Source organism: Kitasatospora sp. NPDC098652, assembly GCF_044760155.1.
Lineage (GTDB): Bacteria > Actinomycetota > Actinomycetes > Streptomycetales > Streptomycetaceae > Kitasatospora.
In genome coordinates this window covers 1-42,692 of the sequence record NZ_JBIWAQ010000003.1, presented here as the reverse complement: position 1 = coordinate 42,692, position 42,692 = coordinate 1, and the positions used below count along the sequence as shown (strand labels likewise).

22 protein-coding genes are annotated in these 42,692 nt (G+C 75.7%); 10 read left to right on the top strand and 12 right to left on the bottom strand.

What is annotated here, in order from left to right:
* Positions 1–162 precede the first annotated feature (162 nt).
* The 7 genes from ACIQWA_RS08255 to ACIQWA_RS08225 form a co-directional block, all read right to left on the bottom strand.
* On the bottom strand, positions 163–285 hold the full coding sequence (locus ACIQWA_RS08255; RefSeq protein ID WP_402479796.1) for a hypothetical protein: 123 nt from the start codon (positions 283–285) through the stop codon (positions 163–165).
* Positions 286–511: 226 nt separating this feature from the next.
* Complete coding sequence (locus tag ACIQWA_RS08250; protein ID WP_402479794.1) at positions 512–5,488, bottom strand: amino acid adenylation domain-containing protein; 4,977 nt, start codon at positions 5,486–5,488, stop codon at positions 512–514.
* Between the two features lie 147 nt (positions 5,489–5,635).
* Complete coding sequence (locus ACIQWA_RS08245; RefSeq protein ID WP_402479791.1) at positions 5,636–6,340, bottom strand: SDR family oxidoreductase; 705 nt, start codon at positions 6,338–6,340, stop codon at positions 5,636–5,638.
* A 102-nt stretch (positions 6,341–6,442) separates the two neighbouring features.
* Positions 6,443–7,723: a cytochrome P450 gene (locus ACIQWA_RS08240; RefSeq protein WP_360229368.1), complete on the bottom strand. Its 1,281-nt coding sequence runs from the start codon at positions 7,721–7,723 to the stop codon at positions 6,443–6,445.
* Positions 7,724–7,798: 75 nt separating this feature from the next.
* Positions 7,799–9,121 (bottom strand): MFS transporter, encoded by a 1,323-nt coding sequence (locus tag ACIQWA_RS08235; RefSeq protein WP_402479788.1) that lies wholly within the window; start codon positions 9,119–9,121, stop codon positions 7,799–7,801.
* A 4-nt stretch (positions 9,122–9,125) separates the two neighbouring features.
* Positions 9,126–12,785 (bottom strand): type I polyketide synthase, encoded by a 3,660-nt coding sequence (locus ACIQWA_RS08230; RefSeq protein WP_402479785.1) that lies wholly within the window; start codon positions 12,783–12,785, stop codon positions 9,126–9,128.
* Positions 12,786–12,787: 2 nt separating this feature from the next.
* Positions 12,788–17,926, bottom strand: a complete 5,139-nt coding sequence (locus ACIQWA_RS08225) for an amino acid adenylation domain-containing protein (RefSeq protein ID WP_402479782.1) — start codon at positions 17,924–17,926, stop codon at positions 12,788–12,790.
* Between the two features lie 950 nt (positions 17,927–18,876).
* Between ACIQWA_RS08225 and ACIQWA_RS08220 the strand changes: the two genes are divergently transcribed.
* From ACIQWA_RS08220 to ACIQWA_RS08185, 8 genes are all read left to right on the top strand, one after another.
* Positions 18,877–20,016, top strand: coding sequence for a PP2C family protein-serine/threonine phosphatase (locus ACIQWA_RS08220; protein ID WP_402479779.1), 1,140 nt, complete (start codon positions 18,877–18,879; stop codon positions 20,014–20,016).
* Positions 20,017–20,421: 405 nt separating this feature from the next.
* Positions 20,422–21,783 carry an MFS transporter gene (locus tag ACIQWA_RS08215; RefSeq protein WP_402479777.1) on the top strand — a complete coding sequence of 454 codons (1,362 nt, stop codon included), beginning with the start codon at positions 20,422–20,424 and terminating at the stop codon, positions 21,781–21,783.
* 80 nt (positions 21,784–21,863) lie between these two features.
* Positions 21,864–23,120: a non-ribosomal peptide synthetase gene (locus ACIQWA_RS08210; protein ID WP_402479775.1), complete on the top strand. Its 1,257-nt coding sequence runs from the start codon at positions 21,864–21,866 to the stop codon at positions 23,118–23,120.
* Between the two features lie 260 nt (positions 23,121–23,380).
* Positions 23,381–26,473 (top strand): amino acid adenylation domain-containing protein, encoded by a 3,093-nt coding sequence (locus tag ACIQWA_RS08205; RefSeq protein ID WP_402479773.1) that lies wholly within the window; start codon positions 23,381–23,383, stop codon positions 26,471–26,473.
* On the top strand, positions 26,470–27,645 hold the full coding sequence (locus ACIQWA_RS08200) for an acyl-CoA dehydrogenase family protein (RefSeq protein WP_402479770.1): 1,176 nt from the start codon (positions 26,470–26,472) through the stop codon (positions 27,643–27,645). The genes ACIQWA_RS08205 and ACIQWA_RS08200 overlap by 4 nt, the downstream gene beginning before the upstream one ends.
* A 26-nt stretch (positions 27,646–27,671) precedes the next feature.
* Positions 27,672–29,489: a non-ribosomal peptide synthetase gene (locus ACIQWA_RS08195; RefSeq protein ID WP_402479768.1), complete on the top strand. Its 1,818-nt coding sequence runs from the start codon at positions 27,672–27,674 to the stop codon at positions 29,487–29,489.
* 192 nt (positions 29,490–29,681) lie between these two features.
* Complete coding sequence (locus tag ACIQWA_RS08190; protein ID WP_402479765.1) at positions 29,682–31,487, top strand: non-ribosomal peptide synthetase; 1,806 nt, start codon at positions 29,682–29,684, stop codon at positions 31,485–31,487.
* Positions 31,484–34,378, top strand: coding sequence for a condensation domain-containing protein (locus ACIQWA_RS08185; protein WP_402479763.1), 2,895 nt, complete (start codon positions 31,484–31,486; stop codon positions 34,376–34,378). The genes ACIQWA_RS08190 and ACIQWA_RS08185 overlap by 4 nt, the downstream gene beginning before the upstream one ends.
* 391 nt (positions 34,379–34,769) lie before the next feature.
* Here the strand turns inward: ACIQWA_RS08185 and ACIQWA_RS08180 are convergent, their stop codons facing one another.
* From ACIQWA_RS08180 to ACIQWA_RS08170, 3 genes are all read right to left on the bottom strand, one after another.
* On the bottom strand, positions 34,770–36,263 hold the full coding sequence (locus ACIQWA_RS08180) for a VWA-like domain-containing protein (RefSeq protein WP_402479760.1): 1,494 nt from the start codon (positions 36,261–36,263) through the stop codon (positions 34,770–34,772).
* Positions 36,260–37,504: an AAA family ATPase gene (locus ACIQWA_RS08175; RefSeq protein ID WP_402479757.1), complete on the bottom strand. Its 1,245-nt coding sequence runs from the start codon at positions 37,502–37,504 to the stop codon at positions 36,260–36,262. Before ACIQWA_RS08175 ends, ACIQWA_RS08180 begins: the two co-directional genes overlap by 4 nt.
* A gap of 121 nt (positions 37,505–37,625) precedes the next feature.
* Positions 37,626–38,984 carry a hypothetical protein gene (locus ACIQWA_RS08170; protein ID WP_402479754.1) on the bottom strand — a complete coding sequence of 453 codons (1,359 nt, stop codon included), beginning with the start codon at positions 38,982–38,984 and terminating at the stop codon, positions 37,626–37,628.
* Positions 38,985–39,341: 357 nt separating this feature from the next.
* Between ACIQWA_RS08170 and ACIQWA_RS08165 the strand changes: the two genes are divergently transcribed.
* A complete protein-coding gene (locus ACIQWA_RS08165; protein WP_402479751.1) occupies positions 39,342–40,001 on the top strand; it encodes a polysaccharide deacetylase family protein in 660 nt (219 codons plus the stop codon).
* Between the two features lie 314 nt (positions 40,002–40,315).
* A complete protein-coding gene (locus ACIQWA_RS08160) occupies positions 40,316–41,068 on the top strand; it encodes a DUF1062 domain-containing protein (RefSeq protein WP_402479748.1) in 753 nt (250 codons plus the stop codon).
* 99 nt (positions 41,069–41,167) lie between these two features.
* Here ACIQWA_RS08160 and ACIQWA_RS08155 read toward each other — a convergent pair whose 3' ends face one another.
* Together ACIQWA_RS08155 and ACIQWA_RS08150 are read right to left on the bottom strand one after the other, a co-directional pair.
* Positions 41,168–41,662 (bottom strand): DUF1772 domain-containing protein, encoded by a 495-nt coding sequence (locus ACIQWA_RS08155; RefSeq protein WP_402479746.1) that lies wholly within the window; start codon positions 41,660–41,662, stop codon positions 41,168–41,170.
* An 84-nt stretch (positions 41,663–41,746) separates the two neighbouring features.
* Positions 41,747–42,421 (bottom strand): GNAT family N-acetyltransferase, encoded by a 675-nt coding sequence (locus ACIQWA_RS08150; RefSeq protein WP_402479743.1) that lies wholly within the window; start codon positions 42,419–42,421, stop codon positions 41,747–41,749.
* Positions 42,422–42,692 lie beyond the last annotated feature (271 nt).

Sequence of the window (42,692 nt, the reverse complement as noted above, 5' to 3'; positions counted from 1 at the left end):
GCGGGGGGGGGGGGGGGGGGGGGGGGGGGGGGGGGGGGGGGGGGCGGGGGGGGGGGGGGGGGGGGGGGGGGGGCCCCCCCCCCCCCCCCACCCCGGGTCCTTCTGCCACCGTCAGAATGCTCCCCGGCTGACGCCTGGATGGCGCCTCGGTGGCGCCCGGGATCAGAGCGAGTCGCAGTACCGCGCGAACGCGGCCTGGGTCCCGGCGCCGGCCAGGCCGCCGACGGCGATGCAGGCCACGGCCGTGGCACCGACGACCGCCTTCATCAGAACGTTCGAGCGCATGTGCAGCCCCCTTCGGTACACCCGTGGGACGGGTGGGTTGTCTGGACACCGTCACTCTGGCACGGAGACCGCCGCCCACGAACCGAACCGGTCCGGATGGCCGGTACTGCGCCCTCACTGGCCGACCGGCGGAGCTTCGAACCCGAACCTCCGCCTCCACCTACGGATCCGCCCGCCCCGCCGGTGACCGCCCCGCCGGGCGGCCACCGGGTCAGGGCAGGACCGGTCACGCCCCGCCGACGGCGGGGTACTCGGCGTGCGGGTCGGCGGCGATCTGCCGGAGGGCCTCGAGGACCAGCTCGCCGAGCCGCGCCCCGGTGCCCGCCAGGGGGCTGTCCACCCCCACGGTGACGGACAGCGCGCGTTCCCCGGTGTGCGGGGAGCGGGTGAGTTCCAGCATCAGCGGGAAGCTGTGCCGGTCGGAGAACCACCAGTCGCCGGTGCGGATCCGGGCGAGCGCGTCGAGGTCGTCGAAGGCGTGGAAGTCGGTGTAGTTGAAGGCGACTTCGAACAGGCGGTGGTCGCGCCCGACCAGCTGCTGCATGGCGGCGAGCGGGTACCGCCGGTGCGGCTGCCGCTCCCGCTCGGCGTCGAACGCGGCCCGGGCGAGGTCGGCCCAGCGGCCACCGTCGACCCGGACGTGCACCGGCACCATGTTGAGCAGCAGGCCCAGGACGAGGTCCCCGCCCTCCTGCTCCATCCGGCCGTTGACCTGCATCGCGCCGACGGTGTCGGCGCGGCCGGTGAGCCGGCCCAGCGCCCAGGCGTGGGCGGCGTAGTAGACGCTCTTCGCCGGAATGCCCAACTCGGCTGCGACCAGGTCGAGTTCGGCGTCGAGCTCGGCCGGGAGCGGCGCGTGGAAGGCGAACTCGTCGGTGCTGCCGCCGCCGGGCAGGACCGGCAGCTCGGCGGCCGGTGCGGTGGCCGGGAGCAGCCCGGCCCAGTAGTCCCGGGCCGCCGGGTCGGCGAGGGCGGCCTGCTCGGCGGCGACGAAGTCGCGGTACCTGGTCCGCGGCAGCTCGGGCAGAGCGGCGTCCGTCGCGCCGAGCCGGGCGTCGTAGGCCAGCAGGAGTTCCGTCATCAGCCGGGCGAGGCTCCACCCGTCGAGGATGGAGTGGTGGACCGCCAAGGACAGTTGGAAGGCCTGCGGGCTGTCGTGCAGCACGGCGCAGCGCACCAGCGGCGGCTCGTCGAGGTAGAACGGATCCGCCTTCTCCCGCTCCCACCAGGCGTGCAGCAGGGCTTCGCGTTCCTTGTCGCCCAGCTCCGGGCCGTGGTGGCGGTCCTCGACCGTGAGCGGGACGAGGGCCTGCCGGTGCACCAGCTGCATCGGCTCGCGGAACCGGCCGAGGTGGAAGGAGGTCCGCAGGATCTCGTGCCGTCGGCCCAGGTCGGCGAGCGCGGCCTCCAGCGCGGTCCGGTCGAAGGCGCCGTCCACCCGGACGCTGATCAGGTCGTGGTACAGGCCCGACTCCTCGTCGTCCGCGAGCTCGCACTCGTAGACGATGGCCAGCTGCATCGCCGCGGTCGGGTAGGCGTCCGTCACGTCCTCGGGCAGCGAGTCCGGGTCGAGGTCGGCCAGGGTGGTGGAGAGCGGCGCCGGTTCGGCCGGTCCGGCCGGTTCCTCGGCGGTGGCGGTGAGCTCGCAGTGGCGGGCCAGCTCGGCAACCGTGGGATTGCGGAAGATGCTCTCGATGGTCACCGGCAGTCCGGCCGCCCGGGCGGCCACGCCGAGCCGGATGGCGATGATGGAGTCGCCGCCGACGGCGAAGAAGTTGGCGTGCACGTCGGGCTCGTCGCCGCGCAGTACCGTGTGCCACACCTCGGCGAGCCGGCGCTCCGTCTCGGTCCGCGGAGCGGTGCGGGCGGCCGGGGCGGCCTGGGTGCCCGGTGCGGCGGCCGCCTCGGTGCCGGGCGCCGGCAGCTGGGTCTTGTCGAGCTTGCCGTTGGCGGTGAGCGGCAGGGCGGGCAGCTGGACGAAGGCCGCCGGGAGCATGTGCGCGGGCAGTCGCTGCGCCAGTGCGGAGCGGACGGACTCCGCGTCGAGCGGCCGGCCGGGGGCGGGCACCAGGTAGCCGACCAGCCGCGGCACCCCGGGGGTGTCCTCGCGCAGCACACAGGCGGCGCTGCGCACCCCGGGCTGGTCGAGCAGTGCGCGCTCGATCTCGCCGAGCTCGATCCGGAAGCCGTGCAGCTTGATCTGCTGGTCGGCCCGGCCCCGGTACTCGAGTTCGCCGTCCGGCAGGCGGACGGCGAGGTCGCCGGAGCGGTAGAGCCGCTCGCCCGGGGCACCGAACGGGTCCTGGACGAAGCGCTCGTCGGTCAGCTCGGGGCGGTTGAGGTAGCCGCGGGCCACCCCCGGGCCGCCGATGTACATCTCGCCCTCGGTGCCCGGCGGGACCTCGGCCATCCGCTCGTCCAGGACGTGCACCCGCAGGTCGCCGATCGGGCGGCCGATCGGGCTGGTCGATCCGGTGAGATCGGCGATACCGATCGGACGGACGGTCACGTGGACGGTGGTCTCGGTGATCCCGTACATGTTGACCAGGCGCGGCCGGGCGGTGCCGTAGCCGCCGGCCCAGCCGCGCAGCATCGCCGGGTCGAGCGCCTCGCCGCCGAAGACGACCGTGCGCAGGGCGAGCGGCGGGAAGCCGGCGTCCTCGGCGACGGCGGCCAGGTGCCGGAAGGCCGTCGGCGTCTGGTTGAGGACGGTCACCTGCTCGGTGCGCAGGAGCTCCAGGAAGGCCATCGGGTCACGGCTGACCAGGTAGGGGACGAGGACGAGGCGGCCGCCGTACAGCAGCGGCCCCCAGAGCTCCCAGACCGAGAAGTCGAAGGCGATCGAGTGGAACAGGGTCCAGACGTCGTCGGCGTCGAAGCCGAAGTCCGCGGTGGTGGCGGTGAAGAGCCTGGTCACGTTGGCGTGGGTGACGACGACGCCCTTGGGCTTTCCGGTCGAGCCGGAGGTGTAGATCACGTAGGCGACGTTGTCCGGTCCCACCCCGGACCGCGGCGGCCGCACGGACTCGTCGTCGGCCGACCGGCCGTCCCCCGGCCCGCCGTCCTGCGGCCCGTCCCGGTGCGGTCCGTCCCCGAGCGGTCCGTCCCCGAGCGGCCCGTCCCCGAGCGGCCCGTCGAGCCGGACCAGGGTGCGCTCCGCGGAGCCGAGCAGCGGCTCGCAGGACTCGGCGTCCCCGACGAGCAGGCGGCAACCCGCGTCGGTGAGGGTGGCGTCCAGCCGGGCGGCCGGGTGGCGCGGGTCGAGCGGCAGGTAGCCGGCGCCGGACTTGAGGATGGCCAGCAGGCCGACGACCAGGTCGACGGTGCGCTCGGCGCACAGGCCGACGAGCTGTTCGACGTCGGCGCCGTGCCGGCGGAGGCGGTGCGCCAGCCGGTTGGCGGCCCGGTCGAGCTCGGCATAGCTGAGCCGGCGGGTGCCGTCGGTGACGGCGATCGCCTCCGGGTGGCGGGCGGCCACCTCGGCGAAGACCTCGTGCAGGCAGCGGCCCTGCCAGTCCGGTGCGCCGTTCGGCGTCGCGGCGGCGGCCTGCACGGGAACGGCCGAACGGTCCGGGCCAGTCGCGTGGTCGGGCCGGTCGAGGGCCGAGGCGAGCAGCTCCACGTACCGGTCGAGCAGGGCCGCGGTCCGCTGCTCGGTGAACAGGTCGGTGCTGTACTCGGCGCTCAGCACGAACTCCTCGCCGTCCTCGTGGACTTCGAGGGTCAGGTCGAACTTGGCGGTGCCGTTGTCCACGGTCCGCGGCCGCACGGTCAGGCCCGCCAGTTCGGCGTGCGGGCGCAGCGGCCCCTGGTAGGCGAGGGCGACCTGGGCCAGTGGGGTGCGGGAGAGGTCACCGGCCGGGGCGAACTCGGCGGCCAGCCGCTCGAAGGGCACGTACTGGTGCTCGACGGCGTCGAGTGCCGAACCGTGGGCTTCCTTCACGGCCTCCCGGAAGCTGCCGCCGCCCGGCCGCAGCCGGACCGGCACGGTGTTGGTGAAGAACCCGACGACGTCCTCCAGCGCGGGCTCCGGCCGGCCGTCCGTGGGGGAGGCGACCAGGAGGTCCTGGCGGCCGGTCAGTTCGCCTAGCAGCAGGCCGTACGCGGCGAGGCAGACCGCGTACGGGGTGGTGCGGGTGGCCGCGGCGAGCTCGCGGGCCGCCGTCAACAGGGCGGAGCCGGTGCGCCGGGTGACCCGGCGGCCGCGGTGGCTGCGGACCTCGGGGCGCGGGTGGTCCGCGGGGAGGTCGAGGGTGGTGGGGGCGTCCTGGAGGTAGCCGCGCCAGGGGGCGAGCCGGGCGTCGGCGTCCGGGGCGGCCGCGAGCTCCTGCTGCCAGTGGGCGAAGTCCCGGTAGGACAGCGCCGGTTCGGGCAGGGCTTCGTCCGGGCCGCCGGTGTGCCGCCGGTAGGCCCGGGCGAGGTCGCGGTCGATGACGTCCAGGGTCCGGCCGTCGGCGATCAGATGGGGGAGGACCAGCACCAGCAGGTGGTCGTCCTCGCCCAGCCGGAACAGGGCCGGCCGCGGCAGCGGCTCCCGGCCGAGGTCGATGTGCTCGGCGGCCAGTCGCGCCGCCCGGTCCAGGGCCGTCTGCTCGGGTGCCGGGTGCCCGCTCAGGTCGGTGGTGCGCAGCGGTACGCCGGCGTCGTGCACCCGGGTGTCGAGCTCGCCGTCGACGAGCAGGAAGGTGGTGCGCAGCTGCTCGTGCCGGCGGGCCACCGACGCCCAGGCGGCCTCCAGCGCCGCCCGGTCGAGCGGACCGTGCAACCGGGTGGCCGCCGCCACGTTGTAGGAGACGCCGGCGGCGGGGCTGAGGTGGTCGAGGAACCAGAGCCGGCGCTGGCCGAGCGAGTACGCGGGGCCCTCGCCGGGCGCCCGGCGCACCGGGGGCAGGGCGGCCGCCCGGGTCGGGGAGCCGTCCGCGCGGTGGCGCAGCCGCTGGTCGAGCAGGTGGGCCAGGCCGGTGACGGTCCGGGCCTCGAAGAGCTCCCGCACGGTGAGGTCGGCGCCGTGGCGCCCGCGGATCCTGGCGGCGACCCGCGCCGCGTGCAGGGAGTTCCCGCCGAGCTCGGTGAAGTCCACGGCGGGGTCGACGGCCGCCACCCCGAATATCTCGGCCCACAGCCGGGCCAGCTCGTCTCGGAGGCCGTCGGGGGAGGTCGGTGCGAGGTCCGGTCCCGTGGTCGTCCCGGGGTCGGTGGTCATGTGCTGGCGCTCCTGGAGTCTCGCGGGTGGCGACTGGGCGTCACCGGAAGGCGTACGAAGTGCGGCGGCCGATCTCGGCGAGGTGAGTGCGGGGTGCGGGGCGGGCAGGCCGTTGGGCACGGCCTGCCCGCAGGGGCGGACGAGCCGTCAGACGGCCTGTCCGACCGGCCGGATCACGACGGTGTTCACGTCGACGCCGGCCGGCTGGCGGACCGCCCACACGATGGAGTCGGCGATCTGGTCCGCGGTCAGGTTGAGGCCCTGGGGGGCGCCGCCGGCGCCCTCCCAGAAGTTGGTCTCCACCCGGCCGGGGGCGACCAGGGTGACGCCGATCCCGTCGGCGGTCACCATCCGGCGGGTGTTCTCGGCGAGGCCGGTCACCGCCCACTTGGTGGCGCCGTAGATGTTGCCGGGGGTGTAGACCACGCCGGCGACGCTGCCGATCAGCACGATCCGGCCCTTGGACTCCTTCAACGCGGCCAGCGAGGACCGGATGAGCAGGGCCGGGCCGAGCACGTTGGTGAGGACCATGTCGCGCCAGCCGGCCGGGTCGCCGTCGGCGAGCGAGTCGTGGGTGGCGTAACCGGCGTTGGCCACGACGGTGTCCAGCCGGCCGAAGGTGCGTACGGTGGCCTGGACGGCGGCCTCGACGGCCTCGTGGTCGGCGGCGTCGGCGGCGATGGTGAGCAGGGTGTCCGGCTTCGCGGCGGTCTCCTCCGCGAAGCGGGCGAGCCGGTCGCTGTCACGGCCGGTGACGGTCACCCGGTGGCCCTCGGCGAGCAGCCGGCGGGCGGTGGCGGCGCCGATGCCGCTCGAACCGCCGGTGATGAGGGTGACGGGGGAGTCGGTCATGAGGTGGTGCTCCTTGTTCTTCGGTGCAGCGCTCCGCGGTGCAGCGCTCCTCGGTTCGGCGCCCGTTGGTCCGGCGCTCTCGGTTACGGCCGCCCGGGCGGATCAGCGCGGCAGGCGACTGGTGAACCGTACCGGCAGGTCCTCCAGGCCGCGACTGATCGAACTGTCGGCGACCCAGGTCAACCGGTCCGCAGGGACGGCGAGTTCCAGCTCGGGCAGCCGGCGCAGCAGCGTCGCGAAGGCGATCTGGCCCTCCAGCCGGGCCAGCGGCGCGCCCGCGCAGAAGTGCGGGCCGTGACCGAAGGTCATGTGCCGGTTGGGGCTGCGGGTGATGTCGAAGCGGTCCGGGTCCGGGAAGACGGCCGCGTCGCGGTTGGCGCCGGACACCGAGAGGTGGACGAAGCTGCCGCTGGGGATCTCGACGTCGCCGATCCGGACGTCCTCGGTGGTGGTGCGCAGCGTGCCGCGGTCCACCGAGCCCTCGTAGCGGAGGAACTCCTCGACCGCGGGTTCCATCAGCTCCGGCCGGGAGCGCAGCAGTTCCAGCTGCTCGGGGTGGGTCAGCAGGGCCCACACGCCGTTGCCGATCAGGTTGGCGGTGGTCTTGTGGCCGGCGATGATCAGGAAGATCGCGGTGGAGATCAGCTCGGCGTCGGTGAACACGCCGTCCTCGTCGGCGGCCCGGACGAGGTCGCCGAGCAGGTCCTCCTGCGGCTCGGCGCGGCGCTTCGCCAGGACGTCGGTGAAGTACTCCACCACCGCGTCGTTGACCAGCTTGCGCTCGCGGGCCGCGTCGCCCTCCTGGCTCGGGTCCTGGCTCAGCACCTTGCCCCAGTGCTGGAACAACGGCCGGTCCTCGTACGGGACTCCGAGGAAGGCGCAGATGACCATCAGCGGCAGCGGCAGGGCGAAGGCGTCCAGCAGGTCGAGCTCGCCGGACTCCGGGAAGGCGTCGATCAGGTCGTCGGTGATCCGCTGGATCTGCGGGCGCAGCAGCTCCATCCGGCGCGGCACGAACGCGCGGCTGACCAGGCTGCGCAGCCGGGTGTGCTCGGCGCCGTCGGCGAGCAGCATGTTGCTGGCCAGCACCGAGCTGTTCTGCAGGGTCTGGTCGCGGAACCAGGCCGGGGCGGCGTCCAGTCGCTTGGACAGCCGGGGGTCGCCGAACGCGCGGGTGACGCTGTCGTGGTCGATCACCACGTAGGAGCCGTCGGCCCCGGCGGGGAAGTCGATCGGGTGCACCGCGCCCTGGGCGCGCAGCTCGGCGGTGGCCGGGTGCGGGTTCGGCCCCGGGTCGGTGACGAACTCGGTGGGGACGCGGAAGGGGCAGACGGCGCCGTCCGGACGGGCTTCCGGACGGGCTTCGGAACGGGTTTCGGACACGGTGATTCCCTCGACTAGGCGCATTCGGGCGGTCAGGAGGTGCTGCAACGCCGGGAACTGCTGGAGCTGCGGGTGTCAGGACGGGGCGCTGGCGAGCGCGTCGGGGTGGGGCAGCCGGCGGATCAGCCGGGTGAGGGTCGGCAGTGCCGCCAGCGACGAGACCAGGGCCATGAAGGCGAAGACCCAGGGCGCGCCGCCCAGGTCGAAGATCGAGCCGACCGCCAGGATGCCCAGTGGCTGGGCGACGTAGGACAGGAACATCACGGCGCCCATCACCCGGCCCTGGAGCCGGTCGGGCACCAGGACGGCGACGTACGCGAAGAAGAGCGCGTTGACGATCGGACCGCGCAGGAAGACACAGGCCAGCAGGACACCGAGCGGCAGCACTCCGGGCACGGTCATCAGCAGCACGGCGGCGACCGGGCCCAGCCAGGCCGCGGCGAGGAAGATCGTCGCGGGGCGCAGCCGGTTCAACACCCAGGTGGCCAGGGCCGCGCCGACCAGCCCGCCGGCGCCGGCGATGCTCAGCATCATGCCGATCTCGGGTTCCGAGGCGCCGCGCTCCTTGGCGGTGGCGATCAGCGCGAGGAAGGCCCCGGTGTGGTTGAAGGCCATGTTGGAGCCCATGATCCAGACGATCCAGATCACCAGCACCGGGCGGCCCAGGATGAACCGGAAGCCGTCGAGGGCCTTGCGGCGCTCGTCGTTGCCGGTCGGCGCCGCCTGCATCGGGCGCCGGATGAACAGCAGCGTCAGCGCCGAGCAGACGAAGGTCAGCGCGGTGGCGACGAAGGGCAGGGCCCGGGCGACCCCGAACAGCGAGCTGCCGATCGGGGCGCCGGCCACCGTCGCGCCGAGCGGCCGGATCTGGTTCTGGGCGGTCGCGCGGGTGAGTTGGGAGGCCGGCACCACCTGCTTGATCGCCGCGAGGGCGGGCGGTTCGGAGAGGCCGAGGCAGACCGCGGAGACCACGGCGAGGACGAAGACGGCCGGCACGTTCGTCCGGTCGGCCAGCACCAGCGCGCCGAAGAGCAGCAGCATCAGGGCCCGGGTGGCGTCGCAGGCGATCAGCAGCTTCCGGCGGTCCATCCGGTCGGCGAGGGTGCCGCCGGCGATCGACACGGCTCCGGTGACCATGAGCTGGGTCGCGCCGAGGGCGCCGGCGTAGGCGGCCTCACCGGTGATCGCGAGCATCAGCAGCGGATAGGCGACCTCGGCCGACTCCTTGCCCACGCTGGCGAGGAAGCGGCTGATCCACAGCGCCTGGAAGTCGCGGTTGCGGATCAGCGGCACGTCCTGGGCGGGGGTGTCCGGGGCGCTGCCTCCGGGGCCTGCCGCTCCGAGGGCCGAAGCTTCGGCGGTGCCGGGCTCGGCGGTGCTGGGTTCGACGGGCTTCACGGGGTCACTCACCTCCGGTCGCGGCCGTGGTCCCGGCCAGGATCGTCGCCAGGTGCGCGGCGACCGGACGGGCGTCGGGTTCGGCGAGGACCGACCAGTGGTCGCCGCGGACCGGGTGCACCTCCACCGACGTGTACAGCTGCCGCAGGTCGCGCCGCAGCAGGGCCGCGGCGCGTTCGTCGGCGGCCGCCTTGAGCACCACCGCCGGGCAGCCGACCGGGCGGGGCCGGTAGCGCAGCACGGCGCCGATGTTGGCGACGAACTGCCGCCGCAGCGCGGGGAGTCGGCGCAGTCGCCCGCCGACCGTGCCGGTGCCGAGGACGGCGTCCAGCTGGAGCCGCAGGTTCCCGGCGAGGAAGCCGGGGTCGGTGGCGATCGGCAGTCCGCGCCGGTCGGGCGCGAAGCCGTCGAGGCAGAACAGGACGTCGACCTCCGCTCCGGCGCGGGTGAGTTGCCGCGCCGTCTCGTGCGCCACCACCGCGCCGAAGGACCAGCCGCCGAGGGTGTACGGACCGGAGGGCTGCGCCTGCCGCAGCAGTGCCACGTTCCGGGCGGCGACGGCCTCGATGGTCACGGGCCGGCCGAACCGGCCGGTGCTGCCCACTGGTCGGTCGGCCCCGTCGGGTTCCAGCCCGAGGATCGGACGGGTGGTGTCGACGAGCGAGGCGAGGGTTCCGTAGCTGCCGGTGCTGCCCATCGCGTCGGCGGCGAGGAACAGCGGCCGGCCGACGCCCGAGCGCAGCGTCACCAGACCGGGCGGGGTGGGCGCGGTCTCGGTGGCGTGCTGCTCGACCAGCTTCACCAGCGCTCCGAAGGTCGGCGTCGCGGTGAAGTCGGCGACCGGGACGGCGGCCCCGGTGTGCCGGCGCACCTCGCTCATCAGGCTCACGAGCATCAGCGACTCGCCGCCGAGGGTGAAGAAGTCGTCGCCCTCGGCCGCGGACGCCACGCCCAGTGCCGTCCGCCAGAGGCGTTCCAGGACCTGGTGGACGGGCCCGGCCACCACGGTGGTCCGGGCGCGGGCCCGGGCGGGGCGCACGGGTTCGGTGGCCGGGTCCCGGGAGTCGAACGGGTGCGCCGGCAGGGAGGTCCGGAACGGCCGGTCCGCGCCGAGCAGTTCCTCCGGGTCGAGGTCGGCGCCGCGCTCCCAGAGTGCGCCGACGGCGAGCAGGAGTTCGCGCTCGCCGTCCCCGCCGCTGCGGCCGAGCAGCGGTACGGCGGTGCGGGCGGCGTCCCAGTCGCGGTGGCGTCGCAGGGCTCCGGTCATCGAGGTGCCGGGGCCGAGTTCGAGGAAGGTGTCGCAGTCCGCGGCGAGCACGGTGGCCAGGCCGTCGTCCAGCCGGACGGTGCGGCGCAGCTGCTCGGCCCAGTAGTCGGGCGTGCGGACGGCGCTGGGGTCGGCCCAGTCGCCGGTGGTGTTGGAGACCAGGCCCAGCCGGGGCTCCCGGCCGGGGACGGCGGCGACGGCCTCGCGCAGCGCCCGGCTCGCCGGCTCCATGGTCGCGGAGTGGAACGCGCGGCCGACGTCGAGCACCCGGACGTCGAGGCCCGCCAGGGCGTCGCCGGCCAGGAGTTCGTCCACGGCGGCGGCTGGTCCGGAGACCACGACCCGCTCCGGCCCGGCCACCGCGAGGGTGACGGCGCTTCCGGCGCCGATCCGGCGGGTCACCTCCTCGGGGGAGGCGGTGACGGCGGCCATCCGGCCGGGCTCGGTGTCCCGCATGGCGGTGGCCCGGGCGTGGACCAGCCGGGCCGCCTCGGCCGGGGTCCAGACCTCGGCGAGGGTCGCGGCGACGTACTCCCCGATGCTGTTGCCGAGCATCGCGGTGGGGGTGATGCCCCAGTCCGCGAGCTGCCGTCCGAGGGCGTGGCCGAGGGCCAGCAGCCCGAGTTGCTGGTGGACGGTGTCGCCGAACCAGTCGGCCGGTGCCCGCTCGGGGGTGACGACGGGGGAGAGGTCGAGCCCGCAGGTCTCCCGGACCACGGTGGACCACTCGTCGAAGGAGGCCCGGAAACCGGGGAGCAGCCGGTGGGCGGCCGCGCCGGCGGCGCCGGTCAGGGTGCCCTGGCCGGGGAACAGGAAGGCGACCCGGTCGAGCGTGGCCGGGGCCCGGGTGGCGGGTGCCTCCCGCAGCAGGCGGGCCGCCTCCTGCGGGCTGTCGGCCACCACGGCCCGGCGCCAGTCGTGCCGGCGGCGCCCGGCGAGGGTGCGGGCGGCCTCGGCGAGGGCGACGGACCCGGTGCCGCCCCCGGCCATGGCCGCGGCGTCGGACTCCAGCCGGTCCGCCAGGGCCTGGCCGAGCCGGTCCCGTCCGTCCGAGGAGGCGCCGGACACCGCGAGCAGCCGGTGCCCGGCCCGGGCGGCCGGGCGGCTGCGCTGCGGCGAACCGCCCAGCACCACATGGGCGTTGGTGCCGCCGACGCCGAAGGAGCTGACGGCGGCCAGCTTGTCGCCGCGCTCCGGCCAGGGCTGCAGTCGGTCGGCGATCCGGAACGGCGTCTCGGCCAGCCGCAGCAGCGGGTTGGGCCGCCGGTAGTGCAGGGTGGGGACCAGTTCGCCGTGCTCCATCATGAGCAGCGTCTTGATCATCCCCGCCACGCCGGAGGCGGAGCCGGTGTGGCCGAGGTTGCTCTTCACCGCGCCGATCCAGCACTGGCCGACGGCGTCGGTCGAGCGGCGGAACGCGTCGGTGAGGGCCTGGAGTTCCACCGGGTCGCCGATCCGGGTGCCGGTGCCGTGGGCCTCGACGTAGTCGAGGTCGGCCGGGTCGATCCCGGCCACCTTCTGGGCCAGCAGGATCGCCTCCCGCTGGCCGGGGATGGACGGCGCGGTGTAGCCGATCTTGTCCCCGCCGTCGTTGTTCAGCGCCGAGCCGAGGACCAGGCCGGCGATCCGGTCGCCGTCGCGCAGCGCGTCCTCCAGCCGCTTGAGGACGACGACGCCGACCCCCTCGCCGGGCACGGTGCCCGCGGACTCCTCGTCGAAGGGCCGGCAGTGCCCGTCGGGGGAGAGGATCCCGCCCTCCTGGTACAGGTAGCCGAACTCGCCGTGCGGGGCCAGCGAGACGCCGCCGGCCAGCGCCGCGTCGCACTCGTAGGCGAGCAGGCTCTGGACGGCCAGGTGCACCGCCACCAGTGAGGTGGAGCAGGCGGTCTGCACGGTGATGGCCGGGCCGCGCAGGCCCAGGCGGTAGGCGACCCGGCTGGTGAGGAAGTCCGGCCGCCCGCCGATGACCTGGGCCATCGGGTCGACGTCGTCGCGCGGCGGCAGGGTGCTGCCCTCGGCGCCGGCGAAGACGCCGATCCAGCCGGGGAAGCGGGTCGGGTCGATCCCGGCGTCGTCGACGGCCTGGGACGCGCACTCCAGGAAGATCCGGTGCTGCGGGTCGATGGTCGCGGCCTCGGCGCGGCTGTAGCCGAAGAACGACCAGTCGAAGCCGCGCGAGGCCGGCAGCACTCCGCGGGCCGGGACGTAGTCGGGCCGCCGGACCAGCTCCGGGTCGGCCCCGGCCGCCACCAGGGCGGCCGGGTCGAAGCGGGTGATCCCCTCGGTGCCGGACCGCAGGGCGGCCCAGTACGAGCGCACGTCCTCCGCGCCGGGGTAGCGGCAGGCCATGCCGACGACGGCGACGGCTCCCTCGGCGAGTTCGGCTTCGGTGTCCACGATCACCTTCCCGCGGCGCGCGGCCGCATCTTCCGACGGGCGGCGCCGCGCGCGTCCGCGTCCAGACCGGGGGCGGCGGCCGGCGCGGGCGCGGCCTGGGCCGGGCCCGCCGGGCCGGAGGCGGCCGCGAGGAAGCGGGCCATGGTCCGGATCGTCGAGTTCTCGAACAGGCGCTGGACCGGCAGCTCCACCGCGAAGGCGCGGCAGAGCTCGGCGTGCAGGGTCACCAGCTTGAGCGAGTTGCCGCCCCGGTCGAAGAAGTTGTCGTCCGGGCCGAGGTCGGCGGTGCCGAGCACCGTCGACCAGAGGGCGGTGACCCGCTCGACCACGTCCTCGGCGGCCGGGGCCGAGCCCGAGGCCGGGGCAGCGGCGGGGGTGGAGACGGGCGGGACGACGGGCGCAGCGACGGCCGGCGCGTTCGGCACCAGCCCGACGAGCGAGCGGGTGCGGTCCTCCAGGACGGCCTCCAGCACGGTCGCGTACCGCCGGGCCAGCTCGGCGGCCGCCTCGGCCGAGAGCCGGTCGCCCCGGTACAGCAGCGAGCCGGACATCCGCTCGCCGACCACGGTCAGGCCCAGGGTCAGCGCGAACTTGCCCACCGTCGCGGTGCCTTCGCCGACCGTCAGCGGCAGCAGCTCGTGGTCGCCCAGCCGGGCGGGCGCCTCGGCGTGCGCCTGCGGGGCGAGCACCACGTCGAGGTACGGCGTGGACCCGGCCGAGCGCGGCGGGTTGAGCGCGGTGACCACCGTCCCGAACGGGACGTGCTGGTCGTCCAGCGCGTCCAGGATGCCGTCCCGGGTGGCTTCGAGCAGGTCGGCGAGGGTGTCGCCGTCGGTGTGCCGGGAGCGCACCACGACGGTGTTCAGGCAGGGGCCGATGACGTCCTGGAACTCGGGCGAGGTCCGGGTGTCGGTCGGGAACCCGAAGGTGAGGTCGCTGCTGCCCGTCCAGCGGTGCAGGGTGCCGATCAGGGCGGCGGCGGCCACCATGAACCAGGACACGCCCAGCTCCTCCTGGAGCGGACGCATCCGCCGGAGCAGGTCCGCGGGCAGGTCGAGGGCGACACTGCCGTGCGGCTGCGGGGCGGGCGGCGCCGGTAGTGGGAGGCGGCTGGGCGCGCCGGTCAGCCGCTCCACCCAGCGGTCCAGGCCTTCGGGGTCGCCCTGCTCCACGGCCGCGACCAGGTCGCGGTACTGCTTGCCCGGCTCGGTCGAGGTGCCCTGGTAGCCGCGCTGGAGCTCGGCGAGGAGCAGCGGCAACGAGGAGATGTCGAAGACGATGTGATGGATCGTCAGGGTGAGGACCTGGCCGTCCGGAGTGTCGACCAGCCCTGCCCGGAGCAGCGGCCCGGCGGACAGGTCGAAGGGGCGGTCCGCCTCGGCACGCAGCAGCCCGTCGAGTTCGGACGCGCCGGCGCAGCGGTCCCGGCGGATCTCGGGTCGCCACGGCGCGCCGATGAGCTGGCGGACGCCGTCCGGCCCCTGTTCGAAGGTCGTGCGCAGCGCCTCGTGCCGTTCGACGACCCGGGCGAGTGCCTCGGCGAGCCGCGCCGGGTCGAGCTCACCGGTCAGCCGCCAGGCGAACGGCACGTTGTAGCGGCCGGGTTCGGGGTCCAGTCGCTCGGCCAGCCAGATCTGCTGCTGGAAGCCCGAGGCCGCGGACTCCTCGCGCGCGGCGGCGGGTGCGGCGGGCGTCGCCGTGGCGCCCCGCTGGGCGTCGATGTGGGCCGCGAGGTCGGACAGGACGCCGTGCTTGAACAGGTCGCGCAGTTTCAGCCGTACGCCCAGCCGCTCGCGGATCCGGGCCAGCAGGGTGACCCCGCGCAGCGAGTGGCCGCCCAGGGACCAGAAGGAGGCGTCGCCCGAGGTGACCGGCCGTTCCAGCAGCTCGGTCCACATCTCGGCGAGGAACAGCTCGGTGGCCGTGGTCAGTTCGCGCCCCGGGGCGTCCGGCTGCCCGGCGGGGGCGGCCGCCGTTCCGGCCTGCTCCAGGAGTTCGAGCATCCGGGCCCGGTCGGCCTTGCCGGTCGGGCCGATCGGCAGCTCGGAGAGGACCAGCCAGCGCGCCGGGACCATGTACCCGGGCAGCCGCTCGGCCAGCCGGGCCGACAGGGCCGCGGGCAGGTCGTCCCCGGCCGGCTCCGACGCGGCGCCGACCACGGCGCAGCCGGCCAGTTCGGCGGCGGTGCCCTCGCCCAGCTTCTCCACGAAGGCGGCCTCGACGAGCCCGGTCGCGACGGCGGCCTGCTCGATCTCCTCCAGCTCGATCCGGAACCCGCGCAGCTTCACCTGGCGGTCCCGGCGGCCGGTCATCTCCAGCGCGCCGTCCGGGAGTTCGCGGGCCAGGTCGCCGGTGCGGTAGATCCGCTCGCCGGTGCGCGGCTCGGTGACGAAGCGCTCGGCGGTCAGCTCGGCCCGGCCCAGGTAGCCCAGCGCCACGCCGGGGCCGCCGAGGCACAGCTCTCCGGGCTCGCCCGGCGCCACCGGGGCGAGGTCGTCGTCGAGCACGTACGCGGTGGTCTGCTGCAGCGGGTGCCCGATCGGGACCCGCTCGCGGCCGGCCAGGCTCTCGGCGGTGCACTCGAACCAGGTGGCGAACGCGGTGGCCTCGGTGGGGCCGTAGCCGTTGACCAGGCGGGCGGGCGGCCCGGCGGCCAGGACCCGCAGGGTCGCGGCCAGGTCCAGCTGCTCGCCGCCGACCACCAGGTTGCGCAGCGGCGCGAAGGCGTCGGGCTGCTCCCAGGCCACGGTGTGGAACAGCGAGGTGGTGAGGAACATCGTGGCGATCCGGGCCTCGCGGACCAGCGCCGTCCACTCGTCCAGGGTGAGGTCGGTGAGCAGCGGCAGCGGGACGATGGTGCCGCCGGAGGTCAGCGTGGACCAGATCTCGCAGGTGGTGACGTCGAAGGCGGGGTTGCAGGTGTTGGCCACCCGGTCACCGGGCTCGATCGGGCAGTAGACGGCCCCCTCGACCAGGCGGATGACCGCGCGGTGCGGCACCAGGACGCCCTTCGGGCGGCCGGTCGAGCCGGAGGTGTAGCAGACGTAGAGGGGGTCCTCGCCGCCCGCCGCCGGGTGTGCGGGGCCGGGCTGCGCCTGTCCGGGCTGAGACGCACCGGGCTGCGGCTCGCCAGTGCCCGGGTCGGCGTCCGCGGTCAGCACGGTGAGCCCGGCGGGCATCCGCCGCCGGCTGCCGACCACGGCGGCGGCCGCGCCGGAGCCGGCGATGATGTCGGCCACCCGGTCCTCGGGGGCACCGGCGTCCAGCGGCAGGTACGCGGCGCCGCTGCGGGCGATGCCGAGGAAGGCCACCACCAGCTCGACCGACCGGTCCAGGTCGACGGCGACGACCGCGCCCCGGCCGACCCCGGCCGCGGCCAGCCGGTCGGCGAGCGTGCCGGCCCGGTGCCACAGCTGGGCGTACGTCAGGGCGGCGCCGGTGACCGGGTCCTGGACGGCAGGGGCCTCGGGCCGGGCCAGGACCTGGGCGGCGACCAGGTCGGTGACGCTCCGGCCGGAGACGGCCCGGCCCGTTCCGGCGGCGCTGTCGACGCGCAGGGCCGGATCGCCGAGGCGGTCGCGGTCGATCTTCCCGTTGCGGGTGAGCGGCAGCTCGGAGAGGAACACCAGCTCGGCCGGGACCATGAACCCGGGCAGCCGCTCGGCCAGGCCCCGGCGGACCGACTCGCGGTCGGGGACGGCGCCGGAGGCGACGGCGTAGGCGAGGATGCGGCCGCTGCCGTCGTCGAGCTTCTCGACCGCGACGGCGGCTTGGGCGATCCCCGGGTGCGCGGTGACGGCGGCCTCGATCTCTCCGGGCTCGATCCGGAACCCGTTGATCTTCACCTGGCGGTCGGCACGGCCCAGGTAGCGCAGGTTCCCGTCCTCGCCCCAACGGGCGAGGTCACCGGTGGCGTACATGCGGTCGCCGGGGGCGCCGAAGGAGTCGGCGAGGAAACGTTCCTCCGTGAGATCCGGCCTGGCGGCGTACCCCAGGGCGACGCCCTCCCCGCCGATGTACAGCTGGCCCGCGACGCCGGGCGCCACCGGCGCGCCGTTCTCGTCGAGGACGTACACGCGGGTGTTGTCCATCGGGCTGCCGATCGGGACGTCGTCGCCCAGCGGCGGGCCCGGGTGGATCCGGTAGCGGGTCGCGAAGGTCGTGGTCTCGGTCGGGCCGTAGCCGTTGACGAGGGAGATGCCGGGGCAGGCGGCGACCACCTGGGACACCGCGAGCGGGGAGACCACGTCGCCGCCGACCCAGACCTCGCGCGCCCCGTCGAGGCAGCCCGGGTCTCCGGCGGCCAGCGCGCCGAACAGCCCCGCCGTCAGCCAGAGTCCGGTGACCCGGCCGCCGCCGACCAGCCGGCGCAGCAGCACGGCGTTGACCGCCTCGGGGGCGACCACGACCCGGCCGCCGGACAGCAGCGGCACCCAGAGCTCGTAGGTGGAGGCGTCGAAGGCGTGCGGGGAGTGGAACAGCACCCGTTCGTGGGCGCCGCCGCGCCAGATCCGGTCGGAGGCGAGCGCCACCACGTTGCGGTGGGTGACCTGGACGCCCTTCGGCTCGCCGGTGGAACCGGAGGTGTGCATCACGTAGAGCACGCTGTCGGGGCCGGGGAGCGGGTCGGCCTCGGTGGCTGCGGTGCCCACGGCGTCGGGCGTGTCCAGGGCAGTGCCGTCCGCAGTGCCGTCCGCGGTGTCGTGCGCGGCGCCCGGGCCCACCAGCAGGGTCCGCCCCTCGGCGGCGAGGGCGTGGTGCTCGGTCGTGCCGTCGACCAGGAGCAGCGCGCAGTCCAGCCGGTGCAGGATCGAGCGCAGCCGGGACTCGGGTGAGCGGAGGTCCAGCGGCACGTAGGCGGCGCCGGTCTTGGCCACCGCGAGCAGGGCCACCACCAGCGCGGCCGAGCGTTCCATCAGGACGGCGACCCGGTCCCCGGGCCGTACCCCGTCCCCGGCCAGGCGCCGGGCGAGCACGTCCGCCCTGGTGTTCAAGTCCGCGTAGCTGAGGAGCTCGCCGTCGGCGGCCTCGATCGCGACGGCGTCGGGGGTCTCGGCCACCTGCTTCTCGAAGACCTGCGGGAGGCTCCCCTCCGGGAGGGGAGCCGCCGTGTCGTTCCGCTCTCTCAGCCACGCTTCCATGTCAAGTCCTCACGAAGGGCATGCCCAGGGCGGTGGGCATGAAGGTCCGGATGATGGGAGTCGGCCCGGGCGCGCGACGGCAGCCCACGGGCGGACGGCCCCAGGGGGGACCGCCCGGACCGCGTGCGCGGGGTACGGCTCAGGGATTCTCGACGGTGGTCGCTCGGGCGGGCGTGCGGGGCGCCGCACGGCAGGGAGCGAACGGGGGCGCGGGGCACGCGGGGCCGTCGGGCGCGCGGAGGCGCCGGGTGGCGGGCGCCCGTGGGCTAGGCCGTCACACGGGGCGGGGGAGGCGACAGCCGCCCGAGGGGTGAACTGCCTCGGGTGAGAGCGTCGTTCGAGTTGAACCCACTGTGCCTGTCCCCCTGTGAACCAAAAGATGATCGTGTCGCGTCAACAACGTAAGGATCATTCGTCGCGCCGGACAAGGGCCTCCCGGCTTCTGGCCGGAATGCTTCGGTCCGGCTGGGCACTGGGTGCCACTTCGAGGGCCATCGGTCCGTGGCGGTCCGGTGGCGGGGAGTGACAGTGGGCCGTCGGTCGTGGGCGGACGGGTGTGCCGGTGCGCGGGATCCGGGCCCTGGTCGGGGAGGTGGCCGTCGGGCTGACCTCCTCGTTCACGCCACGGGGTACGTCGGGTGGAGGTCCGGTGAGCGGGTCGCGGCGGTTTCCCGGAGGTGCGTCGAGGCCCTGCCCCGGGGTGGGCCGCGCGGGGAGGTGTGGCTGAAAATCTTCGACGCTGACACCTTGTCAGCTTCGATCCGCCGGTGGCAGGGGCCGAGGGTCTTGGTTTCCGTGCCCGGCGGGGGCCGGCGGGCCGCCGTCCGCCGGGGCCCGTGGCCCTTCCCGCCACCTCGCGCGCCCCGCCGGGCTCCGTGCCTACGATCGGAGGAGCCTCCCGCTCGCCGGACGAGCGCGTGGGTGCAGGCGAGACGGAAGCCAGGTGGCCGATGGCCCCGAGGTCCGCGCAGTGGCCGCCGTACGTGCGGCTGGCGCCGTGGTTGCTGATCGTCGGCGGGCTGGTGTGGGACGCGCTGGACCCGGCCGACTACTGGGGCGACCCGATGCTGGCGGCGGCGGCCGTGCTGGCCGGGGCGCTGCTGTCGCTGCGGGACGTCGTCGCGGTGGCGCTGGCGAACGTGGCCGGGATCCTGGTGCTCTCCGCGCGGGACGGCTCGATCGGGACCGGGAGCGGCTACCTGGAGCTGGTCAACACCGCCTTCGCCGCGCTGCTGGGCATCGGGGTGAACCGGCTGGTGGCCCGGCACGGGCGCCGGCTGGAGCGGGTGCGGTCGGTGGCGGAGGCCGCGCAGCGGGCGGTGCTGCCGGAGCCGCCCGGGCGGGTGGCGGGGCTGGAGGTCGCGGCCTGCTACCGGGCGGCGCAGGACGAGGCGCTGATCGGCGGGGACGCGTACGCGTTGCAGGCCACTCCGTACGGGGTGCGGGTGCTGATCGCGGACGTGCGGGGCAAGGGGCTGCACGCGGTGGGGGCGGTGTCGGTGCTGCTGGGGGCCTTCCGGGAGCTCGCGCACCGGGAGCCGGACCTCGCCGGGCTCGCGGAGGCCCTGGAGCGCACGCTGGCCCGGGAGAGCGCCGGGCTGGGCGAGGAACTGCGGCTGGAGGGGTTCATCACCGCGCTGCTGGTGGAGTTCCCGCCGGGGGAGGCGGTCGCCCGGACGGTGGACTGCGGCCACCCCGGGCCGTACCTGCTGGACGGCGGCGGGGCGGGGGTGAGCCGGTGGGACGCGGCCGACCCGGGGCTGCCGCTCGGGATGGGCGCACTGGGGGCGGGTTGGCCCGAGGTGGAGACCAGGCCCTTCCCGCCGGGGAGCACGCTGCTGCTGGTGACCGACGGGGTCACCGAGGCGCGGGACGCGGCGGGGGAGTTCTACGACCCGGTGCGCGGACTGGCGCCGCTCGGGCCCTTCGCGGGGGCGGAACAGGCAGTCGCGGCACTGGTGGCGGACGTGGCCCGGTGGACGGGCGGCCCGCGGGACGACGACATGGCGGTGCTGGCGGTCACCCGGCTCCCGCGGGCGAATCCTCCGGCTCAGGTGGCTCCGTTGGCTCCGGTGGACCCGGCCGGCTGAGCGGGGCGAGCTGAGTGCGGCGGGCCGAGGGCGGCGACCGAGAGTGGCGGGGCACGGCTCCGAACGGTTACGCCGATATCACGGTGAGGTTACGGAAGCTGCCTACTCCATGGATTCCGGCCAAGTTGGCGGGTGTTGGCCGGTGGCCGGAAAGCGGGTGTCCGGATACCGGACGAGGAAATGGACGCCCTGGTCGGGAGCCGTCCGGGAAACCCCGGAGACCGGTGAAGGCCTTGGCGGGCAGGCCGGGCCGGGTGTGCGCGGGAGCGGCGCCGGGGGATAAGGGCTCGTAAGGGAGGTGCCGGGGCCGGTCACCGTGGTGGCGGGATCCGGCCGAGCCGGGGAACGTCCGGAAAGGGACCTGTTGCTTGCCCCGTGTCGAATGCGTGACCGAGAGTCGCATCGATGAACGAGAAGCCTCACCCCCGCCAGGCCCGTCTGTTCGGCCACCGCGACTTCCGGCTCCTGCTGTCCGGGGCAGCGGCGGCCCAGACGGGCAGTCAGGTCACCCTGGTCGCCCTGCCCTTGGTGGCGGTGGTGGTGCTCGACGCCACCCCCTTCGAGGTCGGCCTGCTCACTGCCGCCGAGACCGCGGCCTTCCTGCTGGTCGGCCTGCCGGCCGGCGCCTGGCTGGACCGGATGCGCAAGCTCCCGGTGCTGATCCGCGCCGACGTGGTGCGCTGCCTCGCGGTCGGCTCGATCCCGCCGGCGGCGGCCTTCGGGGTGCTCACCATGCCCCAGCTCTACCTGGTCGCGCTGGTCACCGGGGTGGCCACGGTCTTCTTCGACGTGGCCCACCAGTCCTTCCTGCCCGCCGTCCTGCCGCGCGAGCAACTGGTCGCCGGAAACGGCGCTCTGGAGACCGTCCGCTCCTCGGCGCAGATCGCCGGGCCGGGCCTGGGCGGCGGGCTGGTCCAACTGCTCGGCGCACCGCTCGCCATCGTGGCCGACGCCTGCGGCTACCTCGCCTCGGCACTGCTGCTGGCCCGGATCCGGGTCGAGGAGGAGCTGCCGGAACCGGAGCCCGGGCGCTCGCTGCGGGCCGAGGTGGCCGAGGGCGTGCGCTTCGTGCTCGGGCACCCGCTGCTGCGGGCGATCGCCACCGCCACCGCCGTGTCCAACCTGTTCGCCGCCGTGCTGATGGCCGTTCAGACCGTCTTCTGGGTACGGGTGCTCGACCTGTCGCCCGGGGCCATCGGCGCCCTGCTGTCGGCCTCCGCCGTCGGCGGGCTGGCGGGCGCGCTGTGCGCGGGGCAGCTGTCCCGCTGGGTCGGGCAGGCCCGACTGATCTGGCTGGCCACCGTGGTCACCGCGCCGTTCGCGCTGCTGTGGCCGCTGTCCGGCGGCGGCCCCGGCGCCGTGCTGTTCGGCGTCGGCTCCGGCGTGGTGCTGTTCGGCGCGGTCGCCTACAACGTCGCCCAGGTGAGCTTCCGGCAGAGCGTCTGCCCGCCCGAACTGCTCGGGCGGATGAACGCCACCATGCGCTTCCTGGTCTGGGGCACCCTGCCGATCGGCGCCCTCGGCGGCGGGGCCGTCGCCGACTGGGCCGGGCCGCGCGCCGCGCTGTGGCTGTGCGCGCTGGGATTCCTGCTGGTGCCGGTGCCGCTGCTGCTCTCGCCGCTGCGGCGGATGCGCGACCTGCCCACGGCGCCGGCCGGACCCGGCGGCGAGGGCGGCGAGGGCGGCCAGGACGGCGAGGGCAGGGAGAGCAGCGAGGGCAGCCAGGACGACGCCCAGCAGCCCGCGGCGAGCCCCAGCACCACCTGACCGACCGAACGTGATCGAACCGAACTGAACCGACCCGAACCGACCCGACCGAGCCGACACCGGAGACCGGAGACCGTTCCGTGCACGCCAGCATCACCGCCGCCTACCTCGCCCGGTACCGCGCCGCTGCCGCCGACTCCCCGATGGAACTGCTCCCGCTGACCGGCGCCCAGCGGCGGTTCCTGATCACCCGCCGACTCGCCCCGCAGACCCGCTCCGACGTCGCCCCGCTGTTCTTCGCCTACCCGGCCGGCGCCCTCGACCTGGACCGGCTGGGCCGCGCCGCCACCGCCGTCGCGGCCGCCCACCCGGCGCTGTGCGGCGCCTTCGTGACCGTCCGCGGCACCCCGGTGCTGCGCACCGGCGGCCCCTCCGTCGAGGTCGCCCGGATCGAGGTGGACCCCGACGCCGGCACCCACCGGGCGCTGCGCGCGGCGCTGCTGGACTGGCCGCTCGACGGGCCCGCGCTGCGCCTGCTGGTGGCCCGGGAGCCGGACGGCGGTGAGGACCTGCTCGCCCTCGCGCTGGACCACGCGGCCTGCGACGAGCAGTCGCTCGGGGCGCTGGTCGGCGAACTCACCGAGGCCTACCGGCGGGACGAGCCGTCCGCGCCCGGCCCCGGCCCGCAGGCCGTCGCCGACTTCCGGGAGGCCGTCGAACTCCAGCTGGCCGCCGAGGAGTCCGCCGCCGGGCCCGCCGCCCAGGCCCACTGGGGGCGCCGGCTCGGCGGCCTGACCGGGGCGGGCGGCGGCGCCGCGCGGACCACCGGGATGCTGGTCGAGCGGCTGCCCGCCGTCCCGGCGAGCGCCCGGGGCGCGATCTTCCCCGCCCTGCTGGACGCCGTCGGCGCCGCCGCCAGGCGCCTGCACCGCGCGGACGGCCCGCTGGCGCTCGGCTACCCGTGGGGCGGCCGCCCGCCCGGCGCGCCCGCCGCGCTCGGCTGCTTCCTCAACACCCTGGTGCACGCGGTGCCCACCCGGCCCGCCACCGACCTGGAAGCGCTCTGCGACGACTGGTGGGACGACCTCGACCACGCCGGAACCCCCTTCGACGAGGTGGTCCGGGCCGCCCGGGTCGCCGGATCGCCCTGGTCCGGCGGGCTGGACGCGATGCTCACCTTCGAGGACCTCCAGCGCCGCCCGCCGCTGGTGCTCGGCGGCGTCCCCGGCCGCGAGGTCCACCTCGCCGGGCGCCCGCTCGCCGCGCCGACGGCCGTCTCCGCCTCCCACGGCGAGGAGCTGACGGTGCGCCTGGCCTGGGACGACGAGCGCTTCCCGGCCGCCGACGCCGAGGCCGCCTTCGCCGAGCTGCTGGCCGTGCTGCGCCGTCACCTCTAGACGCTACGGCCCCTCAGACCCCATCCTCCCCAAGGGCCACATCCACCTCACAGGACCACCACTCCAAGGGCCACATCCACCTCACAGGACCACCACTCCAAGGGCCACAACCACTCCAAGGACCGCCTCCACCTCCCAGGACCCCCGGGCCGCGCCCCCACCCCGGTGCGGTCCGGCCCCCACCGGCCGCGCCGGGACCACCCCACGCCCGCGCCCGGCCACCGCAGTGCCGACACGCCCACCACACAAGGGAATCACCCATGTTCGCACTCTCTCCCTCGCAGGAGATCGTCTGGCTGCACGAGCAGATGCAGCCGGGCAGCCGCGCCTACAACTTCACCGGCGTCCTCGACCTGTGGGGAACCCTCGACCGGGACGCCCTGCAGGCCGGCCTCACCGCCGTACTGGCCCAGCACCCCGGCCTGCGCCTGGAGTTGGTGCCCCGGGCGGAGGGCCTCCCCGGCCAGCGGGTCGCCGAGGACTGCCGGCCGGAGCTGCGGCACAGCGACTTCGCCGCCGAGGCCGACCCGGAGGCCGCGTTCCGGACCCTGCTCGCCGCCGAGGCCGAGGAGCCGCTGGACACCGAGCGGGCGCCGCTGCTGCGCTGGCACCTCGTCCGGCTCGCCGACGACCACCACCGGCTGATCCACGTCGAGCACCACCTCGTCCACGACGGCCACTCCTTCGCGATCTTCCTGCGCGACCTGTTCACCGTCTACCGCGCCCACGTCCTCGGCGAGTCCTACGAGTTGGCCACCGCCCCCTCGTACGAGCAGCACGCCCGCACCGAGGCCGACCCGCAGGCCCGCGAGCGCGCCCTCGCCTTCTGGACCAAGGAGCTGGCCGACGCCCCGCGCGAGGTCACCCTGCCCGGGCTGGCCCACCCCGGCGTCGAGCGCCGCCACCGCGGCGGGCAGCTGCGCCAGTCGATCGGCGCCGACCTCGCCGAGCGGCTGCGCGAGCGCAGCCGGACCGACGGGCACACCCCGTTCAGCACCCTGCTCGCCCTGTTCGCCGAACTGCTGCGCCGGCACAGCGGCCACCGCGAGGTCACCGTCGGTACCGCCGTCGGCAACCGCCCCGAGGGCTTCGAGGGCACCGTCGGCATGTTCGTCAACACCGTGCCGCTGCGCCTGCGGCTCGACCCGGCCGCCTCCGGCACCGAGGCCGTCGACGAGGTCACCGACGTCCTGATGCGCGCCCTGCCCTACCAGGACCTACCGGTGCAGGAGCTCACCCGCCGGCTCGGCCTGCACACCGGGGGCGCCGACAACCCGCTGTTCAACGTGATGTTCAGCGCCCACGACGCCGCGCTGCCCGACGTCCAGGCCCCCGGGCTCGACGTCTCGCTGTACGAGGGCTTCAACACCGGCACGACCCGCTTCGACCTCGACCTGGTGCTGCTGCCCGACGACCGCCGGGTGGTCGGCGAGAAGCACGGCGCCGCCGGGATGACCCTGATCTGGGACTACGACGCCGACCTGTTCGGCGAGGCCAGGGCCGTGCTGCTGTCCGAGCGCCTGCTGGAGCTGCTGCGCCGCTACCTGGACGCCCCGGAGACGGTGCTCGCCGCGCTGGCCCCCGAGCCCGCGGCCGAGCCCGCCACCCCGGTCGTCCCGGTCGGACTCGACCCGGCCGCCGCCCACGACCCCACCGCGCTCGCCCTGCTGGCCGGCACCGAGCGGATCACCTACGGCGAACTGGACCGCCGGGTAAGCGAGTTGGCCGACCGAATGCGCGCCGCCGGAGTCACCGCCGGCCAGCCGGTGGCCGCCGTGCTGCCGCGCGGCACCGACAGCGTGGTCGCCCTGTTGGCCTGCCTGCGCCTGGGCGCCGTCCACGCGCCGCTGTCCACCGAGGACCCGGCCGCCCGGCTCGGCCTGCTGCTGGAGCGGCTCGCCCCCGCGCTCGTCCTCGCCACCCGGCAGAGCGCGCTCGCGCTGCCCGCCGAGGGCGTCACCCCGGCGCTGCTGGACGGCCCCGCCTTCCCGAAGGCCGAGCCCGCCGCCGTCCTGGAGGGCGGCGCGTACGTCATCCACACCTCCGGCTCCACCGGCGTGCCCAAGCCCGTCCTGGTCGGCCGCGAGGCCCTCGCCGGGTACGTCGCCGCGATCGCCGCCCGCTACGAACTCACCGCCGCCGACCGGGTGCTGCTGTTCGCCCGGCCCTCCTTCGACGTGTCGCTGGAGGAGGTGCTGCCCGCCCTCGCGGTCGGCGCCGCGCTGGTCGTGCCGCAGCGCGAGGTGCCGACCGGGCCCGAGCTGGTCGCCGTGCTCGCCGCCCGCGGCGTCACCGTCGCCAACCTGCCCACCAGCTACCTGCTCGCGGTCCGCGAGGACCTGCGCGAGGCGCTGCGCGACGGCCGCTGGACGCCGCGCCTGCTCGTCCTCGGCGGCGAGCGGCTGCCCGCCCGCGCCCTGGCCGGGCTGACCGAGGCCACCACGGTGCTCAACGCCTACGGCGTCACCGAGGCCACCGTCACCTCCACCGTCCACCGGGTCACCGCCGAGGACGTCGCCGAGGACGGCGAGATCCCGCTCGGCGCCGAACTCGACGGCGTACGCCTGCACGTCCTGGACGAGACGCTGCGCCCGCTCCCGTACGGCTGCGTCGGCGAACTCGCCGTCAGCGGCGGCCTGCTGGCCGAAGGCTACGTCGGCCTGCCGGAGCCCACCGCGGCCCGCTTCATCACCGTCCCCGGCCTGGACGGCGCCCGGGTCTACCGCACCGGCGACCGCGGCTACCGCGACACCGAGGGGCGCCTGCGCTTCCTCGGCCGCGCCGACAACCAGGTCAAGCTGCGCGGCCACCGGATCGAGCTGGAGGAGATCGAGGCCGCCGCCTCCGCCGAACTCGGCGGCCGCTCCTGCGCGGTGCTGCTGCACCACGACCCGCAGACCGGCCCCCGGCTGGTCGGCTTCCTGGAGGGCGCCGACCGCCCCGACCAGGCCGCCCTGCACGACGCGCTGGCCCGCCGGCTGCCCGGCGGACTCGTCCCCGCCACCTGGACGGCCGTCGCCGCCATGCCCATCCTGCCCGGCGGCAAGCCCGACCGCGCCGCCCTCGCCCGGCTGGCCGACCGGGCCCCCGCCGAGCAGGAGCAGGAGCGCGAGCCCAGCGCCTTCACCGACCCCGGCCAGGAGCTGATCGCCACCGCCTGGCGCGAGGTGCTCGGCCACGACCGCTTCGGCCCGGACTCGCACTTCTTCGAGGTCGGGGGCCACTCGCTGCTCGCCGCCCAGCTCGCCGCCTTCCTGGAGCCCCACCTGGGCAGCCGCCCGCCGCTGCGCACCCTGTTCCGGCACGCCGTCCTGGCCGACCAGGCGCGCGTCCTCACCGGAGACGTCAAGTGACCGCCCCCTCCGCCGTCCTGGAGGACGGCCACCGCGAGCTCGTGGACGCCTTCGAGAGCTTCGTCCGCCGCGAACTCGTCCCGCTCGCCGCCGAGTTGCCGGAGACCGCCGACCAGGTCCCGAGTGACCTGCGGGCCTACGTCCGCAAGCGCTCCGCCGCGCTCGGCTTCTACGCCGGCGACTACCCCGAGGAACTCGGCGGCGCCGACATGCCGTTCACCGCCGTGGTGCTGCTGCACCACGCCGCCGGACGCAGCGGCTGCGTGCTCGCCCCCTACGCGCTGGCCGGCTCCGACGGGCCCAGCCCGCTGCTGCGGCACGGCACCCCCGAGCAGATCGAGCGGCACCTGATCCCGCTGGTGCGCGGCGAGCAGACCCGCTGCCTGGCGCTCACCGAGCCGCAGGCCGGCTCGGACGCCTTCCACCTCACCACCACCGCCGTGCGCACCGGCGACGGCTGGGTGCTCAACGGGCGCAAGACCTTCGTCAGCAACGCCGAACACGCCGGGATCGCCCTGGTGGTGGCCGCCACCGACCTCGGCGACGGCAAGGGCCCGACCGCCGGGGCGACCGCCTTCGTGCTGCCGATGGACCAGCCCGGCCTGCGGATCGGCCAGCGCTACGAGGGGATGTCCGGCGAGCCGCTGTTCGAGCTGCTGCTGGACGGGGTCACCGTCGGTCCGGAGGCCGTGATCGGCGGCGAGGAGGGCATCGCCGCGGCCACCGCCCTCGCCATGGACAGCCTCTCCCGTGGCCGCCTGGTGGTCGCCGCGATGTGCAACGGCATCGCCGAGTACGCGCTGCGGATCGGCGTCGAGTACGCCCGCGAGCGGCGCGCCTTCGGCAAGGTGATCGGCGAGTACCAGCACATCCAGGAGCACCTGGTGACCACCCGCGCCGAGGTGGAGTGCGCCAAGCTGCTCACCCTCGCCTGCGCCCGGCTGGTCGACGAGGGCACCGAGGCGCCCGAGAACGCGGCGCTCGCCAAGCTCACCGCCTCCGAGACCGCCGTCCGCGCGGTGGACCGCTCGCTCCAGGTCCACGGCGCCACCGGCTGGGTGCGTGGCCACCCCCTGGAATTCCTGTACCGCTACGTCCGGATGACGACGATCATCGAAGGGACCTCCGAGGTCCAGAAGGTGATCATCGCCCGCTCCATGGGCCTGAACTGACGTCACGCACGCATCTGGAGACGATGATGGAATCCCTGAGCATCGGCTACGGCCGCCCGCACCAGGACGGCGCGGTCCTCGACCTGTTCACCACCTGGGCGCACCGCACCCCGCAGGCGCCCGCCCTGATCGACGGCGGGCGCACCCTCGGCTACGCCGAACTCGACCGCCTCGCCGACACCGTGGCGGAGTCCCTGCGCGGCAAGGTCGGCGCCGGCGACCTGGTCGGCGTCTGCCTCGGCCACTCGGCGGAGCTGGCCGCCGTCACCCTGGCGATAGCCAAACTCGGCGCCGTCCACCTGCCGCTCGGCCCGCGCCCCGGCGAGAAGCGCCTCCAGGCCGTCGCCGAGCAGTTGCGCCCGGCCTGTCTGATCGGCGAGGCCGCCGTGCTGCCGCCCGGCGGCGAGCGCCTCGAACTCGACCTGCCCAGCCCAGGCCTGCCCACGCCCGGCCTGCCCACCCCCGGCCTGCTGGCCGCCCTGACGCCCGGTGAGCAGGTGAGCGTGCCGGTCGGCACCCACTACGCCGTGCTCACCTCCGGCTCCACCGGCACCCCCAAGGCCGTCGCCGTCACCGAACCGGCGCTCGGCGCGCTGCTGCACTGGTACCGCGAGCTCACCGGCCTCGGCCCCGGCGAGCGGCACAGCCTGCTGGTCGGCGTCGCCTTCGACCCGCACGTGATGGAGCTGTGGGCCACCCTCACCTCCGGCGCCGCGCTCGTCGTCGCTCCCGAGAGCGTCCGCTGGGACTCCGGCGCGCTCACCGACTGGTGGCGCGAGGCGGGCATCACGGTCTCCCTGCTGCCCACCCCGCTGGCCGAGCCGATCCTCAACCGGCCCTGGCCCGCCGGGCTGGCACTGCGCCACCTGGTGGTCGGCGGCGACCGGCTGCGCCGCGCCCCCGGGCCGGAGGTCACCGCGACCGTCCACAACGCCTACGGCCCCGCCGAGGCCACCGTCGCCACCACCGTGCACACCATGGCGCCCGGCGGCGACCACGGCGCCGGTGCGCCGCCGATCGGCCTGCCGATCCCCGGCGCCGTCCTGCTGGTCACCGACGAGCAGGGCGACCCGGTGCCCAGAGGGACGGCCGGCGAGCTGCGGATCGGCGGCCGGGGCCTGGCCGCCGGCTACCTCGACCCCGAGCTGACCGCCCGCCGCTTCGTCCAGGCGCCCCCCGGCGTGGACGGCACCGACCGGGTCTACCGCACCGGCGACCGGGTGGTGATGCGCGCCGACGGCGTGCTGGAGTTCCACGGCCGGCTGGACGACCAGGTCAAGGTCAGCGGGGTACGGATCGAACCCGCCGAGGTCGAGGCCGCCTTCGAGCGCGACGACCGGGTGCGCCGCGCCGTGGTCGCCGCCGAGGCCGCGGCCACCGGCGGCGTCCGACTGCTCGCCTTCGTCCAGGCCGAGGCCGACGCGGACACCGCGAGCCTGCTGGAGGCCGTCCGGCCCTGGCTGCCCGAGCAGGCCGTGCCCTCGGCCGTACAGCTGGTCGACACCTTCCCGCTGGACCCCAACGGCAAGGTGGACCGCGCGGCGCTGCTCGCCGCGCTCGCCGCCGAGCCCGCGGCCCCGGCGGCCGTCGGCGAGGACGGCGACACCGCGGTCGAGCGCACCCTGGTGAAGCTCTGCCGCGAGCTGCTCGGCCGCGCCGACGTCGGCCCGGGCGACAACTTCCTGGCGTCGGGCGGCAACTCGCTGGCCGCCGCCCGACTGCTGGAGTCCCTGGAGGGGGAGTACGGCGTACGGCTGCGCGCCCCGCTGCTGCTGCGCCAGCCCGACCTGCGGGCGGTCGCACGGCTCGTCGAGGAGCGGATGCCCAGCGCGTCCCTCGCTTGAGGTCCCGGAGCCGTCCCGCTGCACCGGGCCCCGTCCGGCCCCGTGCACCGCGGGCCCCGTCCGGCCCCGTGTACCTGGCCCCGTCCGGCCCCGTACGGGACGGCTCCGCCCCCGTCGCGCCCCCGTCGCACCTCCCGATCTGAACAGCGGCGCCCCGGCCCCAGCGCCGGGGCGCCCGGAAGGGACCCAGCCATGACGCCCGTCCTCCCCACCCTCCCCGCGCTGGTCGCCCGGCAGGCCGAGCAGCACCCGAGCGCGCTCGCCCTGACCGACGGCGCCACCTACCTCACCTACCGCGAACTCCACGACGCCGCCGGCCGGTTGGCCGCCGTCCTGGCCGCGCGCGGGATCGGCCCCGGCAGCGCCGTCGGCCTGCTGTGCGCCCGCTCGGCCAGGTTCGCCGTCGCCCAGCTCGCCGTCTGGCGGGCCGGCGGCCTCGTCGTCCCGCTCGACCCGGCCTACCCGCGCCCGCGCATCGCCGAGATGACCGCCGACGCGGAGGTCCGCCTCGTCCTGGGCGACAAGGCGCTGCTCGCCGACGCCGGACTGCCCGCCGAGCGCACCCTGGTGCTCACCGAGCGCGGCACCGAGGAGACCGGCGCGGCGGTGCCCGACGCCGCCGAACCGGACGCGCCCGCCCTGCTCTACTACACCTCCGGCTCCACCGGCCGCCCCAAGGGCGTGCTCGTCCCGCACCGCGCCGTCACCGACCTGGTCACCGCCCCCGACGGGCTCGTCCTCGGCCCGCGCGACCGGGTGCTCTTCCACTCCACCCCCTCCTTCGACGCCGCCACCTTCGAACTGTGGGCGCCGCTCGCCCACGGCGCCGCCGTCGCCGTCTCCCCGACCGAGCGGCCCAGCGCCGAGGAACTCGTCCGCGACGTCGAACGGTTCGGCGCCACCACCGCCTTCCTCACCACCGCGCTCTTCCACCACCTGGCCGCCAAGGAGTCCCGGATCTTCGGCGTGCTGCGCACCCTGGCCGTCGGCGGCGAGGCGCTCGCCCCCGAGCATGCCGGGGCCGTGCTGCGGGCCTTCCCCTGGCTGGAGCTGTACAACGTCTACGGGCCCACCGAGGCCACCACCTTCACCACCGCCCACCGGATCACCCCCGCCGACTGCGCGGGCGGCCCCGTCCCGATCGGACGCCCCTTCGGCGGCGCCCGCGCCCTCGTCCTGGACGAGCGGCTCGCCCCGGTCGCACCCGGCGAGGTCGGCGAACTGTGGATCGGCGGCGGGCGGCTCGCCCAGGGCTACCTCAACCGGCCCGAGCTGACCGCCGAGCGCTTCCGCGAACTCCCCGGCAGCGACCGGGCCTACCGCAGCGGCGACCTGGTGCGCCAACGCCCCGACGGCGCACTGGAGTTCCACGGCCGCACCGACGACCAGGTGAAGGTCCGGGGCTTCCGGATCGAGCCCGGCGAGGTCGAGCAGGCCCTGCTGCGCTTCCCCGAGGTCGCCGAGGCGGCCGTGGTGGTCCGCCGCGCCGGACAGGCCGACGCCGCGCTCACCGCCTGCGTCGTCCTCGCCGAGGGCGCCGGGGCGGCCGCCGAGACCCTGCGCACCCGGCTCGCCGAGCGACTGCCCGCCCACCTGGTGCCCACCGCCTGGGCCGTCCTCCCCGCCCTGCCGCTCACCGGCAACGGCAAGGTCGACCGCCGCGCGCTCGCCGCCGCCCCGGACCCGGCGGCGGAGCGCCCGAGCGCGGCGGCGGAGCGCACCGGCGCGGCGGCCGAACTCACCCCGATCCAGCAGGTCGTCGCCGAGGCCTGGAGCCGCGCCCTGGAACGCCCGATCACCGACCCGGCCGCCGACTTCCTCGCCGAGGGCGGGCACTCGCTGCTCGCCATGTGGGTCGTCGACGACCTGGCCGGGGAGTTCGGCATCGACCTGTCCCTCGCCGACTTCCTCGGCCACCCCACCGTGGCCGGCCAGGCCGAACTACTGGAGCGCGCCCTGCGGGACGCCGACGACACCCAGGGAGCACCCCAGCGATGAGCAACGACCAGAACGACCTGCTGCGGCGCGCCCGCAACCGCCGCACCGCCCTCGCCCCGCAGCGCCCGGCCGCCGCCGACGTCGACGCCGGCCCGGCCCCGCTCTCCCACGCCCAGCAGCGGATGTGGCTGATGGAGCAGCTCGGCCAGGGCGGCGCCCTCTACAACGTCCCGATCGCCACCCGGCTGCGCGGACCGCTCGACGAAGCCGCCCTCGCCACCGCGCTCACCGGGCTCACCGAGCGGCACGCCGTGCTGCGCACCCGCTACCCGCGCCGCGGCGAACAGCCGTACCAGCACCTCGAACCGGCCGGTCCCGTCCCGCTGGCCGTCCTGGACGCCACCGGCGACGGCACCGAGCAGCTGACTGCCGAGGCCGCCCGCCCCTTCGACCTCACCGAAGGCCCGGTGCTGCGCGCGCTGCTGCTGCGGCACGCACCCGAGGACCACACCCTGCTCCTGACGATCCACCACATCGCCGTCGACGGCGGCTCGCTGCCCGTCCTGGCCGCCGACCTCGCCGAGCTGTACGCCGCCGCCCGCGACGGCGTCGAGCCCCGGCTCCCGGCGCCCGGCATGCCGTACGCCGAGTACGCCCGCCAGGAGCGCGCCCGCGACGCCGAACTCACCGCCGCCGCCGACGCCCTCGCCGCCCGGCTGGCCGGCGCCCGCCCGCTGCCGCTGCTGCGGCCGGTCGCCCCCGGCGCCCGCGACCGCCGGGCCGGCCTGCACGCCGTGCCACTCGACCCGGCCACCGTCGAGGGCCTGCGGCAGCTCGGCGCCCGGCACGGCGCCACCCTGTTCGCCGTCGTCCTGGCCGCCGCCTTCGCCACCCTGCGCACCGCCGCCGGCCAGGACGACCTCACCCTCGGCTGCGCCAGCGGCCACCGGGCCCGCCCCGAACTGCGCCGCACCGTCGGCCTGGGCGTCAACACCCTCGCGGTGCGCGCCGAACCGGCCGGGGACGCCTCCTTCGCCGAGGCCATCGCCCTGGTGCGCGGCGCCCTGCTGGAGGCCCAGCAGCACCACCAGGTGCCCTTCGACCTGGTGGTCGAGCGGCTCGGCGCGGCGGCGCGCGGCGCGGACGGCACCCCGCTGCTCTCGGCCAGCTGCGACCTGGTCCAGCCCGCGACCGCCCTGACGCTGCCCGGCCTGGACGCCGAACACGTCGACGTCGACCTGGAACTCGCCAAGTTCGACCTCACCCTGGTGCTGGAGGAGGGGCCGCGGCCGCGCTGCCTGGTCCAGCACGACCACGCGGCCCTGGACGGCGCCACCGCCGCCCGGCTGGCCGAGGCCTTCGCCGCCGTGCTCCGCGCGGCTGTCGAGGACCCGGACCGCCCGCTCGCCGAACTCCCCGGCGAACTGCTGGTCCGCGCCGACCGGCACCCGGTGCTGGAGGCCCTGGCGGCCCATCCCGGGGTGGCCGACGCGGCCGTGGTGGAGACCGCCGACGGCCCGCCGCTCGCCTACGCGGTGGTGCGCGGGGCGGTCGCCCCCAGCGGCACCGACCTGCGCGCCCGGCTCCGGGCCGTCGTCCCCGCCGCCGAACTCCCGCTGGCCGTCACCCTGTTGGACCGCATCCCGCGCGGCGCGGACGGTGCCGTCGACCGCGGGCGCCTGCCCGGCGCCGCCGGCGCGGCGGCTCCCGGCGGCTCCGGCGCTGCGGAGGCGGATCGGGCCGAGGCGGATCGGGCCACGGCGGCTCGGGCGACGGCGGCGACCGGCCCGCTCGACCTGGTCCGCACCGCCTTCGGCGAACTGCTCGGCAGCGTCCCGCCCGCCGACGGCGACTTCTTCGCCCTCGGCGGCTACTCGCTGGTCGCCGTCCAGCTCGCCGAACGCCTGCGCACCCGCGTCGGCGTGCCGCTCACCGGCCTCGACATCCTGGAGCACCGCACCCCGCGCGCCCTCGCCGCCCTGCTCGCCGCCCGCGAGGAGGAGCGCCGCGCCGCCCTCACCCGCGTCGACGGCTTCCACAGCACCGAGCCGCGCACCGGCACCGTGCTGCTCACCGGCGCCACCGGCGGCGTCGGTGCCGCCGTGCTCCAGGAACTGATGGCCCAGGGGCGGCCGGTACGCGTCCTGGTCCGCCCCGAGTCGGCCCACCTGCCGGCCCTGCACGGCGCCGAGATCGCCGAGGGCGACCTCGCCGACGTCGACAGCCTCGAGCGCGCGGTCAAGGGCGTGGACGCCGTCATCCACGCCGCCTGCACCTTCACCGAGCACGAGGTCGACCGGGCCGCCATGCGCGCCCTGCTGGACGGCTGGTCCGGCGGCCCGTTCGTCTTCGTCAGCAGCATCGACGCCTACGGGCGCCCGCCCGGCACCGAGGTCACCGAGGGAGGCCCCAGCGGCGCACCCGTCACCGCCTACGGCCAGGCCAAGCTCGACTGCGAGCGGATGCTGTTCGAGACCGCCGAGGCCACCGGCCACGGCCCGGCCACCGTGGTGCGCGCCCCCATCGTCTGGGGCCCGCACCACCGCCTGCGCGACCAGCTCCGCTGGGGCTCCACCGGCGACCTCTACCAGGCCGCCCTGGCCGGCCGGCCGATCGCCCTGCCGGCCGCGGCCGACGGCGAGCCGGAGGAGTGGAACGGCGCCGCCTGGGTGCACTCCGCCGCCCTGGCCCGCGCCCTCGCCGCCTGCGCCCTGCCCGACAGCCCCGCCGCCGGCCGGATCGTCAACGCGATCACCGGGCACGTCTCCTGGGCGGAGTTCGGGACCGAGCTGATCCGGCTGCTCGGCTCGGACAGCACCCTGGACCTGCGCCCCGACGCCGACCCCGAGCTGCGGCGCCCGTGGCACTACCGGGCGGAGACCCTCGCGGCCGCGCTCCAGCCGGAGCCGGGGGAGGACTGGCGCAGCGTGCTGGCGGCCATGGTCGGCTGACGGCGCCCGCCGGGCGGCGGTCGGCCATCCCGGATCCGGGGGCCGGCCGCCGTTCGACGGGTGTTGCGTCCTGAGCTTCGCCTTCGTTCCGGACCGGCGGTGCCACTGCACGGACGAGTTCTCGGACGCCCCGGGCTGGGCCGACACCCTTGCCGGGGCCGGCTTCGCCGTGCTGGGGCGCCGCTCGCCGGGCGACGGCCCGGCGCCGGTGCAGCCGGGCCGTGGCCGTGGCACGGATCCGCCGGGGGCGTCCGTGTTCGGCCAGGAGGCCGAGCACGGGGCCGCTGGGTGCCGTCCCGGCGGTGTGTTCGTCCGGGTCCTGCTCCGGGTCCCGCTCCGGGTTCGCGGTCAGCCCGTCGTCGTGCACGGGGATCTCCTCTCGTCGCGCCCCTCAGCCGATGTCGACCACCCGGGCCCAGCTCGGCGGTGCGTCCGGCCGGTACTCGCCGTTGTTCTCGCTGTACCGGGCCCCGCGCCGGAACCGGCCCACCACCGTACGGCAGGAGGGCGCGACCGACGGCCAGGGCGTCTGCCCGTCCGTCAGCACCACGACGACGTCCGGCTGCGGCCTGGTCCGCAGCGCCGCCGCGAAGCCCGTCCGCAGGTCCGTCCCGCCGCCGCCGACCAGCGGGACGCCCGCCGCGCGGCAGAGCGCGCCGACGGACTGCGGGGCTGCGTCGCAGGACAGCACGGTGACCAGGTCGTGCCGGCCGCCGACCGCCCGGCCGATCGCCGCGACCTCCAGCAGCGCACTGCCCAGCTCCTGGTCCGAGACCGACCCCGAGGTGTCGATCACCACCGAGACCCGGGGCGGGCGCCGCCGCAGGCTCGGCAGCACCACGCCCGGCAGCGAGACCGCGCGGCGGGCCGGACGGCCGTAGCTGTAGTCCCCGCCCGCGCCCGGCCCGGAGACCGCCGAGCGCAGTGCCGCGCCCAGGAGTTGGCGCCACGGCTGCGGCGGGTGGAACGCCTCCTCGGCCCAGCGCCGCCAGCCTGCCGGGGCGTTCCCCGGGCGGCCCCGGATGCCCTCGGCGACCCGGAAGCGGACCGCGTCCTGTTCCTGGGCGGTCAGCCCGTGGGCGCCGTCCGGGCCCAGCTCCCAGGGGCGGTCCACGCCGTCGGCGCCGCTGCCGCAGTCCAGCCAGGCCAGGTTCAGCCGGCGCAGGTCGAAGCGGAAGTTGCGGACGTAGTCCTCCATCAGCTCGCCCCCGGGCAGGCCGAGGTACTCCGGGGTCAGCGCGCCCGCGGGCGTGACCAGGCCGTCACCGAAGGCGTCGTCGTTGATCTCGCAGTCGGCGGCGATGTTCATCCGCAGCCGGTCCGCCGGTTCGGTCAGCCCGAGGACGCGGGCCAGGCGGTCGCTGCGCCCGTGGTGGTCGCGCAGCAGGTGCGAGACCTCGTGGACCCAGATCGAGGCGAGGTCCTCCACCGGGGTGCGGTCGACGAAGGCGGGGGAGGCGTAGCAGCGCCAGTGGCGGTCCACGGCCATGGTCGGGACCTGGCGGTCCTCCACCAGGTGGAGGGCGAACAGCGCGGTCGCCAGGTAGGGGCGGGCCCGGGCGGCCTGGAGCCGGGCGGCGTACAGCTTGTCGCGGTCCAGCGGGCGCGCGTCGGCCGGACGCGCGTCCGCCGAATCCGGCACCGGTTTCCGCGCCGGTGCGGACAGCGCTGGGGACCGCGGTACGGGTAGCGGTACGACCAGGGGGCGGGCGGTCAGCGGTTTGCCGCGCCTGCGGACGTCCAGCGGTGTGGCGGCGGGCCGGGTCCGGTTGTTCCAGCCGGTGTCCGGCGGGGTGGCGCCGGTGGGGGTGGTGCCGGTGGGGGTGGTGCCCGGCGGCGTGCTGCCCTCGGGCACGGTGCCCTTCGGCGTGCGGCTCGTGCTCATCGGCCGGCCGTCACATCGGTGCGGGCGGCGGTCCGGACGGCGGCGCGGTCGGCCCGCCGGGACAGCGCCACCGTCGAGGCGAGGTGCTCGATCGCCGCCGGGACCTCCCAGTTCTCCCGGCGCAGCGAGGCCAGCGTGGTGGCCGGGACGACCAGCACGTCCGGCGCGCCGGTCGACATCGCCCGCACCAGCAGCGCCCAGGCGGCGTCCCAGCGCGCCCGCTCCGGCCGGTTGCGCACCGCGGCCACCACTCCGTCCAGCACCACCTGGCGCAGGTCCCCGCGTTCGGGCAGCACGGCGGCGCTCGGGTCGGCGAGCAGCAGCTCGGGGTCCGGCAGGTCCATCCGGTCCATGCTCGCCATCAGTTCCAGCCCCGGCCCGTCCCCGACCGTGCCCCGGACCAGCAGCGACAGCACCTCCCGGGAGGAGCCGGCCGCGGTGGCGAAGGCGATCAGCCGCAGCGTCATGTCCCAGCTGCGCGGGGACGGCCAGGCACCGCCGCGCCTGGTCTCGTTGGTGGGCAGCCGGTGCACCAACTCCGGCCTCACCGTGAGCAGTTCGCAGACCGCCCGGCGGGCGAAGCCGACCGCGGCCGACAGCTCCGCCGGATCGAGCTGCGGCAGGGTGGCGACCGGCCACACCCCGCCGAGGCCGCGCACCACCACCTCGTGGTCGTGCACCCACTGGAGGTGGACGAAGCGGTTCGCCAGCGGTGCGCTCAGCTCCCACCCGTCGGCCGCCGAGGAGCGTGGGTTCGCCGCCGCCACGATCCGTACGCCAGGCGGCAGTTGGAGTGAACCGATGCGGCGCTCCAGGACCAGCCGGAGCAGCGCCGCCTGGACGGCGGGCGGCGCGGTGGACAACTCGTCCAGGAACAGCAGCCCGTGCCCGGCCCGGACCAGGCGCACCGCCCAGTCCGGCGGGGCCAGCGGGATGCCCTGCTGCGCGGGGTCGTCGCCGACGACCGGCAGGCCGGAGAAGTCCGAGGGCTCGTGGACGCTGGCGATGACGGTGGTCAGCGGCAGGTCCAGGGCCTCGGCGAGCTGGTTGAGGGCGGCGGTCTTGCCGATGCCGGGCTCGCCCCAGAGCAGTACGGGCAGGTCCGCGGCCACCGCCAGGGTGAGCGCCTCCAGTTGGTCGTCCGGGCGGGGTTCGGTGCGGGTGTCGGCGAGCAGGTCGAGGAGCCGGCGGGCGACGTCGAGGCGGGCGGGGGTGGCGGGGGTGGACATGGTCACGGGCATGGGTGATCACCTTTGGAGGTCGGAGGAGGTCAGTGGGTTCCGCGCCGTGGCGGCCGCGCGGCGTACGCGGGTTCGAGCGGATCAGCGGATCAGCGGGCGGCGGTACGCGGTTGCGAGCGGATCAGCGGGCGGCGGTGTGCGGGGGCCGTGGGAACGCGTGGCTGCGGCCCCGGTGTCGGGGCAGGCCGAACCGGTAGAAGTCGTAGTGGGTCAGGGGCTTCGCGGTCCTGGCCTGCCGGTCGACGGTCAGGCCGGAGCGGTAGAGGCCGTAGGCGATCCGGCGCTCGGCGGCCGCCGCGAGCTCCTCCCGCAGCGGGCCCTCACGCAGTGCCGCCTGTCGGCCGAGCAGGTCCTCCACCACGGCCAGGGCTCCGGCGGTGTCGCCGTGGTTCAACCGCTGGCGCACGTCGTCCAGTTCGGCCGGATCGCGGTGCGCCTGGTCGATCGCGCGCAGGCAGGGCAGCGGGGTGCCGGACAGCGCGGCCAGCAGCTCCTCGCGGCGCAGCTGCTCCGGGTCGTGGTCGAGTGCGGTCAGCACCCCGTCGACCACGGCGATCCGGTGCCGGGCGCCGCGGCACTCCACCAGCCGTTGCCCGGCGGGTGGTCGGTCCTCCTGCCGGGGCCGGGGGCCGGGTGCCAGCGCGGCCGCGACCAGTGGGTGCAGCCGGTCGGCGTCGAGCTTGCCGCTGTGCAGCAGGTCGAGGTCGGGCGGTACCCAGGTCGCCGCGTCGGGCAGCAGTGGCAGCGCCCGGACGTCCCCGACCGCCGCTTCGGCGTGGCCGTCGGGCCCGAGCACCAGCCGCTCGCCGCGCCCGAGCCGTACTGCGACGGGCCCGGGCGGGAGCCCCTCGGCGTGCAGCAGCAGCTCGGCCTCGGCGGCCCAGCGGTCGACGGCCCGGCGCAGCCCGTGGGGCCCGACTCCGGTGTGCGGTGCCCCAGTTGGCGGGAGGGAACCGGCCCGCGCCGCCAACTCCCCGCTGCGGCCCGCGTCCCACAGGTGCCGGTGCAGGTCGAGCCGGTACCGGCGGCTGGGGCGCGGATGGGGGTGCGGGGCCGGGCCGGGATCCGAACCGTCCCAGAGCGCCAGGCCGATCCGCTGCCCGTACTCCGCCCAGGCGGGCGGCGTGCGGACGACGAGGTGCACCGGCCGCTCGCCCGGATAGCGGGCGAGCGGGACGGTCAGCCCGGCGCGCAGCAGTCCGGCGGGGGCGGTGCGCGGCAGGTGCCAGCGCAGTAGGTCCGGCGCCAGGCGACGCAGGTCCTCACGTACCCGTTCGGCCAGTGCGTGCCCGTGGGCGTGCGCGACGTCCCGCAGGCGGAAGTCGACCTCGACGTTGGCGGCGGCGCAGGCCCCGGCCCAGTCACCGGCGAGTCGGCGCGCGGTGGCGGTTTCGATCATGGAGGGCGGCACGGCGTACTCGCGTACGCGCCGCCAGAAGGAGAAGCGGGAGTCATCCTCGTTCGCGGTGTGAGTGAGCATCAGCACTCACCTTTGGCGAACGGGACCTCCGATCCGAGAGCAGCGAAAGTGTTCATCGCCGGGGAGCATAGCGCCCGTCCTCGCTGCCGCGCCACAGTCTTTCGTCACGGCCGCAGCGCGGTCCGTCCTGCCGGTGTGCGTCCGCCGGTCCGCTCAGGAACCGCTGGAGAGCAGGTCAAGGGCGGTGGTCCGGCTGGCCGATTTCGTCCCCCTTCGCCCCCGGCCCGGTCGCGGCGTCGGCGGTCGGCGGCGCAGACTGGTCGGTACACGGCAGTTCCGACACCAGGGGGCGGCATGGCCTTACCAGCCTTTGGGCGTAGTGGAGTTGGACGGCGGGCGGGTGGGCGGCTCCGGGCGGTGGTCGGCGCGCTCGCCGTCGCCGCGCTGGCGGCGGGTGCGGTGGTCGCGGTGCCGGCCGACGTCGCGGAGGCTGCCGGTCCCTCCGGGAGCAAGGGCGGCGCCAAGGTCGTCTACCTCACCTTCGACGACGGCCCCAGCCCGGCCTACACCCCGAGGATCCTCTCGATCCTCGACCGCTACGGAGTCCGCGCGACCTTCTTCGAGCTCGGCGAGAACGTCGCCGCCCACCCCTCGCTCACCGCCCAGGTCGCCCGGCAGGGCCACAGCGTGCAGAACCACTCCTGGTCGCACCCGGACCTGCGCCGGCTCTCCGGCTCCTCCTTCAACGCCCAGGTCGGCGACACCGACCGGGCCATCCGCGCCCGGACGGGGCACACCCCGACGTGCCTGCGCCCGCCCTACGGTGCGGTCAACGGCACGGTGCGTTCCCGGGCGGCGGCGCTCGGCAAGCAGGTCGTGCTCTGGTCGGTCGACCCGGCCGACTGGTCCCGGCCGGGCGCGGCGGCGATCCGGTCGCGGGTGCTGGACAACGTCCGCCCCGGTTCGGTGATCCTGCTCCACGACGGCGGCGGGGACCGCAGCCAGACCGCGACGGCCCTGCCGACGATCCTGTCCACCCTCAAGGCGCGCGGGTACCGCTTCGCGACGCTCTGCTGACCGGGCGGGGGCCCGGGCCGGCCGGGCCCGGCCCCGCCGAAAAATGAGTTGCCCGCGGGCCGATCCTCGACCACGATCATCCGCATGGACTTTTAACAGTTGCCACGTAGCACCAGCGAACCCTGTCGCGCGATCGACCTCGGAGCCTGACGGCTCGGTACCGAGGCGATGACTCGCGCCCACGTGTGCATCCGTCATCCCGGGAGCGCCCGCGATCCGCCCTGCCCTGCCCTGCTCCGGCCCGTCACGGTCGGGGCCGCGCGGGGGCGGGGTCCGTGGGGCGTTCCCGCAGAGTCCTGAGAGCAACCACCACCATGAATACCGACCGCAAGGCCCACTGGGCCGTGCGTGAGTCCGCGCTGCCCACCGTCGTCCGTCCCTGCCCGGACTGCCCCGGCAGCCGGCACCGTCCCTCGGGGAAGATCCGCGTCAACGCCAGCGGAAAGCTGCTGGACGTCTGGCTGCTGCTGAGCTGCGCGGGCTGCGACCGGACCTCGAAGGTGCCCGTCCACGAACGCGCCCACGTCTCCTCGCTCGACCCGGCCCGACTGGTGTCCTACGAGACCAACGACGCCGCCGTGGTCCGGGAGTTGACGACGAGCGCCTCGCTCGCCGCCCGGAACGGATACCGCCTCGACTGGACCGGCACCTGGGAGCTGGAGGTCCGGACGCCCCTGCACCTGCTCGACGACCCGACGCCGCTCACCGTCCTGGTCGGCTTCGAACTGCCCGTGCCGGTCCGGGTCGAGCGGCTGCTGATGGTCGGGCTCGGCCTCAGCCGCACCGCCGTACGGCGGATGGTCGCGGAGGGGCGGATCCAGCTGCCGCCCGCCCTGACGCCGACGGCCAAGGCGCACCGGGACTTCGAACTCACCCTCCAGCGGCCCGCTGCGGTCCGGGCCGCTTCGGTCGAGGCCGCTTCGGCCGAGGTCGCTGCGGGAGAGGCCACCGCGCTGGTTCCGACCGTCGTAGCGGCCCGGATCGCCACGGCCACGGACCTGGTCCGCCCGAGGGTGTCCCGTACAGCGCGGCGCCAGCCCCTCGTGACGCGGGTCGCGGGCGGGTAAGGAGGGGAACCGCCGTGCCTCCCGTGCGGCCCACCGGCGCATCGCGCGCCGGTGGGCCGCACGGGAGTCCGGCCAGGCCGGTCCAGGCCAACGGGCCGCTCAGCGCTGCCCGTTGAGGACCAGCGCCCAGGCGAGGCAGCACAGTGCGGCCGTGCACAGCAGCGCGCGCAGCACGTTGAAGCGCACCCAGCGCGCCTCGAAGCGGGTGCGCACCGCCGAGGGGTCGGCGATCCGCTGCGGCGCTCCGGCCTGCTCCAACTCGTCGTTCAGCGGGATGTTGACCACGCGGGTGACCGCGATCGCCGCCGCGTACAGCACCAGGGCGGCGATCGTGGCGGGCAGCGCGCGGTGCCCGTCCGAGGGCAGGTGCAGGGCGACCGCGGCGGCCGTGCTGAGCAGGGCGCCGACGAAGCCGAGTACGAACCAGCCGTTCAGGATCGCCACGTTGACCCGCTGCATGACCTCGATGAACGTCCGGTCCTCGACCCGCGCGAGCGCCGGCATCACCGAGCACGCGTAGGCGTAGAACAGCCCGGCGGTCAGTCCGCAGGTGACGGTGGCCGCCACCAGGGCGAGTGTGCGCGCCGATTCCATTCTCCCAGCCCCCCGCTCGGTCGTGCCGCTCGTGCTCTTTCTACACCAGCTCGACCGCTCAGGAGTCCTTCAAGTGACGAGACGTCACATCATCTCCGGCGCCGACCTGACCATCGGCAGTCCGAACATCGACAGGCAGGGAGTCAGCCCGCTGACCGAGGCGGGGATGCGCGCCGCCCGCGCCTGCCAGGCGTCACGGGTCAGCCGCAGCCGCCTGTTCGTCACGGGCCGGCCGCGGACCACATGGCGGTCGATGCCGTCGAGCTCATAACCGTGCCTCCGGGACACGGCGAAGGAGGCGGCATTGTCCTCGAAGGCTCCCGACGTCGCCTCCAGCGCGTCCAGGCCCGCGAAGGCCAGGTGCAGGACGGCGGCGCGCATCTCGGTGCCGATCCCCCGCCGCTGGTACCGCGCACCGAGCCAGGAGGCCGTGGTGACCTCCCGCAGAACGGCGAAGTCGCGGGCGGCGATGGTCTGCAGGCCGACGACCCGGCCGTTCTCGAAGACGGCCAGGTTCAGGGCCCAGTCGCCCGGGGACCAGTTCCCTCGGCGCAACCAGTGGTGCTGCACCACCGAGCGGGCACGTTCGGCCGGAGGAAGGTCGGTCCACGGCACGAGGAAGGGCATGCGGTCCGGCTGGTGGACGCCCTCCCCGGCCAGGTCGGCCAGGTCAGCCAGTTCGCTGTCGGTGGGTAAGCGAAGCTCCAGGCAGGGAGTGTTCAGACGCAGTCCCAGCAGCGGCCAGTGATCGATCAACATGCGCCATTGTCGACGGCGACGGCGGCCGAGGTCATCCGATTTCCGGGGCGCGGAGCAGCGGAGGGCCCAGGTGCGTTGACGCGTCGCTGCTGTGGGTGTGGCCGGGCCCGCCTCGCGCCGCTGTTGGTGGCGGTGCGGGGCGGGCCCGGGGGGTGGTGCTGTGCGGGGGTTAGTTGAGGGCGGCGAGGGCGGCCTCGTAGTCGGGCTCTTCGGCGATCTCGGCGACGAGTTCGGTGTGGAGGACGGTGTCGTTCTCGTCGAGGACGACGAC

Bases quoted from the DNA above. Each gene is read 5' to 3' on its own strand.
- ACIQWA_RS08185 (WP_402479763.1), top strand. From the start codon at position 31,484: ATGAGCAACGACCAGAACGACCTGCTGCGGCGCGCCCGCAACCGCCGC.
- ACIQWA_RS08245 (WP_402479791.1), bottom strand. From the start codon at position 6,340: ATGACCGACTCCCCCGTCACCCTCATCACCGGCGGTTCGAGCGGCATC.
- ACIQWA_RS08215 (WP_402479777.1), top strand. From the start codon at position 20,422: ATGAACGAGAAGCCTCACCCCCGCCAGGCCCGTCTGTTCGGCCACCGC.
- ACIQWA_RS08195 (WP_402479768.1), top strand. From the start codon at position 27,672: ATGGAATCCCTGAGCATCGGCTACGGCCGCCCGCACCAGGACGGCGCG.
- ACIQWA_RS08255 (WP_402479796.1), bottom strand. From the start codon at position 285: ATGCGCTCGAACGTTCTGATGAAGGCGGTCGTCGGTGCCACGGCCGTG.
- ACIQWA_RS08250 (WP_402479794.1), bottom strand. From the start codon at position 5,488: ATGACCACCGACCCCGGGACGACCACGGGACCGGACCTCGCACCGACC.
- ACIQWA_RS08225 (WP_402479782.1), bottom strand. From the start codon at position 17,926: ATGGAAGCGTGGCTGAGAGAGCGGAACGACACGGCGGCTCCCCTCCCG.
- ACIQWA_RS08160 (WP_402479748.1), top strand. From the start codon at position 40,316: ATGAATACCGACCGCAAGGCCCACTGGGCCGTGCGTGAGTCCGCGCTG.
- ACIQWA_RS08205 (WP_402479773.1), top strand. From the start codon at position 23,381: ATGTTCGCACTCTCTCCCTCGCAGGAGATCGTCTGGCTGCACGAGCAG.
- ACIQWA_RS08180 (WP_402479760.1), bottom strand. From the start codon at position 36,263: ATGAGCACGAGCCGCACGCCGAAGGGCACCGTGCCCGAGGGCAGCACG.
- ACIQWA_RS08150 (WP_402479743.1), bottom strand. From the start codon at position 42,421: ATGTTGATCGATCACTGGCCGCTGCTGGGACTGCGTCTGAACACTCCC.
- ACIQWA_RS08190 (WP_402479765.1), top strand. From the start codon at position 29,682: ATGACGCCCGTCCTCCCCACCCTCCCCGCGCTGGTCGCCCGGCAGGCC.
- ACIQWA_RS08175 (WP_402479757.1), bottom strand. From the start codon at position 37,504: ATGCCCGTGACCATGTCCACCCCCGCCACCCCCGCCCGCCTCGACGTC.
- ACIQWA_RS08170 (WP_402479754.1), bottom strand. From the start codon at position 38,984: ATGCTCACTCACACCGCGAACGAGGATGACTCCCGCTTCTCCTTCTGG.
- ACIQWA_RS08155 (WP_402479746.1), bottom strand. From the start codon at position 41,662: ATGGAATCGGCGCGCACACTCGCCCTGGTGGCGGCCACCGTCACCTGC.
- ACIQWA_RS08220 (WP_402479779.1), top strand. From the start codon at position 18,877: ATGGCCCCGAGGTCCGCGCAGTGGCCGCCGTACGTGCGGCTGGCGCCG.